Annotated in this window: 50 protein-coding genes; 30 read left to right on the top strand and 20 right to left on the bottom strand. The window is 71.2% G+C overall.

Annotated features, from left to right (window positions below; translation table 11 throughout):
* Positions 1-66 precede the first annotated feature (66 nt).
* Positions 67-615, top strand: coding sequence for a hypothetical protein (locus tag AC069R_RS28700; RefSeq protein ID WP_397986065.1), 549 nt, complete (start codon positions 67-69; stop codon positions 613-615).
* Between the two features lie 135 nt (positions 616-750).
* The gene (locus AC069R_RS28695; protein WP_478769675.1) at positions 751-1,428 is read left to right on the top strand and encodes a class F sortase; all 678 of its coding nucleotides are present in this window, start codon (positions 751-753) and stop codon (positions 1,426-1,428) included.
* A 37-nt stretch (positions 1,429-1,465) separates the two neighbouring features.
* On the opposite strand, the gene AC069R_RS28690 is transcribed toward AC069R_RS28695, so the two are convergent.
* The 5 genes from AC069R_RS28690 to AC069R_RS28670 form a co-directional block, all read right to left on the bottom strand.
* The gene (locus tag AC069R_RS28690) at positions 1,466-2,299 is read right to left on the bottom strand and encodes a carbohydrate ABC transporter permease (protein ID WP_478769674.1); all 834 of its coding nucleotides are present in this window, start codon (positions 2,297-2,299) and stop codon (positions 1,466-1,468) included.
* A gap of 15 nt (positions 2,300-2,314) precedes the next feature.
* Entirely contained in the window at positions 2,315-3,214 is a 900-nt protein-coding gene (locus AC069R_RS28685) for a carbohydrate ABC transporter permease (protein ID WP_478769673.1), read from the bottom strand.
* Positions 3,211-4,461: an ABC transporter substrate-binding protein gene (locus tag AC069R_RS28680; protein WP_478769672.1), complete on the bottom strand. Its 1,251-nt coding sequence runs from the start codon at positions 4,459-4,461 to the stop codon at positions 3,211-3,213. The genes AC069R_RS28685 and AC069R_RS28680 overlap by 4 nt, the downstream gene beginning before the upstream one ends.
* A gap of 354 nt (positions 4,462-4,815) precedes the next feature.
* Complete coding sequence (locus tag AC069R_RS28675) at positions 4,816-5,484, bottom strand: YdcF family protein (RefSeq protein ID WP_478769671.1); 669 nt, start codon at positions 5,482-5,484, stop codon at positions 4,816-4,818.
* Positions 5,430-6,596, bottom strand: a complete 1,167-nt coding sequence (locus AC069R_RS28670) for a helix-turn-helix domain-containing protein (RefSeq protein WP_478769670.1) — start codon at positions 6,594-6,596, stop codon at positions 5,430-5,432. Before AC069R_RS28670 ends, AC069R_RS28675 begins: the two co-directional genes overlap by 55 nt.
* A gap of 341 nt (positions 6,597-6,937) precedes the next feature.
* Here AC069R_RS28670 and AC069R_RS28665 point away from each other — a divergent pair, with 341 nt between their 5' ends.
* Entirely contained in the window at positions 6,938-7,354 is a 417-nt protein-coding gene (locus tag AC069R_RS28665) for an ATP-binding protein (RefSeq protein ID WP_478769669.1), read from the top strand.
* A gap of 376 nt (positions 7,355-7,730) precedes the next feature.
* On the opposite strand, the gene ppdK is transcribed toward AC069R_RS28665, so the two are convergent.
* Together ppdK and AC069R_RS28655 are read right to left on the bottom strand one after the other, a co-directional pair.
* Positions 7,731-10,451 carry a pyruvate, phosphate dikinase gene (ppdK, locus tag AC069R_RS28660; protein ID WP_478769668.1) on the bottom strand — a complete coding sequence of 907 codons (2,721 nt, stop codon included), beginning with the start codon at positions 10,449-10,451 and terminating at the stop codon, positions 7,731-7,733.
* 397 nt (positions 10,452-10,848) lie between these two features.
* Positions 10,849-12,078, bottom strand: coding sequence for an ROK family protein (locus AC069R_RS28655; protein ID WP_478769667.1), 1,230 nt, complete (start codon positions 12,076-12,078; stop codon positions 10,849-10,851).
* Between the two features lie 134 nt (positions 12,079-12,212).
* Between AC069R_RS28655 and AC069R_RS28650 the strand changes: the two genes are divergently transcribed.
* On the top strand, positions 12,213-13,568 hold the full coding sequence (locus AC069R_RS28650) for an MGH1-like glycoside hydrolase domain-containing protein (RefSeq protein ID WP_478769666.1): 1,356 nt from the start codon (positions 12,213-12,215) through the stop codon (positions 13,566-13,568).
* Positions 13,569-13,692: 124 nt separating this feature from the next.
* Entirely contained in the window at positions 13,693-15,633 is a 1,941-nt protein-coding gene (locus AC069R_RS28645) for an amylo-alpha-1,6-glucosidase (protein ID WP_478769665.1), read from the top strand.
* Between the two features lie 328 nt (positions 15,634-15,961).
* Here the strand turns inward: AC069R_RS28645 and dusB are convergent, their stop codons facing one another.
* Positions 15,962-17,092, bottom strand: a complete 1,131-nt coding sequence (gene dusB, locus AC069R_RS28640) for a tRNA dihydrouridine synthase DusB (protein WP_397986055.1) — start codon at positions 17,090-17,092, stop codon at positions 15,962-15,964.
* A 167-nt stretch (positions 17,093-17,259) separates the two neighbouring features.
* Here dusB and AC069R_RS28635 point away from each other — a divergent pair, with 167 nt between their 5' ends.
* Positions 17,260-18,711, top strand: a complete 1,452-nt coding sequence (locus tag AC069R_RS28635) for an MFS transporter (RefSeq protein WP_478769664.1) — start codon at positions 17,260-17,262, stop codon at positions 18,709-18,711.
* Between the two features lie 72 nt (positions 18,712-18,783).
* On the opposite strand, the gene AC069R_RS28630 is transcribed toward AC069R_RS28635, so the two are convergent.
* A complete protein-coding gene (locus AC069R_RS28630; protein WP_478769663.1) occupies positions 18,784-20,154 on the bottom strand; it encodes a S53 family peptidase in 1,371 nt (456 codons plus the stop codon).
* Between the two features lie 135 nt (positions 20,155-20,289).
* The gene (locus AC069R_RS28625; protein WP_478769662.1) at positions 20,290-21,183 is read right to left on the bottom strand and encodes a helix-turn-helix transcriptional regulator; all 894 of its coding nucleotides are present in this window, start codon (positions 21,181-21,183) and stop codon (positions 20,290-20,292) included.
* A 102-nt stretch (positions 21,184-21,285) separates the two neighbouring features.
* Here AC069R_RS28625 and AC069R_RS28620 point away from each other — a divergent pair, with 102 nt between their 5' ends.
* The gene (locus AC069R_RS28620; RefSeq protein ID WP_478769661.1) at positions 21,286-22,716 is read left to right on the top strand and encodes an MFS transporter; all 1,431 of its coding nucleotides are present in this window, start codon (positions 21,286-21,288) and stop codon (positions 22,714-22,716) included.
* Positions 22,717-22,915: 199 nt separating this feature from the next.
* Positions 22,916-23,434 (top strand): hypothetical protein, encoded by a 519-nt coding sequence (locus tag AC069R_RS28615; RefSeq protein ID WP_478769660.1) that lies wholly within the window; start codon positions 22,916-22,918, stop codon positions 23,432-23,434.
* Between the two features lie 45 nt (positions 23,435-23,479).
* On the opposite strand, the gene AC069R_RS28610 is transcribed toward AC069R_RS28615, so the two are convergent.
* Together AC069R_RS28610 and AC069R_RS28605 are read right to left on the bottom strand one after the other, a co-directional pair.
* Positions 23,480-24,067 (bottom strand): TetR/AcrR family transcriptional regulator, encoded by a 588-nt coding sequence (locus AC069R_RS28610; RefSeq protein ID WP_478769659.1) that lies wholly within the window; start codon positions 24,065-24,067, stop codon positions 23,480-23,482.
* Between the two features lie 25 nt (positions 24,068-24,092).
* On the bottom strand, positions 24,093-25,109 hold the full coding sequence (locus tag AC069R_RS28605; protein ID WP_478769658.1) for an aldo/keto reductase: 1,017 nt from the start codon (positions 25,107-25,109) through the stop codon (positions 24,093-24,095).
* A 187-nt stretch (positions 25,110-25,296) separates the two neighbouring features.
* Here AC069R_RS28605 and AC069R_RS28600 point away from each other — a divergent pair, with 187 nt between their 5' ends.
* Positions 25,297-26,343 (top strand): chitinase, encoded by a 1,047-nt coding sequence (locus AC069R_RS28600; protein ID WP_478769657.1) that lies wholly within the window; start codon positions 25,297-25,299, stop codon positions 26,341-26,343.
* Positions 26,344-26,439: 96 nt separating this feature from the next.
* Here the strand turns inward: AC069R_RS28600 and AC069R_RS28595 are convergent, their stop codons facing one another.
* Entirely contained in the window at positions 26,440-27,822 is a 1,383-nt protein-coding gene (locus tag AC069R_RS28595) for a glycine--tRNA ligase (protein WP_478769656.1), read from the bottom strand.
* A 172-nt stretch (positions 27,823-27,994) separates the two neighbouring features.
* Between AC069R_RS28595 and AC069R_RS28590 the strand changes: the two genes are divergently transcribed.
* The 4 genes from AC069R_RS28590 (at position 27,995) to AC069R_RS28575 (ending at position 31,119) form a co-directional block, all read left to right on the top strand.
* Entirely contained in the window at positions 27,995-28,954 is a 960-nt protein-coding gene (locus AC069R_RS28590) for a metal ABC transporter substrate-binding protein (protein WP_478769655.1), read from the top strand.
* Between the two features lie 8 nt (positions 28,955-28,962).
* Positions 28,963-29,739 (top strand): metal ABC transporter ATP-binding protein, encoded by a 777-nt coding sequence (locus tag AC069R_RS28585; RefSeq protein ID WP_478769682.1) that lies wholly within the window; start codon positions 28,963-28,965, stop codon positions 29,737-29,739.
* Positions 29,739-30,641 carry a metal ABC transporter permease gene (locus AC069R_RS28580; RefSeq protein WP_478769654.1) on the top strand — a complete coding sequence of 301 codons (903 nt, stop codon included), beginning with the start codon at positions 29,739-29,741 and terminating at the stop codon, positions 30,639-30,641. The genes AC069R_RS28585 and AC069R_RS28580 overlap by 1 nt, the downstream gene beginning before the upstream one ends.
* A 61-nt stretch (positions 30,642-30,702) precedes the next feature.
* On the top strand, positions 30,703-31,119 hold the full coding sequence (locus tag AC069R_RS28575) for a Fur family transcriptional regulator (RefSeq protein ID WP_111582087.1): 417 nt from the start codon (positions 30,703-30,705) through the stop codon (positions 31,117-31,119).
* Positions 31,120-31,128: 9 nt separating this feature from the next.
* Here the strand turns inward: AC069R_RS28575 and AC069R_RS28570 are convergent, their stop codons facing one another.
* The gene (locus tag AC069R_RS28570) at positions 31,129-31,959 is read right to left on the bottom strand and encodes an isoprenyl transferase (RefSeq protein ID WP_397986042.1); all 831 of its coding nucleotides are present in this window, start codon (positions 31,957-31,959) and stop codon (positions 31,129-31,131) included.
* A gap of 47 nt (positions 31,960-32,006) precedes the next feature.
* Positions 32,007-32,756: a DNA repair protein RecO gene (recO, locus tag AC069R_RS28565; protein WP_397986041.1), complete on the bottom strand. Its 750-nt coding sequence runs from the start codon at positions 32,754-32,756 to the stop codon at positions 32,007-32,009.
* A gap of 80 nt (positions 32,757-32,836) precedes the next feature.
* On the opposite strand from recO, the gene AC069R_RS28560 reads away from it, so the two are divergent.
* The 12 genes from AC069R_RS28560 to AC069R_RS28505 all read left to right on the top strand — a co-directional run bounded on the left by AC069R_RS28560 (position 32,837) and on the right by AC069R_RS28505 (position 45,793).
* Positions 32,837-33,532, top strand: a complete 696-nt coding sequence (locus tag AC069R_RS28560; RefSeq protein WP_478769653.1) for a TetR/AcrR family transcriptional regulator — start codon at positions 32,837-32,839, stop codon at positions 33,530-33,532.
* Positions 33,533-33,647: 115 nt separating this feature from the next.
* Positions 33,648-34,793: an FAD-dependent oxidoreductase gene (locus AC069R_RS28555; protein WP_478769652.1), complete on the top strand. Its 1,146-nt coding sequence runs from the start codon at positions 33,648-33,650 to the stop codon at positions 34,791-34,793.
* A 140-nt stretch (positions 34,794-34,933) separates the two neighbouring features.
* Positions 34,934-35,371 carry an amino acid ABC transporter permease gene (locus AC069R_RS28550; RefSeq protein ID WP_478769651.1) on the top strand — a complete coding sequence of 146 codons (438 nt, stop codon included), beginning with the start codon at positions 34,934-34,936 and terminating at the stop codon, positions 35,369-35,371.
* Entirely contained in the window at positions 35,368-37,302 is a 1,935-nt protein-coding gene (locus AC069R_RS28545; RefSeq protein WP_478769650.1) for an alpha/beta hydrolase, read from the top strand. Before AC069R_RS28550 ends, AC069R_RS28545 begins: the two co-directional genes overlap by 4 nt.
* Before the next feature lie 113 nt (positions 37,303-37,415).
* Positions 37,416-37,895 carry a hypothetical protein gene (locus AC069R_RS28540; protein WP_478769649.1) on the top strand — a complete coding sequence of 160 codons (480 nt, stop codon included), beginning with the start codon at positions 37,416-37,418 and terminating at the stop codon, positions 37,893-37,895.
* Positions 37,896-38,020: 125 nt separating this feature from the next.
* The gene (locus AC069R_RS28535; RefSeq protein WP_478769648.1) at positions 38,021-38,599 is read left to right on the top strand and encodes a hypothetical protein; all 579 of its coding nucleotides are present in this window, start codon (positions 38,021-38,023) and stop codon (positions 38,597-38,599) included.
* A 17-nt stretch (positions 38,600-38,616) separates the two neighbouring features.
* A complete protein-coding gene (locus AC069R_RS28530; RefSeq protein WP_478769647.1) occupies positions 38,617-38,946 on the top strand; it encodes a hypothetical protein in 330 nt (109 codons plus the stop codon).
* 157 nt (positions 38,947-39,103) lie between these two features.
* Positions 39,104-40,738: an ABC transporter substrate-binding protein gene (locus tag AC069R_RS28525; RefSeq protein ID WP_478769646.1), complete on the top strand. Its 1,635-nt coding sequence runs from the start codon at positions 39,104-39,106 to the stop codon at positions 40,736-40,738.
* Between the two features lie 4 nt (positions 40,739-40,742).
* A complete protein-coding gene (locus AC069R_RS28520; protein ID WP_478769645.1) occupies positions 40,743-41,699 on the top strand; it encodes an ABC transporter permease in 957 nt (318 codons plus the stop codon).
* Positions 41,699-43,657, top strand: coding sequence for a dipeptide/oligopeptide/nickel ABC transporter permease/ATP-binding protein (locus AC069R_RS28515; RefSeq protein ID WP_478769644.1), 1,959 nt, complete (start codon positions 41,699-41,701; stop codon positions 43,655-43,657). The genes AC069R_RS28520 and AC069R_RS28515 overlap by 1 nt, the downstream gene beginning before the upstream one ends.
* 190 nt (positions 43,658-43,847) lie before the next feature.
* Complete coding sequence (locus AC069R_RS28510; protein WP_478769643.1) at positions 43,848-44,870, top strand: oligopeptide/dipeptide ABC transporter ATP-binding protein; 1,023 nt, start codon at positions 43,848-43,850, stop codon at positions 44,868-44,870.
* Positions 44,867-45,793 carry a dihydrodipicolinate synthase family protein gene (locus AC069R_RS28505; protein WP_478769642.1) on the top strand — a complete coding sequence of 309 codons (927 nt, stop codon included), beginning with the start codon at positions 44,867-44,869 and terminating at the stop codon, positions 45,791-45,793. Before AC069R_RS28510 ends, AC069R_RS28505 begins: the two co-directional genes overlap by 4 nt.
* A gap of 83 nt (positions 45,794-45,876) precedes the next feature.
* Here AC069R_RS28505 and AC069R_RS28500 read toward each other — a convergent pair whose 3' ends face one another.
* On the bottom strand, positions 45,877-46,584 hold the full coding sequence (locus AC069R_RS28500; protein ID WP_478769641.1) for an HAD family hydrolase: 708 nt from the start codon (positions 46,582-46,584) through the stop codon (positions 45,877-45,879).
* Positions 46,585-46,918: 334 nt separating this feature from the next.
* On the opposite strand from AC069R_RS28500, the gene AC069R_RS28495 reads away from it, so the two are divergent.
* On the top strand, positions 46,919-47,539 hold the full coding sequence (locus AC069R_RS28495) for a ScbR family autoregulator-binding transcription factor (protein ID WP_478769640.1): 621 nt from the start codon (positions 46,919-46,921) through the stop codon (positions 47,537-47,539).
* Here AC069R_RS28495 and AC069R_RS28490 read toward each other — a convergent pair.
* The 3 genes from AC069R_RS28490 to leuA form a co-directional block, all read right to left on the bottom strand.
* Positions 47,506-48,729 (bottom strand): sialidase family protein, encoded by a 1,224-nt coding sequence (locus AC069R_RS28490; protein ID WP_478769639.1) that lies wholly within the window; start codon positions 48,727-48,729, stop codon positions 47,506-47,508. The genes AC069R_RS28495 and AC069R_RS28490 overlap by 34 nt on opposite strands.
* A gap of 112 nt (positions 48,730-48,841) precedes the next feature.
* Positions 48,842-49,537 carry a TerB family tellurite resistance protein gene (locus AC069R_RS28485; protein ID WP_478769638.1) on the bottom strand — a complete coding sequence of 232 codons (696 nt, stop codon included), beginning with the start codon at positions 49,535-49,537 and terminating at the stop codon, positions 48,842-48,844.
* Between the two features lie 183 nt (positions 49,538-49,720).
* Positions 49,721-51,442, bottom strand: coding sequence for a 2-isopropylmalate synthase (leuA, locus tag AC069R_RS28480; RefSeq protein WP_478769637.1), 1,722 nt, complete (start codon positions 51,440-51,442; stop codon positions 49,721-49,723).
* 361 nt (positions 51,443-51,803) lie between these two features.
* Here leuA and AC069R_RS28475 point away from each other — a divergent pair, with 361 nt between their 5' ends.
* Both AC069R_RS28475 and AC069R_RS28470 read left to right on the top strand, forming a co-directional pair.
* The gene (locus AC069R_RS28475; RefSeq protein WP_478769636.1) at positions 51,804-52,874 is read left to right on the top strand and encodes a M4 family metallopeptidase; all 1,071 of its coding nucleotides are present in this window, start codon (positions 51,804-51,806) and stop codon (positions 52,872-52,874) included.
* Positions 52,875-52,926: 52 nt separating this feature from the next.
* Positions 52,927-53,193, top strand: coding sequence for a protealysin inhibitor emfourin (locus tag AC069R_RS28470; RefSeq protein ID WP_478769635.1), 267 nt, complete (start codon positions 52,927-52,929; stop codon positions 53,191-53,193).
* A 13-nt stretch (positions 53,194-53,206) separates the two neighbouring features.
* On the opposite strand, the gene AC069R_RS28465 is transcribed toward AC069R_RS28470, so the two are convergent.
* Positions 53,207-54,223, bottom strand: a complete 1,017-nt coding sequence (locus tag AC069R_RS28465; protein ID WP_478769634.1) for a hypothetical protein — start codon at positions 54,221-54,223, stop codon at positions 53,207-53,209.
* Positions 54,224-54,398: 175 nt separating this feature from the next.
* Between AC069R_RS28465 and AC069R_RS28460 the strand changes: the two genes are divergently transcribed.
* Together AC069R_RS28460 and AC069R_RS28455 are read left to right on the top strand one after the other, a co-directional pair.
* Complete coding sequence (locus tag AC069R_RS28460; RefSeq protein ID WP_478769633.1) at positions 54,399-55,715, top strand: GH1 family beta-glucosidase; 1,317 nt, start codon at positions 54,399-54,401, stop codon at positions 55,713-55,715.
* Positions 55,712-56,965, top strand: coding sequence for an MFS transporter (locus AC069R_RS28455; protein ID WP_478769632.1), 1,254 nt, complete (start codon positions 55,712-55,714; stop codon positions 56,963-56,965). Before AC069R_RS28460 ends, AC069R_RS28455 begins: the two co-directional genes overlap by 4 nt.
* The last annotated feature ends 98 nt before the right edge of the window (positions 56,966-57,063 follow it).

Raw genomic sequence — 57,063 nt, 5'->3', positions numbered from 1 at the left:
ACGGCGCGAGCCCTTTACCTCGGAAGGGCAGGGGACACACCAGTCGGACAAGCTCTGGGGAGCACCATGCGACGCACCGCCCGTCTGCTGACCGGTACCGCGCTCGCCGTGGGCACGGCGGCGCTCGCCGCCGCGCCCGCCTACGGCGGAGCCACGGCCGCGCGCCCCTTGCGCGCCCCCACCGGGAGCCTGGAGGTGTACCCGTCCACCGCGATCCCCGGCGGACAGGTCACGGTCAACACCGCCGCCTGCGGGGACAAGGGCGGTGCGACGGGGGACGCGGGCGCGGTCGGCGCCGGCGTCTTCACGCTGGCGCCCACCACGCACCAGGGCGAGGCGATCGGCCAGTTCCAGGTGCCGCCGAGCGCGCAGCCGGGGACGTACGAGATCGTCGCGAAGTGCGCGGAGGGCAGCGGACAGGTGACGGGCGACCTGGTGGTGGCCCTCGCCGCGGCGCACGAGCAGGTGCAGCCGCGGGGAAGTGTGAAGACGGGGGTCGGCGGCGCGCTCGGTCCCGACCCCGTGCAGACCGCGGCGGGCGTGACGGCACTGGCCGTCGCCGCCGCGGGCGGTACCTGGCTCCTGCATCGCCGGGCGAGAGGCGACGGGATCTGACGGACACCCTCCGCTGTCCGTCCGCCGGTACCGCACGTCCCGCCCCCTCCGGGTCCGATGCCCCTCGCGGCCCGGAGGGGGAGGGGGTCCGCCCCGGCTCCAGTCCGGGGGTCCGCTCCCGCGAGAGGGGTTCGTATGCGCAGCACACGTCCGACCGGAGGCCGTACCCGTGGCATCCGGAGGGTCCGCGGGCGCCGGACGCGCCGGCTCGGGGACACCGCGATAGCCGCGGTCACCGCCGTGGCCCTCGCCTCGGGGGTCTGGCTGCTGGGCGGCCAGTCGCACACTCCCCCGCAGCCGGCCGCCGCCGAGGGCCGCCCCGACCCCGGCGAGGAGCGGCTGACCGCGCCCTCCCTGCCGCCGTCGCCGCCGCTGCGCATCCGCATCCCGGCCATCCGCGTGAACGCCCCGCTGATGGGTCTCGCCCTCACCGCCTCCGGCAGCCTGGACGTGCCGCCCGCGCGGGACAAGAACCTGGCCGGCTGGTACGAGGCCGGGACCATGCCCGGCGAGACGGGGACCGCGATCGTCGCCGGGCACGTGGACAACACGGAGGGCCCGGCCGTCTTCTACAACCTGGGCGCGCTCAAGCGGGGCGCCCGGATCGAGGTGGACCGCCGGGACGGCACGGTGGCCGAGTTCACCGTGGACGCCGTCGAGGTCTACGCCGCCAGCGACTTCCCCGACCAGAAGGTCTACGGCGCCGCCCGCCGCCCGGAGCTGCGCGTGATCACCTGCGGCGGCGGCTACTCGAAGACCACCGGCTACCAGGGCAACGTGGTCGTCTTCGCCCATCTGACCGGCAGCCGCTGAGCCGCCGCCGCTCCGCTCTCGGCCGACGCCGGATCGCTCAGTCGATGCCCGACCGCTCCACCCCCGCCACGATCCACCGCTGGAAGCACAGGAACACCACCAGCAGCGGCAGGATCGAGACGGCCGCCGCGACGAACAGCTCGTGCAGGCGCACCACCTGGGCGGTGGTGAAGGAGGACAGCGCCACCTGGACCGTCCAGGCGCTCTGGTCCTGCCCGATCACCAGCGGCCACAGGAAGGAGTTCCAGGCGCCGAGGAAGACGATGGTGCCGACCGCCGCGAACACCGGGCGCGCGTTGGGCACGACCACCAGCCAGTACGTCCGCCAGTAGCCGAGCCCGTCGACCTGGGCCGCGTCCTCCAGCTCCCGCGGGAACCCCAGGAAGTACTGCCGGAAGACGAAGCAGGCGAACGCCGAGAACAGGGTCGGGACGATGAGTCCGCGCAGCGTGGAGACCCAGCCGAGGGAGGACACCAGCACGAAGGTCGGTACGAAGGTGACGGCGGCCGGGACCAGCAGGGTGCCGAGGATGCCGTAGAACACCTTGTTCGCGTGCCGGTAGGGGATGCGGGCGAGGCCGTACCCGGCGAGGGAGGCGAGCAGCAGGGTGCCGAGGGTGGTGGCGACGGCGATCAGGGCGGAGTTGAGCAGCGAACGGGCGAACGGCACGGAGGGGTCGTCGAACAGCTCCCGTACGTTCCCCCACTTCAACTCGCTCGGGAAGAAGGTCCATTCGGGCGAGGTGATGTCCCGCTCGCTGGACAGCCCGTTGCGCACCAGCAGGTAGAAGGGGATGAGGAAGACCAGCGCGAGCAGCACGAGCAGCACGGCCCGCAGCGCCCGCCCGGCCCTGACCAGAGCGTCATCCATCGTCCTCACTCCTTCTCACCGCTCCTCGCTTTGCCCGAGCCTGAGCCAGCGCGCCTGCCCGACCGTGACGATGGCGATGATCAGCGCGAGGATCACGGCGCCCGCGCTGCCGAGCCCCAGATTCTGCCCCTGGCCGAGCGCGGTGTAGTAGAGGTAGACGAGCGGCGGACGGGCGTACGGCGGGTAACCCCGCGCGTCCGACAGCAGGTTGTAGAACTCGTCGAAGGCCTGGAAGGCGTTGATGACGAGCAGCAGCAGCACCGCGACGGAGGTGGCGCGCAGTTGGGGCAGGGTGATGTGGCGCAGCACCGTCCAACCGGGCCGGGCCCCGTCCACGGCGGCGGCCTCGTAGAGCACCGGGTCGATCCGCTGGAGCCCGGCGAGGAACAGGATCATGTAGAACCCGGCCTGGAGCCACAGCCGTACGGTCACGATGACCAGCCAGTACCAGGGCGGATGGGTGGTCGACAGCCAGGCCACGGGGTCGGTGCCGAACCAGCCGAGCACGGTGTTGGCGAGGCCGAAGCGCACCCCGTTGAAGATCGACATCTTCCAGATCAGGGCGGCCACGACATAACTGCACGCGGCCGGCAGGAAGAAGACCGACCGGAAGAACGCCCGCGCCCGCCGCACCCGGTTGACCATCAGCGCGAGGGCCAGGGAGAGGGCGAAGGTGACGGGCACGATGAAGGCGGTGAACACGAGGAAGGTGCGCAGGCTGCCGGTGAACGCGCCGTCCCTCAGCATGGCCGTGTAGTTGTCCAGGCCGACGAAGTGCGTGGGTGTCACGGTGTTGTGCGCGTCGAAGAAGCTCAGGCCGACGCTCCACAGCAGCGGGATGTACGTGAACAGCGCGAGCCCGGCCGCGAAGGGCCCGACGAACACCCAGAACCACAGGGCCCGCCGGTGCCTCACGACGTGTGCTGGACGCGGTCGAGTTCTGCGGACACCTTCCGTACAACGCCCCGCAGTTCGCTCTCCGGGTTCGCGCCGTCCTTGATGATCCGGCTGAGCGCGTCCTGGTAGGCGGTCTGGGCGGCGGGGGTCCACAGCAGCGGCTGGGCGTACCCGTGGTCGGTGGCGAACCGTACGGCGTCGGCGGCGGCGCCCGTCCTCAGCTTGGCGGCCTTCTTCGCGAGCGAGATCCGTGCCGGGATGTGGAACCCGTATCCGAGCGCGAAGTCCTCCTGGTAGTCGGTCCGTTCCACCCAGAGCCACTTCACGTACTCTTCCGCCGCCTCCTTGTGCTTGCTCCGCGCACTGACGGCGGCCCCGTACGCCCCGACGGGAACGGTCGGCTTCCCTTGCTTCCCGTCCCCCGGAAACGGCAACACCCCGAAGTCGTCCCCGAGTTCCTTCTGTACCTGTGGCAGCGCCCAGAGCCCGGACCACTGCATCGCGGTGAGCCCCTGGAGGAAGGCCGAGGGGTCGGACCAGTCGGTGGGCGCGCCTAGGAGCAGCGACTTGGCGGCGTACAGCTCCCTCAGCTTTCCGAGTGTGCGGGCCGCTGCGGGGTCGTCGAAGCCGACCTTCCCGTCGTCCGTGACCAGCCGGAGCCCCGCGGCGTACAGGGGCGTGCCGCCGAGCACCCCGGCGCCGCCGTCATTGCCGAGAAACAGCCCCTTGACCTTCCTGCTGGTCAACTTCCGTGCCGCGTCCACGAGTTCGTCGAGCGACTGCGGTGGCCGGGCGCCCGCGTCGCGCAGCATGCTCTTGCGGTAGTAGAGCATCTGCATGTCGATGGTCTGCGGAATGCCGTAGACCTTCCCCTGGTACGTCTTCGGCGCCAGCACCGCCGGGTTGAAGTCGTCCCTGACCCCGTCCAGCAGCGCGGTCAGATCCTCGACCTGCCCGCCCTGGATCTGGTCGAGCGAGGGCCCGTTGACCTCGAACACATCGGGCCCGGAATCGGTGAGCAGGGCCGCGGCCGTCTGCTGATCGTAATTTCCGGGCCGCCACTGCACGGTGACGTGCGCCTTGGTGTAGGCGGCCGCGTACCGCTTCACCGCCTGCTCGGTCCCGGCCTCGCCGTACTGGTGATACCACTGCGCCAGCTGCACCCCACCGGAACCCCCGCGCCCGGTATTGGACCCACAGGCACTCAGCACACCCACCCCGAGCCCGGCACCCGCACCCAGCAGCGTCCTGCGGCTGATCGTCATCCACTTCCCCCTGACGTCGTCCTCAACGCACGGCCCAACGATCAACCATGCGGGCCGATTACGAAAGGGGTGTTGCGGCGGTGTGTCACTGCACACGGACGGTGGGTGAGGGGTTTGACCCGACGCCCGCGCCCTCATGGAGGACCACGAGCCGCGCCGCCTCTTCCCGGAATCGATCCCGAGTACCTTCGCCCACCAGCAGTCGTTCGAGTCGTTCCCGCTCCATACCCGACGCCCCCACCGAGATCCTGCGGTACAAAGGTTGCAGGTTCGAGTCCAGCCGAGCGCACATGGGACCAGAGGCCCCAGGGATGTCCGGGGCCTGTGCGGACAACTCGCCCGCCTCTCGGAAGGTCAGGAAGCGATGAGGCGGCTGGTGAAGCCGTCGCGGATGAGGGATTCATACGCTCCACGCACGTCTGCCGGGACCTCCTGTTCGATGGCGAATCCGCGCTTCGGGTACTCGATCACCCGCTGGAGATCACCGACGAGCATGTCCAGGACGAGCTTCTCGTCTCCGATGGACTTCACGTAGTCGTCGAGCTCCAACGGCTCCGACGCGCAGAGGATCTCGACGCCGGGCCACAGCTTGCGCGCGGTCGCGTACGAGCGCCGTTCCATGTAGGGCTTGGAGACCAGCAGCACGGTGGCCGGGGTGATTCCGGCGGCGGCGAGAACCTCACGGGAGAAAGTGATGTTCTGCCCGGTGTTGCCGGCAGACGGTTCGAGCAGGATCGCCTCGGAGGGGACGCCGAGGTCGATGGCGTGCTCGCGGAAGTGGACGGCTTCGCCGCGTGGGAAGACCTTGGTGGTGGTGGGGCTGTTGCCGCCGGTGAAGACCAGGGTCGGGAACAGCCCGGCGCGGTACAACTCGGCGGAGCGGGTGGCGACGCCGAGGTCGTGACTGCCCAGGCCGATCGCCACGTCGACGGGCCGCAGCGCGTGGTGCATCTGGTGGTACTCCCAGATCAGCGCGGCCCGGTGCCACTGGTCCTCGGTGATGGCCTGCTGGTTGTCGCCCACGCGTCTCTCCCTGTCACCGTCGCCGGGGGCCAATCCGGCTCTCTCGTGGCCTTGATGCCCTCGATGCTGCGCAGTTGGTGCACGAGGCCGTACTGGGCGGCCGTGCGAATGGCTTGATCGAGGACGAGGAGTCCATCATCCCTGGTCGCCGGGTCGGAGAGCAGGATGTGGCCGTAGGCGGTGTCCAGCCGTACGCGTTGCATCGGTGAGTCGGTGGTCCCACTGCTGCGGGCGATGCCGATGAAGTGCAGGGCTTGGGTGAGGTCGCCGGCACCACGACGGGCAAGAGCGAGTTTCTGGTGGGCCACCGACCAGTCGTCGGGTTCGGTCAGGTCCTCGAAGGCGCGGGTCGCGGCCTGCATGACGCGGGTCGCGTAGCCGTGCCGGCCGTTCTTGCTCAGCGCGGTACCGACCCACAGGCGGGCCCTGGCACGGTCCCGGAGGGAGAGCCGGTCGTCGGCGGCGAGGATTTCGTATTGGCGGGCTGCGCTCTCCAACTTGCCGGACATTTCCGCGACCACCGCGAGGGAGAGGTCGAGCTGGGCGACCCGGCGCGGGATGCCGAGCTGAGTGAAGACCGCGCGTGCCGCCGTATACGAGTGCTGGGCGGAAAGGGGACCGAGTACGCAGCCTTGGTCGCGTTTGAGATCACCGAGCAGTGCGGTCGAGCGGGCGAAAAGATACAGGCCCTTCTCGTCCAGTTCCCGGGCGTCGAACCGGGTCAGCCAGCGGCTGAGGAGGCTGTCGGCGAAGGTGAAGTTCTGCTGGGACAGCGCGATCACGACGCGGTCCAGGTCCTCGGCCCATGATTCGTACTCCCAAGCGCGAGGGCCGGTCCCGACGACGCGGCGGGCGGCATTCTGTACGGTGCCGGCCATCGCGGACAAGATCGTCTCGAAGCGCAGATGGGCGGAGGTATCCGCGCGGGCGAGGGCGGTGTCGAGGATGGCCTGCGTGTCAGGTCGTGGCTCGGTTGCCGCGCGCTTGCTCTCCCACTTCGAGACCGTGGCGACGGCGACTTGGAGGTGCTCGGCGAAGGCTCGCACGCTCAACCGCAAGGCGAGACGCAGGGCCCTGGTCTCCAAGCCGGTCCACTGGTGCACGGTGGCCACGCGTCACTCCCTTCCACCGTCATCGAAGCAGACGCACGTAAGCCGCGGGACGAAAGTGGAACGAAAGTAGAACGACGGGTGATGGGCCGGAAGCTCGGTGACGTTCATGCTCGTGTTCGTCACCGCTTGTCCACCCATGAGAGGGCTCCCGCACGGCCCCTCACTGAACGCCGCCTGATCAGCAGACCGGTGGTCAACGGTCTGCTGCGGTGACACGGGTCTCCGAAGCCCGGCAGGAGGAGCTGGGCCCTCGGCAGAGGGCGCCGCTTCCGGAACGCACAACGCCCTGGCGACCGCGCGAATGGCCCCAGGGCCCGGCCGATCTGAGAAAGCAGACCGACATGCCGCAACCTACGACGCGGGTCCGCCCGACCGGGCACCCCGGCTACAGCGAGACGCTGCCGCGCGATCCCGAAAGCGCCGCGATCGCGCGCCGTTTGGTACGCGTCGCCCTCTCCACCTGGGGACTGGACGACCTGACTGATGACGGTCTCCTGATCGTCTCCGAGCTGGTGGCCAACGCGGTTCGGCATGCCAGGCGGCGGTCCATCCGCGTGATGGTGGAACGCATCGCGCCGCGCACGGTATGGGTGGCCGTCGCGGACTTCTCCCACGCGCTGCCTGTGCCCTGTGCGCCGAAGAACGACGAGGAGGGCGGACGCGGTCTGACCCTCGTCGCGGCGCTGGCGGCGAACTGGGGCGCGGATGAACGGCGCTGGGGGAAGGTCGTGTGGGCAGACCTGGAGGCTCACGGGTGACCGACGAAGCAAGCCCCCGACGCAGCCGAGCCCGAGCCCACCTGTGCCAACTGATCGACATGTTCGGCGCAGACGGGTGCCTGCGGATCAACACGACCTCTACTCCCGACCCGGGCAGCTCGATCCCGGCTGTTGCTCCTGATGGCGGTGAGCCGGAGGACGACGAGCAGACCTGAGGCAGTTGTCACAGATCTCGACTCATGCAAGCAAAAGCCGTTTAGCCAGCTCGACGGCTTGGCCTGACGGCCTCCGCAGCCGAGACCCGAGAGGCGGCACCCCCGCACAGGGTGCCGCCTCTTTCGTGCGCCGGGGGCGTCGTCGGTCGGGTGAGGGTCGGGGACCGGCGGCGGACCCGGGGTTCGTGGGGCCGGAGGGGTCAGCGGTGGTCGCTGCCCGTGGACTGGGTGGCCGCGCGGCCCGCTTCGAGGCGGGCGACCGGGATGCGGAACGGGGAGCAGGAGACGTAGTCGAGGCCGGCCTCGTGGAAGAAGTGGACCGACTCGGGGTCGCCGCCGTGCTCGCCGCAGACGCCGAGCTTGAGGTCGGGGCGGGTGCGCCGGCCGGCCTCCGCGGCGGCCTTCACCAGGGAGCCCACGCCGTCCTTGTCGATCGTCTCGAACGGGGAGACGCCGAAGATGCCCTTCTCCAGGTAGGCCGTGAAGAAGGAGGCCTCCACGTCGTCCCGGCTGAAGCCCCAGACCGTCTGCGTGAGGTCGTTCGTGCCGAAGGAGAAGAACTCCGCCGCCTCCGCGATCTGACCGGCGGTCAGCGCGGCGCGCGGCAGCTCGATCATCGTGCCGATCGCCAGCTTCAGCTCCGTGCCCGTCGCCGCCTGGACCTCCGCGACGACCTTGTCGGCCTCCTCGCGGACGATCTCCAGCTCCTGGACCGTGCCCACCAGCGGGATCATGATCTCGGCGCGCGGGTCGCCCTTCGCCGCCTTGCGCTCCGCCGCCGCCTCGGCGATCGCGCGGACCTGCATCGCGAACAGGCCGGGGATGACGAGCCCGAGGCGCACGCCGCGCAGGCCCAGCATGGGGTTCTGCTCGTGCAGGCGGTGCACGGCCTGGAGCAGGCGCAGGTCGTTCTCGTGCGGCTCCTGGCGGGACTCGGCGAGGGCCACGCGCACGGAGAGTTCCGTGATGTCGGGCAGGAACTCGTGCAGCGGCGGGTCGAGGAGGCGGATGGTGACCGGCAGGCCGTCCATCGCCTCGAACAGCTCGACGAAGTCCTTCTTCTGGAGCGGCAGCAGCTCGGACAGGGCCGACTCGCGCTCCCGCGCGGTGTCCGCGAGGATCAGCTTCTCGACCATCTCGCGCCGCTCGCCGAGGAACATGTGCTCGGTGCGGCACAGGCCGATGCCCTGGGCGCCGAAGCGGCGGGCGCGCAGCGCGTCCTCGGCGTTGTCCGCGTTGGCCCGCACCCGCAGCCGGCGCTTGCGGTCGGCGAAGGCCATCATCCGGTGCACGGCCTCGACCAGCTCGTCCGCGTCGTCGGCGCCCGGATGCATCCGGCCCTCGAAGTACTCCACGACCGGGGACGGCACCACCGGGACCTCGCCCAGGTAGACCTTGCCGGTGGAGCCGTCGATGGAGATGACGTCGCCCTCCTCGACCACGTGTCCGCCGGGGACCGTCATCCGGCGCCGCTTGGTGTCGACCTCCAGCTCCTCCGCGCCGCACACACAGGTCTTGCCCATGCCGCGCGCGACCACGGCCGCGTGCGAGGTCTTGCCGCCGCGCGAGGTCAGGATGCCCTCGGCCGCGATCATGCCGTCCAGGTCGTCGGGGTTGGTCTCCCGGCGGACCAGGATGACCTTCTCGCCCGAGCGCGACCACTTGACGGCGGTGTACGAGTCGAAGACCGCCTTGCCGACCGCCGCGCCCGGCGACGCCGCGATGCCGCGCCCGACCTGCTCGACCTTCGCCTTCTCGTCGAAGCGCGGGAACATCAGCTGGGCCAGCTGGGCGCCGGTGACGCGCTGGAGCGCCTCGGTCTCGTCGATCAGGCCCTGGTCGACGAGCTGGGTGGCGATGCGGAACGCGGCGCCCGCGGTGCGCTTGCCGACACGGGTCTGGAGCATCCACAGCTGACCGCGCTCGATAGTGAACTCGATGTCGCAGAGGTCCTTGTAGTGGTTCTCCAGCGTCTCCATGATCTGCATCAGCTGGTCGTACGACTTCTTGTCGATCTGCTCCAGCTCCGCCAGCGGGACGGTGTTGCGGATGCCCGCCACCACGTCCTCGCCCTGGGCGTTCTGGAGGTAGTCGCCGTAGACGCCCTGGTGGCCGGAGGCGGGGTCGCGGGTGAAGGCGACGCCGGTGCCGGAGTCGGGGCCGAGGTTGCCGAAGACCATCGAGCAGACGTTGACGGCCGTGCCCAGGTCGTGCGGGATGCGCTCCTGGCGGCGGTACAGCTTGGCCCGGTCGCCGTTCCAGGACTCGAAGACGGCCTTGATGGCGAGGTCCATCTGCTCCCGCGGATCCTGCGGGAACTCCCGGCCCGCCTCCTTCTTGACGATCTTCTTGAAGGCGGTGACCAGCTTCTTCAGGTCGGCGGCCTCCAGGTCGGTGTCGACCTTGACCTTCTTGGCCTCCTTGGCCTTCTCCAGGGCCTCCTCGAAGAGGTCGCCGTCGACGCCGAGGACGGTCTTGCCGAACATCTGGATGAGGCGGCGGTAGGAGTCCCAGGCGAAACGCTCGTCGCCGGCCTGCTTGGCCAGGCCCTGGACCGACTTGTCCGACAGACCGATGTTGAGGACGGTGTCCATCATGCCGGGCATGGAGAACTTGGCGCCCGAGCGCACCGACACCAGCAGCGGGTCGTCCGCCTGGCCGAGCTTCTTTCCCATGCGGGCTTCGAGGGCGTCGAGATGGGCGCTCACCTCGTCACGCAGTGCCGCCGGCTCCTCGCCGTTCGCCAGGTAGCTCTTGCAGGCCTCCGTGGTGATGGTGAAACCGGGAGGAACCGGAAGTCCGAGGTTGGTCATCTCGGCGAGGTTCGCGCCCTTGCCACCGAGGAGGTCTTTGAGGTCCTTGTTCCCCTCGGTGAAGTCGTAAACGAACTTCGCTACCTGGGGTGCTTTGTTTTCCGACACGGGACTCGACTCCTTGAGGCCACGGTGGCTGCCCTGACGGCCAGGAACATACCCAGATCGAAGGCACATGGGTACGTCCACTTGCGGGTCATGTGCATGTAACCACCCGTCCGCCAGCGGATCGAAAGTCAAAGCTTGGCAAGACGCAACGCCGTTATGTGTTCATTTCTTGAAGACAAACCCGCCGGAAGAGTGGACTCAGTGCTCACTTGAGCGCCTCCCGCCGCGATTGAGTTCGATCGATGAACGATCAAGGGGTGGCACCCAGTGCCACCCCTTGGAGAAGTGCAGCCACCCCCGAATCGCTCATATGAGCGCAGCCCTTATCAAGGGTGGCGAGAATCACGCTGCCACAGAGCCCCGGATTTCACCATCCGGACCCCGCTCCGGCGCGTCCTCACACCCCCAGCGCCCGCAGCCGCTCCTCCACCCGCTCCGGCGCATACAGGTGTTCCACCACCAGCGCCCCCGCTCCGATGAGCGCGGCCCGCTCCCCCAGCCGGGAGGTGACCACGTCCAGGTGGGCCGTGGAGCGCGGCAGCGCCCGCTGGTAGAGCAGTTCCCGGACGCCGGTGAGGAAGGGTGTTCCGGCCAGATCTCCGGCGATCATCAGCACGCCCGGATTGAGCAGCGTGACGACGGTCGCCAGCACGTCCCCGACCCGGCGCCCCGCCTCGCGGGCCAGCGCCGCCGCCTCCGGGTGCCCCGCCGCCAGCAGGTCCCGTACGTCCGACCCGGAGGCGGCCGGCACCCCGGAGGCCGCCAGCCGCCGGGCCACGGCACCGCCGCTCGCGACGGCGGCGAGACAGCCGTGCGAACCGCACCGGCACAGCGCGTCCGCGCCCACCCGGATGTGCCCGATGTCGCCCGCGCCGCCGTCGATCCCCCGGTATATGGAGCCGTCGACCACGACGCCCGCGCCTATGCCGGTGGACACCTTCACCAGGACGAAGGCCGCGCACTCGGGATGGCCCGCGCGCTGTTCGCCGTACGCCATGAGGTTGGCGTCGTTGTCCACCAGGACCGGGACCGGCGGCGCGCCGGTGTGTTCGGTGAGGGCGCGGGAGAGGCGGCCCGTTATGTCGTAGCCGTCCCAGCCGGGCATCATCGGGGGCTGCACCACCCGGCCGGTCGAGGTGTCCACCGGCCCCGGCACCGCGAGCCCGATGCCGCACACCTCGGCCGGTGGCGCCCCGGCTTTCTCCAGCAACTCGCCGAACCAGCGCCCGAGTTCGCCGAGGACCGGCTCCGGGCCCTCCTCGATCACCAGGGTGCCGGAGTGCTCGGCCAGGATCTCGCCGGTCAGCGAGAGCACGGCGGCGCGCGCGTGCCGGGTGTCGAGGTCGGCGGCGAGGACCACCGCGTGGGAGCCGTCGAACTCCAGGGTGATGGAGGGGCGTCCGCCGAGCGGCGAGTCGACCGGCCCGCCGGCGCCCTCGCGCAGCCAGCCGGCCCGGAACAGCCGGTCCAGGCGCTGGCCGACGGTGGCCCGCGAGAGCCCGGTCGCCTGCTGGAGCGCACCCCGCGTCACGGCCCGTCCGCTGCGCACCAGTTCGAGCAGTTCCCCGGCGCCTGCCTGACTGCCGTTTCTGGAGTTCATCCCGTTCCTCCCCGGACGTCCGGTCATGCGCACCCCCTTGTGTTTCCCAAGCGTGCATTACATAGTGGGTTTTGCGTGTTAAATAGACGTAACTCTACGGCGGCCGATGCCGAACCCGGTCGGCCGTGCGTCCGGACGTCGTCGTCTTGGGGGAGCCCCGAGTGGACCGCACCGCCCAACTCACCGCCCACGCGCTGTCGTACGCGCCCCCGGACACCCTGCCGGTCCGGGCCGCGCGGGTGCTCGACGCCAACTGGACGGGCGCCTCGACGGTCCCCTCCCGGAGCCTGTACCCCCACCAGTGGTCCTGGGACTCGGCGTTCATCGCGATCGGGCTGCGGCACCTGTCACCGCTGCGCGCGCAGGGCGAGCTGGAGACGCTGCTGGCCGCCCAGTGGACGGACGGGCGCGTGCCGCACATCGTCTTCAACCCCTCCGTCCCGCTCGACGCCTACTTCCCCGGCCCCGACTTCTGGCGCTCCACCACCGCCGGACGCGCGGCGGGCGCCCCGCGCACGGTACAGACGTCCGGCATCGTGCAGCCACCGGTGCACGCGCTGGCGGCCTGGCTGGTGCACCGCGCCGACCCCGGACTCTCCCACGCCCGCGGCTTCCTGGCGCGGGTCTATCCGAGGCTGGCCGCCTGGCACCGGTATCTGCTGCGCCACCGGGACCTGGGCGGCGGCGGCCTGGTGTCCGTCGTCCACCCCTGGGAGCAGGGCATGGACAACAGCCCCTGCTGGGACGCGCCGCTCGCGCGGATCACCCCGGCCCCGGCCCGCTCCTTCCGCCGGGCCGACCTGGACCACGGCGCGCCCGAGGACCGGCCGACGGATCTGGACTACGGGCGGTACGTACGGCTGGCCGTCGAGTACCGGGACGACCACTACGCCGACGGCAACGGCGAGTTCGCGGTGGAGGACCCGTCCTTCAACGCCCTGCTCATCGCCTCCGAGCACGCACTCGCGCACATCGCCGCCGAGTTGGGCGCCGGCCCCGGCGCCCGGCACGCGCGGGCCGAGCGGCTGACGTCGGCGCTGGTGGAGCGGCTGTGGAGCGCGGAGGCCGGGATGTTCCTGTGCCGGGACGTGCGCGGCGGCCAACTGATCCCCGAACGGGCCGTGTCGGGCCTGGTCCCGCTCCTTCTTCCCACGCTGCCGCGCGAGTTGGTCACCGCCCTGGTGCGCACCCTGACCGGCCCGCACTTCGGGCTCGGCGGCGCGACCCGGCTCGTGCCCAGTTACGACCTGCTCGGCGAGGCGTTCGATCCGCACCGGTACTGGCGCGGCCCGGCCTGGTTCAACACCGGTTGGCTGGTGGAGCGGGGGCTGCGGCTGCACGGCGAGCGGGCGCCGGCCGACGCGCTGCGGACGGCGTTCCTGGAACTGGCCGAGACGACCGGCTTCGCCGAGTACGTGGACCCGTACACGGGCGAGGCGTGCGGCGCGACCGGCTTCGGCTGGACCGCGGCGCTCGCGCTCGATCTGCACCACAGGCTTGACGACCGGCCCGCCTGACGGGCCACCCCCGCATAAAGGACGTCCCAAGCGACCTGCATAAAGAGCTCAAGCGCCCGTCGCGAGGCGTGTCCCACGCGGGCACCGGCACGTTCGACAGGAGTGACGAGGGAAGGGACCGGGGATGACCGACCGGCATCATCTGCTCGTGCACGGGGCGACGTTCGCCGCCGTGGGCGATCGGGGCGACATCAGCGGGGTCCGGGGCGGCGGCTCCCCGGACGGGTTGTTCGTACGCGACGCCCGGCATCTCAGCCGCTGGCAGCTCACCGCGGACGGCGCGGTGCCCGAGGTGCTCACCCCGGTGGCGGACGGCGGCACCGCGCGCTGTGTGCTCGTACCGCGCGGGGCGCGTCCGGAGCCGCCCGCGCACACGCTCTTCCGTGAACAGGCGGTCGGGGACGGCTCGTTCGTGGAGACGGTACGGGTGACGAGCAATCGCCCGGTGCCGACGACCATCCGGCTGGCGATCACCGCGGACGTGGACTTCGCCGACCAGTTCGAGCTGCGCCCCGACCACCGCACGTACGTCAAGGCGGGCGCCCTGCGCTCGCGGACCGTGCTGGACGACGGGATCGAGTTCACGTACCGGCGCGCGGAATGGCGTTCGTGTACGACGATCACGGCCGATCCGGCGCCGGACGCGGTGGAGGAGACGGGGACCGGCGCCCGCCGTCTGGTGTGGGCGCTGGAACTGCCCCCGCACGGCACGCGGGAGCTGGTCCTGCGGGTGATGGCGCGGCCGCACGGCGACCGGCGCGCGCTCCGGGTGCCGCGGGACCCGTCCGCCATGGCGGCCCAACTCGCCGCCTCGGAGGCCGAGTTCGTGGAGGGCGTGGCCTTCCCGACCGGCTGGCCGGAGCTGGCGGCGGCCTGTGCGCGGGGGCTCACGGATCTCGCGGCGCTCCAGATCCCGGCCGCCGGGCCCGACGGCGAGGAGCTGCGGGTGCCGGCCGGCGGAGCGCCCTGGTACCTGACGCTGCTCGCCCGTGACGCCCTGCTCACCTCCCTGTTCGCGCTCCCGTACCGCCCCCGCCCGGCCGCCGCGACGCTCCTCGCGCTGGCCGCGACCCAGGCGACCGGCGCCATGGGCACGCGGGGCGCCGAGCCGGGGAAGATCGTGCACGAGGTACGGCACGGGGAGCTGGCGCACTTCGGGCAGGTGCCGTACGCGCGGTACTACGGCTCGGTCGACGCGACCCCGCTCTTTCTCGTGCTGCTCGGCGCGTACACCGAGCAGACCGGCGACCCGGCGCCGGCCCGCCGTCTGGAGCCGCACGCGCGGGCCGCGGTCGGCTGGATGCTGGACCACGGCGGGCTGACCTCGCGGGGCTATCTCGTCTACCGCGCCGACGAGGGCGGTCTCGCCAACCAGAACTGGAAGGACTCGCCCGGCGCGATCTGCTGCGCCGACGGCACCCGGCCGAGCGGGGCGGTGATGGCGGCGGGCGCGCAGGGCTACGCGTACGACGCGCTGCGGCGCACGGCGTGGGTGGCGCGGACGGTGTGGGCCGACGAGACGTACGCGGCGCTGCTGGAGCAGGCGGCGGCCGATCTCCGCGACCGCTTCCAGCGGGACTTCTGGATGCGGGAGGCGTCCTTCCCGGCGCTGGCGCTGGACGGCGAGGGCCGCCGGATCGACGCGCTGGCCTCCGACGCGGGGCATCTGCTGTGGACCGGTCTGCTGGACAAGGAGTACGGCGAGGTGGTGGGCCGGCGGCTGCTGGAACCCGACTTCTTCTCCGGCTGGGGGGTGCGTACGCTCGCCTCCGGCCAGCCCGCCTACCATCCCCTGTCCCCGCACCGCGGTTCCGTCTGGCCGCACGACAACGCGCTGATCGCGCTGGGGCTGGCGCGCTACGGCCTGCACGACGAGGCCCGTGCGGTGGCGGGGGCGCTGGTCGACGCGGCGGGGCACTCCCCTGCCCACCGTCTCCCCGAGGTGCTGGCCGGGTATCCGCGCGCCACCCACCCGGAGCCGGTCTCCTACCCCCACGCCTGCGCCCGCGAATCCCGCTCCGCGGCGGCGGCGCTGGCGCTGCTGACGGCGGTGGGCGGAGCGTAGCGGTAGGGGGCCGAGTCCCGACGCGGGCCGGTACGACTCCCGGCGCGGGCCGGTGCCGGTGGTCGCGGGCCGGTGCCGGTGGTCGCGGGGCTCCGCCCCACACCCCGCCAGGGGCTCCGCCCCTGGACCCCGCCTCGCCCACCCACCACCCGAAACCGTCGGCCGAAAAGCCGAGCCAACGGCCCGCCACCGCAACCGTCGGCCGGAGAGGGGCGCCCGAGGTGTCGGACGGGTGGGGGCGGGCCAGCCGGCGAGGCGTCCGGCGGGTGGGCGGGGAAGGGGGCGTCCCCGGAGGGTCGCGGTCAGGGGAGGGGCCGGTGGGGGGCGGTCAGCCGCCTGATGTGTCCAGTTCGGCGTCCTCGGTCACGCCCGCGCAGTCGTACGGGTCCTTCAGCCAGCCGTCCGGCAGGACCACGCGGTTGTTGCCGGAGGTGCGCCCGCGGGGGCCGTCCGCGCCGGCGGGCCAGGGCTGGGAGAGGTCGAGTTCGTCGAGGCCGGCGCGGAGTTCCGCGAGGGAGGAGGTGATCGCGAGGCGCTTTCGCATTTCGGAGCCGACCGCGAAGCCCTTCAGGTACCAGGCCACGTGCTTGCGGAAGTCGATCACGCCCTTGGACTCGTCGCCGAGCCACTCGCCGAGCAGCCGGGCGTGCCGGACCATGACGTCGGCCACCTCCCGCAGCGCCGGCCGGTGGAAGTCGGCGCGCCCCTCGAACGCGGCGACCAGGTCGGCGAACAGCCAGGGGCGGCCCAGGCAGCCGCGGCCCACGACCACGCCGTCGCACCCGGTCTCGCGGACCATCCGCAGCGCGTCCTCGGCCGACCAGATGTCCCCGTTGCCGAGCACCGGGATCTCCGGCACATGCTCCTTCAGCCGCGCGATGGCGGACCAGTCGGCGGTGCCGCCGTAGTGCTGCGCCGCCGTACGGCCGTGCAGCGCGATCGCCGTCACGCCCTCCTCGACCGCGATCCGCCCGGCGTCCAGGTAGGTGATGTGATCGTCGTCGATGCCCTTGCGCATCTTCATCGTCACGGGCAGGTCCCCCGCCCCGGACACCGCCTCGCGCAGGATCGCCCGCAGCAGGTTCCGCTTGTACGGCAGCGCCGAGCCGCCGCCCTTGCGGGTCACCTTGGGGACGGGGCAGCCGAAGTTCAGGTCGATGTGATCGGCCAGGTCCTCCTCCGCGATCATGCGGACGGCTTTGCCGACGGTCGCGGGGTCCACGCCGTACAGCTGGATCGAACGCGGTGTCTCGCTCGCGTCGAACCTGATCAGCTGCATGGTCTTCTCGTTGCGCTCGACCAGCGCCCGCGTCGTGATCATCTCGCTGACGAACAGGCCCTTGCCCCCGCTGAACTCCCGGCACAGCGTGCGGAAGGGCGCGTTCGTGATCCCCGCCATGGGGGCGAGCACGACGGGCGGAGTCACGGTGTGCGGGCCGATGGAGAGCGGGTGGGTCATCAGACGGCTCCGGGACGGATGTACAACGGAAGGGACAGCTCGGGGCAAGCACCCATTGTCCCTCACCGGCCGGCGTGCGGGACGACCCGCCCGCGCCCGAGCCCGCCGGGGCCCGTGTAATAGTCATTAGTTAGACGCACTATCGAAATCGGCGTACGATGACGCGCATGCCAGAGTTGAGTCACCGCAGGCGCATGCTCGTGCTTGCGATCTGCTGCATGAGCCTGCTGATCGTGAGCCTGGACAACACCGTGCTGAATGTCGCGCTGCCCTCCATGCAGCGCGATCTGCACGCCACCACCTCCGGTCTGCAGTGGACCATCGACGCCTACACCCTGGTCCTGGCCTCGCTGCTGATGCTGGCCGGGTCCACCGCCGACCGGATCGGCCGCAAGCGCGTCTTCATGGCCGGCCTCGTGGTGTTCACCATCGGCTCGGTGCTGTGCTCGCTCGCCCCCAGCCTGTCCCTGCTCGTCGTCTTCCGCATGGTCCAGGCGGTCGGCGGCTCGATGCTCAACCCGGTCGCCATGTCGATCATCACCAACACCTTCACGGACGCCCGCGAGCGCGCCCGCGCCATCGGCGTCTGGGGCGCGGTGGTCGGCATATCCATGGCCCTCGGCCCGCTGGTCGGCGGCCTGCTGGTGCAGTCCGTGAGCTGGCGCGCGATCTTCTGGATCAACCTCCCGATCGGCCTCGCGGCCCTGCTGCTCACCCTGCGCTTCGTCCCGGAGTCCCGCGCCCCCAAGGGCCGCCGCCCCGACCCGGTGGGCCAGGTGCTGGTGATCGCCCTGTTCGGCGCGCTGACGTACGGGATCATCCAGGCGCCCGACTCCGGCCTCGCCTCGGTCGCGCCGTACTTCGCGATCGCCCTCGTCGCCCTCGTCGCCCTGCTGTGGTACGAGCCCCGGCGTGACGAACCCCTCATCGACCTGCGCTTCTTCCGCTCCGCGCCGTTCAGCGGGGCGACCGTGATCGCGATCAGTGCCTTCGCCGCGCTCGGCGGCTTCCTGTTCATGTCGACGCTGTACCTGCAGAACGTGCGCGGCCTCGACGCCCTGCACGCGGGCCTGTGGATGCTCCCCATGGCCGCGCCGACCTTCCTGTGCGCCCCGCTGTCCGGCCGGCTGGTCGGCACCCGCGGGCCCCGGCTGCCGCTGCTGATCGCCGGTACGGCGATGACGATCAGCGGCATCCTGTTCGCGCTGTTCGAGGCCGAGACCTCGGACGTCACCCTGTTCCTCGGCTACGTCCTGTTCGGCATCGGCTTCGGCTTCGTCAACGCGCCGATCACCAACACGGCCGTCTCGGGCATGCCCCGCGCCCAGGCCGGGGTCGCCGCCGCCGTCGCCTCGACCAGCCGGCAGCTCGGCTCCACCCTCGGCGTCGCGGTGATCGGCGCGGTCCTCGCCTCCGGCATCGGCGCGACGTCGTACCGCGCCACCTTCGTGGACGCCGCCCGCCCCGGCTGGTGGATCCTCACCGCCTGCGGCCTCGCGGTGCTCGCCCTGGGCCTGCTCACCAGCGGCCGCTGGGCCCGGCGTACGGCCGAGCGCGCGGCGGAGCGGCTGGAGACCGCGGAGATCCGCCAGGCGGTGGGCGCCGGCAGCCGCGGCTGAGCCCGCGCGAACGGCGACGGAGCCGGTCCGGGTACGGCACCCGGACCGGCTCCGTCGTGTGCGGTCGCTTCCTCAGCGGCGGGCGGCCTTCGCCAGCGACTTGACGAAGCTCGGCGCGTCCAGCGTGCCGACGCCGGTGGCCATGTCGTAGCCGTTGACGGCCTTGTAGCCGGTCACGCCGCCGTACGTGTTGTCGGTGCCGTCGTTGACGTCCACGACGCCGGTGCCCTTGTGCTTGGCGAGGCTGTAGAGCGCGCCGTTGATGTCGCCGAGGCGGTGTCCGGCGACCTGGTCGGCGAGCGCCACGATGCCCGAGAACAGCGGGCTGGACTCGCTGGTGCCGCCGTAGACGTCCCAGCCGACGGCCGTCGGGTCGTAGCTGGAGTACACCCAGGCACCGCCGTCGACGGCGGCGGACATCGAGATGTCCGGGGTGCCGCGGTGGTTGCCGACGACCTTCTTCACGCCGTTCTGGAAGGCGGGCCGGGAGAACACGTGGGAGATGCCGCCGCCGCCCGCGCCGTGGTCGTTGTAGACGCTGTCGGGGCTGACGCGGTGGCCCTGCTCGTTCAGGTGCAGCTGGGTGCCGCCGACCGAGGTGACCAACGGGTCCGACGACGGCCAGGAGTTGACCTGCTGCTTGTAGTCGGCCGAGCCGTCCAGGACGGCGCCGGTGGGGCCGTCGTCGCCGGAGGAGCCGAGGACGGTCACGTGCTTGCGGGCCGCGTCCTTGAACGCGTACCGCAGGTTCTGGATGCTGGAGAAGTCGCCCTTCTCGAAGCCCGGAAAGGTGTTCTCGGTCGCGCTGAAGCTCTGCGTGATGACATCGCCGACCCCGTGGTCGATCAGCGACTTCTCGGCGCTCATCATCTCCGGCAGACCGGTGACGCCCTCGGTCTCCGCGACCCCGGTCTCCACCAGCACGATCTTCGCGCCCGGCGCCACGGCGTGCGCCATCTCGACGTCCAGGGTGGTCTCCCCGGCCCAGCCCGTCATGTCGCCGTTCTTCGGGTCGAAGGGGGGCACCTTGCCCCACTTGACAACCGAGACCTTGGCGCTCGGCATGCCGAACTGCTTGCTGTACACGTCGAGGTCGTGCTGGATCGTCGGGGAGCCGAACGAGTCGACGATGACGATCGTGCGCCCCTTGCCCGTGACGCCCTTGCGGTACAGCGGGTTCAGGTTGTATGCGGTGCGGTACTGGAGCGGGGTGTAGCAGTTGATGTGCCACTTGGCCTGGCACTGGGCGATGGAGATCGGGCTGGCCACGTCGTGGGCGAGGGTGTGCCCGGCGACGGCCGGGGCCGCAAAGGTGTGCGGCACGGCGGCGGGGGCCGCGGTGGCGACACCCACGGGGGCGGCGGTCGCCAGCGCGGCGGCGACGAGAGCGGCAGCGCCCGTGGTGGCGGCCGCGATGCCTCGCCCGGTACGGGATATGTGCATGAAATCCCCTGAGTGGTCTGGTGTGGACCGAAGTGGTCTCGCGCATCCCATCGGGCGAGTCATGCACAGGACAACCCTATTGATCTGTAGATTTCGAATCCTTTACCGAAACCGCACCCGCACGCAGCGGATTGATCAACTCCCCTGCGCGGGCACCGCCTGCGCCAGCCGGTGCAGCCGCTCCAGGCGCTCGCGCGTCTCCTCGTTGCCCGGCGTGTACATCACCACCCGGCTGCCCGTCTCGGGGGCCAGCCACAGGTCGGTGTGCTCCACCGTCAGGAGCCCCACATGGGGGTTGAGGTACTCCTTGGTCTTGGAGCGGTAGCCGGCCACCTCGTACCGCTCCCAGTTCCGCCGGAACTCGGGCGACTCCTTCAGCCGCTTGAGGAGCATCTTCCAGGCGGGCTCGCCGAGATGACCGGCGAGGGCCGCGCGCAGCCGGGCGGTCATCAGCCGCCGGGTCTCCTCCAGATGTACGACCGCGGACCGCCAGTCCTCGTTGAAGTAGGCGAGCAGCATGCAGTTGCGGTCCTCGGGCGGCAGCGCGTCCATGTCGCACAGGAGCATCCCGTAGGCGCGGTTGTAGGCGAGGACGTCGTACCGGCTGTTCTGCACCGCGGCCGGGATCGGCCCGAGCCGGTCCAGCATCTCGCGGACCGCCGGTGTCACGCTCGGGCAACTCGCCGCCGGCATGGGGTCGTTGGCCCCGGCCAGCTGGAACAGATGGGCGCGCTCGCTGGCGTCGAGCCGCAGGGTGCGCGCGAGGGCGTCCAGGACCTGCACGGAGACCTGGATGGGGCGGGCCTGTTCGAGCCACGTGTACCAGGTGACGCCGACCGCGGACAGGTGCGCCACCTCCTCGCGGCGCAGCCCCGGCGTACGACGGCGCGGACCGCGGGGCAGGCCGACCTCCTCGGGGCTGATGCGCTCGCGGCGGTTGCGCAGGAAGGCGGCCAGTTCGTGCCGCCGGATCTCCGCGCCGCCCGCGGTGTCGCCCGACGGGGGTGCGGTGGTCGTCATCGTGGCCATGCCCTCCAGGGTGCCGTGCCGGTCAGCCTGTTTCCAGGTACTCCTGGTACCAGGATGAGGACACTCTGGTACCCGTCTGGGCCGCACCGCAGGATCGATGCCATGAGTGAGACCGTCACCGTCCACGCCGTCCGCCGGGCGGCCGCCGCAGCGCCCGTGCTCGGCGGCCCCGGACTGTTCACCGTTCTGCTGGCCGCGGCGCTGCCGCTGGTCGACTTCTTCATCGTCAACGTCGCCCTGCCGACCATGGGCACCGATCTGGGCGCCGGCGAGGCCGTGCTGGAGCTGGTGGTCGCCGGCTACGGCGTCGCCTACGCCGTGCTGCTGGTGCTCGGCGGGCGGCTCGGGGACCTGTTCGGGCGCCGCCGGCTGTTCCTCGGCGGCATGGCGGCCTTCGGGCTGACCTCGCTGGCCTGCGGACTCGCGCCCGACGCGTGGAGCCTGGTGGCCGCGCGGGTGGCACAGGGCGCGGCGGCCGCCGCGATGCTGCCGCAGGTGCTCGCCACCATCCAGTCCGCCACGCAGGGCGCGCGCCGCGCCAGGGCGATGAGCCTGTACGGCGCCACGGCCGGCCTGTCCATGGTGGCCGGGCAGGTGCTCGGCGGGGTCCTGGTCGCCGCCGACATCGCCGGGAGCGGCTGGCGGTCGGTGTTCCTCGTCAACGTGCCGGTGGTCGCGCTGGGTCTGGTGCTGGCCGTACGGCTCGTGCCCGAGACCCGCTCGCAGCACCCGGAACCCGTCGACGGCCCCGGCACCGCGCTGCTCGCGGTGTCCCTGCTGACGCTGCTCGCGCCGCTCACCGAGGGCCGGGCGGCGGGCTGGCCGCTGTGGACGTGGCTGTCGCTGGCCGCGTTCCCGTGCGCGGCGGCCGGGTTCTGGCTGGTGGAGCGGCGGGCGGACCGGGCGGGGCGCACCCCGCTGGTGCCGCCGAGCCTGCTGCGGCTCGCCTCGCTGCGGCGCGGGCTGGTGCTGATCGTGCCGTTCTCGGTCGGCTTCAGCGGGTTCATGTTCGTGATCGCGCTGGCCCTCCAGCAGGGCGCGCGGCTGGGCCCGGTGCCGGCGGGGCTCGCGCTCGCGCCGATGGCCGTGGTGTTCCTGTTCGTGTCGCTCGCGGGTCCGCGGCTGATGGGCCGGTTCGGCACGCGGGTGATACCGGTCGGGTCCGCCGTGCAGGGCGTCGGGGTGCTGCTGATCGCGGCGGCCGTCTGGCGGGACTGGCCGCAGGTGAGTGTGGCCGCGCTGCTGCCGGGGATGGCGGTGGCCGGGGCCGGTCAGGCGCTTCAACTCCCCAATGTGATGCGGCTGGTGCTGTCCGAGGTGCCGGCGGCTCGGGCCGGTGTGGGCGGTGGGGTGCTGGTCACCACGCAGCAGTCGGGGCTGGCGCTCGGAGTGGCGACGCTGGGCACGCTGTTCCTCACGCTCGTGCCGCAGGTGGGGATGCGGGAGGCGCTGCTCGTCACGCTGCTCGCGCAGGTGGCCGGGATCGTGCTGACGGGGGTGCTGGGGGTCCGGCTGCCGAGGAGGGTGGGCTGAGGGTGCCTTCGGCGCGGGCGGCGGGTCGGGGGGCAAGGACCGGAAAAGGGCCCCGGAAACTGCTCCATAACGCCGGTGACCTGCACTTTCACCGGTCCCGGAGTTCGGTTACGCAGCGCTTCGAGTGGCCGACGGAGCGAAGTCGGGTCAGCCTGGGAGACGTCCGATCGAGCGAACGATCGAGCGACAGGAGAGAACCATGACCTCCGTACTCCGCCACCACCGCTACGGCCGTGCTCTGGGCGCCGGTGTACTGTCCGTGGCCCTGCTCTCCGGCGGTACGGCCGGAGCCTTCGCCGCGACCAGCACCCCCAGCCCGAAGGTGACCACGACCAAGAAGCCGATGCCCACGCGCACGGCGACGATGAAGCCGAAACCGATGCCGACGCGCTCGGCGACCAAGAAGGCGATGCCGAAGGCCGCGGCGGCGACGACCGCGACGGGCTCCATCACCGTCGCGGCCTCCCACAAGACCGTCAAGCACGGCGAGCGCGTGGCCTTCGCCGGTCGCGTCAAGGGTGTGAAGGCCGGCACGGTGCTGGTCCTCCAGCACCGGATGAACGGCAAGTGGACCACGCTGCGGTCCACGACCGTCGTCAACCGCAACGGCACCTTCACCATCCGCCGGGCGTTCACCGCCAAGGGCAACGAGACCGTGCGCGTGGTGACCAAGGACGGCAAGGTCATGTCCGCGCCGGTCAGCGTGAAGGTCAGCTGACGACCCGAGGCCGGCAGACGGGTCGAGGCCGGCTGACGCCGGTCGTCAGCGAAGACCCCGCACCAACAGGTCCACGACGGCCGTGAACTCCTCGCCGACGCCGGGCAGGGTCCACTCCCTGGCATAACAGGGATCGTGGAACCGGCCGGTGGCGTGGAAGACGGCTCGGGCCGCGGCGGCCGGGTCGGGCACCGAGAAGGCGCCCGACCCGGCCCCTTGCGCGATGATCTCCGTCAGCTGCGCGGTCAGCTCGGCTATGTGCTCGCCGACGACCGCGCCGTTCTCGTCCGTCAGCACGGTGTACGTGGCGAACAGCTCCGGGTCGTCGCCCGCCTTGTGCCGCTTGGCCTCGAACAGGGCGGCCAGCCAGTCCCGCAGCCGGGTCTCCGGGTCCCGCTCGCGCGCGGCGGCGATCTCGGCGAGCTTCCGGGAGGTCCGGTCCAGCCAGCGCTTGGTGACCGCCTCGCGCAGCGCGGCCTTGGTACGGAAGTGCCGGTAGACACTGCCGTGGCTGACGCCGAGGGCGCGGGCCACGTCCACCACGGTGGCCTTGGCCGGGCCGTGCCGGCGCAGCACCTCCTCGGTCGCCTCCAGGATGCGCTCGGCGGTCAGGATCTCGCTGGTCGATGCCATGCCTAGACCGTACCCGGCATCCGGATCAGCGCTCGCTGTCCAGGTGTGCCATCTGCGCGCTCGGGTAGCGGTCGCCGGCCGCCGCGTCCGCCGGCACGGCCTCCTCGATGGCCGCCAGGTCGGCCGCGTCCAGGGTCACCTCCAGGGCGCCGAGCGACTCGGCCAGCCGCTCGCGGGTGCGGGCGCCGACCAGCGGCACGATGTCCTCGCCGCGGGAGAGCACCCAGGCGATGGCGGTCTGCGCCACGGTGGCGCCCTTGCGCTCGGCGATCTCCCGCAGGGCGTCGACCAGGTTCAGGTTGTGCTGGAGGTTCTCGCCCTGGAAGCGGGGCGAGTGGGCGCGGAAGTCGCCCGCGGAGAGCTGCCGGTCACGGCTGAAGTGGCCGGAGATCAGGCCGCGGGACAGGACGCCGTACGCGGTGATGCCGATGCCCAGTTCACGGGTGGTCGGCAGGATCTCCCGCTCGATGCCCCGCGAGATGAGCGAGTACTCGATCTGGAGGTCGGAGACGGGCGCGGTGGCGGCGGCCCGGCGGATCGTCTCGGCGCCGACCTCGCTGAGGCCGACGTGGCGGACGTACCCCTTCTCGATCAGTTCGGCGATGGCGCCGACGGTCTCCTCGATCGGGACGTCCGGGTCGAGGCGGGCGATCCGGTAGACGTCGATGTGGTCGACGCCGAGGCGCTGGAGGGAGTAGGCGGCGAAGTTCTTCACGGCGGCGGGCCGGCCGTCGTAGCCGCTCCAGTTGCCCTCCGGGTCGCGCAGGGCGCCGAACTTCACGCTGACCAGGGCCTGTTCGCGCCGGGCGGCGGGCGCGGTGCGCAGGGCCTCGCCGATCAGCATCTCGTTGTGCCCCATGGCGTAGAAGTCGCCGGTGTCGAGCAGGGTCACGCCCGCTTCCAGGGCGGCGTGGACGGTCGCGATGGACTCGGCGCGGTCGGCCTCTCCGTACAGCGCGGACATGCCCATGCAGCCGAGGCCGAGGGCGGAGACGCGCGGGCCGGTGGTGCCGAGGTTTCGGGTGTGGAGTGTCGTCGTCATGGCTCCAGCATGGCATGACAGCTGACAGATTTCAATATCTGTCATTCCATAGTTGTCATCCAACAGTGCCGTGCCCGCACCGGAGGCGGCTTGGTCCAGACCTCTTGACGAAAGGTCTGGACCAAAGCATGGTCATGCACAGGACATGCCCATCCGGTACCTCGCTGCACCCCACCAGGAGGCCCGTATGCTCCGCCGCTCGCTGTCCCTGCTCGCCGCCGCCCTCGCGACCGCCTGTCTCACCCAGCTCCCCGCCGCGCACCCCGCCGCGGCCGCCGACACCTGCGCGGTCAAGTCGCGCCCGGCGGGCAAGGTGCTCCAGGGCTACTGGGAGAACTGGGACGGCGCCGCCAACGGGGTCCACCCGCCCTTCGGCTGGACCCCGGTCACCGACTCCCGTATCCCCGCGCACGGTTACAACGTCCTCGACGCGGCCTTCCCGGTGATCCGCTCCGACGGCACGGCGCTGTGGGAGGACGGCATGGACACCGGGGTGAAGGTGCCCACGCCCGCGGAGATGTGCGCGGCGAAGGCGTCCGGCGAGACGATCCTGCTCTCCATCGGGGGCGCGGCGGCCGGCATCGACCTCAATTCCACCGCGGTCGCGGACAAGTTCGTCTCGACCGTCGTACCGATCCTGAAGAAGTACAACTTCGACGGCATCGACATCGACATCGAGACCGGCCTGACGGGCAGCGGGAACATCGGCCAACTGTCCACGTCCCAGGCCAACCTGGTCCGCATCATCGACGGCATCCTCGCGCAGATGCCGGCCGGCTTCGGGCTGACGATGGCCCCGGAGACGGCGTACGTCACCGGCGGCAGCGTCACCTACGGCTCGATCTGGGGCGCGTATCTGCCGATCATCAAGAAGTACGCGGACAACGGCCGCCTGTGGTGGCTGAACATGCAGTACTACAACGGCAGCATGTACGGCTGCTCCGGCGACTCCTACGAGGCCGGCACGGTGGCGGGCTTCACCGCCCAGACCGACTGCCTGAACAAGGGCCTGGTGGTGCAGGGTACGACCGTCAGGGTGCCCTGCGACAAGCAGGTTCCGGGGCTGCCCGCCCAGCCCGGCGCGGGCGGCGGCTACCTGTCCCCGTCCCTGGTCGCCCAGGCCTGGCAGCACTACGGCAGCTCACTGAAGGGCCTGATGGACTGGTCCCTCAACTGGGACGGCTCGAAGAACTGGACCTTCGGCGACAACGTCAAGGCGCTGCAAGGGCGTTGAGCCGACGTCGGCGCGAAAGCGCCCACCCACCGGCCGGCGAAAGCGGCTGGTGGGTGGGCGCAGGAGGGGGCGGAGCCCCCGGAACGGCGGCGGGCGTCAGCAGCCCAGCAGGCGCTGCGCCAGGTACCCCTCGATCTGGTCGAGCGAGACCCGCTCCTGCTTCATCGTGTCGCGCTCGCGCACGGTGACCGCGTTGTCCTCAAGGGTGTCGAAGTCGACGGTCACACAGAACGGCGTACCGATCTCGTCCTGGCGGCGGTAGCGGCGGCCGATGGCGCCCGCGTCGTCGAAGTCGATGTTCCAGTTCTGCCGCAGCGCCTGCGCGAGGCCCTTGGCCTTCGGCGACAGCTCCGGGTTGCGGGACAGCGGCAGCACGGCCACCTTCACCGGGGCGAGACGGTGGTCGAGGCGCAGCACCGTGCGCTTCTCCATCTTGCCCTTGGCGTTGGGCGCCTCGTCCTCGATGTACGCGTCGAGCAGGAAGGCCAGCATGGTGCGGCCGACGCCCGCCGCAGGCTCGATGACGTACGGCGTCCAGCGCTCCCCGGCCTCCTGGTCGAAGTAGGAGAGGTCCTGGCCGGAGGCCTTGGAGTGCGCGCCGAGGTCGTAGTCCGTGCGGTTGGCGACGCCCTCCAGCTCGCCCCACTCACTGCCGCCGAACTGGAAGCGGTACTCGATGTCCGCGGTCCGCTTCGAGTAGTGGGAGAGCTTCTCCTTCGGGTGCTCGTACCAGCGCATGTTCTCGGTGCGCAGGCCGAGGCCCGTGTACCAGTTCCAGCGCTGCTCCATCCAGTATTCCTGCCACTGCTCGTCCTCGCCCGGCTTGACGAAGAACTCCATCTCCATCTGCTCGAACTCTCGGGTGCGGAAGATGAAGTTGCCCGGCGTGATCTCGTTGCGGAACGACTTGCCCATCTGGGCGATGCCGAACGGCGGCTTGCGGCGCGAAGTGGTCTGCACCTGGGCGAAGTTGGTGAAGATGCCCTGGGCGGTCTCGGGGCGCAGGTAGGCGACCGAGCCGGAGTCCTGGGTCGGGCCGAGGTGCGTGGACAGCAGGCCGGAGAACTGCTTGGGCTCGGTGAACTGGCCCTTGTTGCCGCAGTTCGGGCAGTTGATGTCGGCCAGGCCGTTCGCCGGGGCGTGGCCCTTCTTCTCCTCGTAGGCCTCTTCGAGGTGGTCGGCACGGAACCGCTTGTGGCACGCGGTGCACTCGGTCAGCGGGTCCGTGAAGGTGGCGACGTGGCCGGACGCGACCCAGACCTCCGGGGCCAGGATGACGGACGAGTCGATACCGACCACGTCCTCGCGGGACGTCACCATGTAGCGCCACCACTGGCGCTTGATGTTCTCCTTGAGCTCGACACCCAGCGGTCCGTAGTCCCAGGCGGCACGCTGGCCGCCGTAGATCTCACTGCACGGGAAAACGAAGCCACGGCGCTTGCTCAGGCTGACGATGGTGTCGATCTTGTCGGCGGCCACGGTGCTCTCTTCATTACGACGACGGGCGTTGAAGCGAGATGCTTCCAGCGAATGCTTCAGGTTACCGGCGCAGGCTCCCCCACGACCAAATCGGCCCCTGCCTACGGGCATCCCGAGGGCACCCCGGAGCGATTGTTGACAACGGTTTCCATTTTTGTTGAAAATGACTGTCATGAACATACGTGGACGCCTGATACCCGCCGCCGCCCTGACCGCCGTCACCGCCCTCGGCCTCGGCACCCTCACCGGCTGCTCCGGGAGCGGCACGGCCGCGGCCCACGACGGCCGGCTCGACGTCATCGCGTCCTTCTATCCGATGTCCTTCCTCGCCGAGCGGATCGGCGGCGACCACGTCCACGTCACCAGTCTCACCACACCCGGCCAGGAGCCGCACGACCTGGAGATCAGCCCCAAGCAGATCGTCGCGATCGACGACGCGGACGCCGTCCTCTACCTCAAGGACCTCCAGCCCTCCGTGGACGCCGCGGTCGCCCAGTCCTCGGTGAAGACGAAGATCGACGCCGCCTCCCTGACCACCCTGGAGTCGCACGGCAACGAGGTCGGCGGGCACGCGGCCGCGCACGACACCCACCAGGGCGAGGAGTCCGCGGGCAAGGACCCGCACATCTGGCTCGACCCGGTGCGCTACGCCCAGGTCGCGCGCGGTGTCGGCAAGGCCCTGGAGAAGGCCGACCCGAAGCACGCGGCCGACTACCGGAAGAACACCGCGGCCCTGGTCAAGCAGCTGGACGAGCTGGACCAGCGCTTCCGCACCGGCCTCGCGCACACCAAGTCCAAGGTCTTCATCACCACCCACGCCGCCTTCGGCTACCTCGCCGAGCGCTACGGCCTCACCGAGGAGGCGATCAACGGCCTCGACCCGGACTCCGAGCCGAGCGTCGCGCGGGTGACCGACCTGGAGCGCATGGCGAAGGCCGACCACGTCTCCACCGTCTTCTACGAGACGCTCGTCAGCGACAAGACCGCGAAGACCATCGCCGACGACGCGCACCTGAAGACCGACGTCCTCGACCCGATCGAGGGCATCACGGACAAGTCCCGCGGCACGGACTACTTCTCCGTCCAGAACGCCAACCTCAAGGCGCTCCAGCAGGCGCTGGGCGCGAAGTGACGGGAGACATCGTGGAAACCGGCGAACCTGTCATATCCCTGCGCGGCGTGCGGGCCGACCTCGGCGCCCGCCCCGTCCTGCGCGGCATCGACCTCACGGTCCGGCGCGGCGAGGTCGTCGCCCTCCTCGGCGCCAACGGCTCCGGCAAGTCCACCGCGATCCGTACGGTCATCGGCCAGGTGCCGGTGGCCGGCGGGGCCATCGAGCTGTTCGGCACCCCCCGGCGCGCCTTCCGCGACTGGGCGCGCGTGGGCTACGTGCCCCAGCGCACCACGGCCGCGGGCGGCGTCCCGGCGACGGTCACCGAGATCGTCTCCTCCGGCCGCCTGTCCCGCACCCGCTTCGGCCTCTTCCGCAAGGACGACCGGGACGCCGTACGCGCCGCCCTGGAGCAGGTCGGCATGGCGGACCGCGCCAAGGACTCGGTGAACGCCCTGTCCGGGGGCCAGCACCAGCGCGTCCTGATCGCCCGCGCGCTCGTCGCCCGCCCGGAGCTGCTGATCATGGACGAGCCGATGGCCGGCGTCGACCTGGCCAGCCAGGAGATCCTCGCGCGGACGCTCGGCGAGCAGGTGGCGGCCGGTACGACGGTCCTGCTCGTCCTGCACGAACTGGGCCCCCTGGAGCCGCTGATCGACCGCGCGGTCGTCCTGCGCGACGGCTGTGTCGTGCACGACGGTCCCCCGCCGAGAGCCACCGGCCAGCACGCGCTGCCCGGCCACGACCACGTACACCCGCACGCCCCCGCGGGCTCCGGACCGATCCGCACGGGATTGCTGAGCTGATGGACTTCCTCCACTACGCCCTCATGCAGCGGGCCCTGTTCGCCGCCGTCCTGGTCGGCATCACCGCCCCCGCCATCGGCATCTACCTGGTCCAGCGCCGCCAGGCCCTGATGGGCGACGGCATCGGGCACGTCGCCATGACCGGCGTCGGCCTCGGCTTCCTGCTCTCCACGTCCCCGGTCTGGATGGCGATGGCGGTCTCCGTCGTCGGCGCCCTGCTGATGGAGCTGATCCGCTGGTACAGCAAGACGCGCGGCGACATCGCGCTGGCCATGCTGTTCTACGGCGGCATGGCGGGCGGCGTGATGTTCATCAACATGGCGCCCACCGGCTCCAACGCGAACCTCGGCACCTATCTCTTCGGCTCCCTGTCCACGGTCTCCCGGTCCGACGTCCTCACGATCTGCCTGCTGGCCGCGTTCGTGGTGCTGGTCACGCTGGGCCTGCGCCGCCAGCTGTTCGCGGTGAGCCAGGACGAGGAGTTCGCGCGGGTGACGGGCCTGCCGGTGCGCGCCCTGAACCTGCTGACGGCGGTCACGGCGGCGGTGACGGTGACGGTCGCCATGCGCATCGTCGGGCTGCTCCTGGTCTCCGCGCTGATGGTGGTGCCGGTGGCGGCGGCCCAGCAGCTCACCCGCAGCTTCGCCGCCACGTTCGCGATCGCGGTGGCGCTCGGCATCACGGTGACCGTCAGCGGCACGATCGCGTCGTTCTACCAGGACGTGCCGCCCGGCGCGACGATCGTCCTGCTCACCATCGCCGCGTTCGTCGCGCTGACCGCGCTGGCCGCCCCGCTGGCCCGGCGACGCGCCCGCGCCGCCGCGGCGGCCGGGGCCGGCGGGGAACCGGCGGAGTGCGTGATTCCGGCCGCGCGCGGCACGGGGGAGGAGATCAGCGCCTGACCGCCGGGGCGCCGGGCTGGCACAATGGCCCGCGTCAGGGGTGAGACGTGAGGAGGCAGCAGTGACGACCGCTGGACCGCCCGTGAAGGGCCGCGCGACCCGTCAGCGGGCAGCAGTGGCGGCCGCACTGGACGAGGTCGACGAGTTCCGCAGCGCGCAGGAGCTCCACGACATGCTCAAGCACAAGGGCGACTCCGTCGGGCTCACCACCGTCTACCGCACCCTCCAGTCCCTCGCGGACGCCGGCGAGGTCGACGTGCTGCGCACGTCCGAGGGCGAATCCGTCTACCGCCGCTGCTCCACCGGCGAACACCACCACCACCTCGTCTGCCGCGGCTGCGGCAAGGCGGTGGAGGTGGAGGGTCCGGCGGTGGAGAAGTGGGCGGAGGCGATCGCGGCGGAGCACGGGTACGTCAATGTGGCGCACACCGTGGAGATCTTCGGCACGTGCGCGGAGTGCGCCACGCGGAACGGCTGAGGGACGCGCTCAGCCGTCGCCCTCCATGGCCAGCAGTTCCTCGTTCGGGATCGCGCCGCCGAACCGCCGGTCGCGGGAGGCGAATTCGACGCAGGCCCGCCACAGGTCGCGCCGGTCGAAGTCCGGCCACAGCACGTCCTGGAAGACCAGCTCGGCGTAAGCGCTCTGCCAGAGCAGGTAGTTGGACGTCCGCTGCTCCCCGCTGGGCCGCAGGAACATGTCGACGTCCGGCATGTCCGGGTAGTACAGGTACTTCTGGATCGTCTTCTCGGACACCTTCGCCGGGTCCAGCCGCCCGGCCCGTACGTCCTCCGCCAACGCCTTGGCCGCGTCGGCGAGTTCGGCCCGGCCGCCGTAGTTCATGCAGAAGTACAGCGTCAGCCGGTCGTTGTCCTTGGTCTGCTCCTGCGCGACCTGGAGCTCCTTGGCGACCGACTTCCACAGCCGGGGCATCCGCCCGGCCCAGCGCACCCGTACGCCCAGCCCGTCGAGCTGGTCGCGGCTCTTGCGGATGAAGTCGCGGTTGAAGTTCATGAGGAAGCGCACCTCGTCGGGCGAGCGCTTCCAGTTCTCGGTGGAGAAGGCGTACAGCGAGATGTTGCGCACGCCCATCTCGATCGCCCCCTGGAGCACGTCGAGCACCTGCTCGGCGCCGACCTTGTGCCCCTCGGTGCGCGGCAGCCCCCGCTCCTTGGCCCACCGCCCGTTGCCGTCCATGACGATCGCCACGTGGTTCGGGACCAGCTCACCGGGGAGCTTCGGCGGCCGGGCCCCCGAGGGATGCGGCTCCGGCGCCGTGTACTCGCGCCGCTGGCGCCCCAGGATCCCGCGTACCACCATGTGCTCCGACTCCCTCTACGACTTCTCGGGCCGGCTCCCCGGCCCGGCTAGGACTTCTCCACGTACCGCAGCGACCGCAGCCCGCGTTCCAGATGCCAGTGCAGATAGGCGGAGACCAGCCCACTGCCCTCCCGGACGTACCGCGCCTCGCACGCGTCCGCCGTCTCCCAGTCTCCCGTAAGCAGGGCGCCCAGCAGTACCAGGGTCCCCGGCGACGGTACGACGCTGCCGGGCACCCGGCAGTCGACGCACACCGAGCCGCCGGAGGCGACGGAGAAGAACCGGTTGGGCCCCGGCATCCCGCACCGCGCGCAGTCGCCGAAGCTGGGCGCGTACCCGTTGACGGCGAGCGAGCGCAGCAGGAACGCGTCCAGCACCAGGTTCGGGGCGTGCTCCCCGCGGGCCAGCGTGCGCAGCGCCCCGACCAGCAGCAGGTACTGCTGTACGGCCGGCTCGCCCTCGTGGTCGGTGAACCGCTCGGCGGTCTCCAGCATGGCCGTACCGGCGGTGTAGCGGGCGTAGTCGGTCACGATGCCGCCGCCGTACGGCGCGATCGTCTCGCTCTGGGTGCACAGCGGCAGCCCGCGCCCGATCAGTTCGCTGCCGCGCGCGAAGAACTGCACGTCCACATGGGAGAAGGGCTCCAGCCGGGCACCGAACTTCGACTTGGTGCGCCGCACGCCGCGGGCCACGGCCCGGACCCGGCCGTGGCCACGGGTGAGCAGGGTGATGATCCGGTCCGCCTCGCCCAGCTTCTGGGTGCGCAGCACGATGCCGTCGTCGCGGAACAGACTCATGCCGTCCATTCTCGCCCATGGCGCCGACCGCCCCCCGCCACCGGCCCGTACAGCACGAACGTGTTCGTTACGATCGCGCCATGACAGCGAGAAGAGAGCCGGTCAGCCGCCGGGAGCGGCCCGCGAAGCCCGCGCTGACCCGGCAGGGCATCGTGGACACCGCCGTACGGCTGATGCGTGCCGAGGGGCTGGAGAAGGTCACCATGCGCCGGCTGGCGCAGGAGCTGGACACCGGCCCGGCCTCGCTGTACGTGTACGTGGCCAACACCGCCGAGCTGCACGCGGCCGTGCTGGACGCGCTGCTCGGGGAGGTCGACCTGGCGGCCGGGGGCGCCGGGGAGGACTGGCGGGAGCGGCTTCGGGCCGTACTGGCGTCGTACACCCGCGTCCTGTTCACGCACCCGCAGCTCGCGCGCTCGGCGCTCGTGGCGCGGCCCAGCGGCGAGAACTATCTGCGGCTGGTGGAGCGGGTCCTGGACCTGCTCTCCCGCAGCGGTGCCGCGCGCGAGCAGGTCGCCTGGGGGGTGGACAAGCTGCTCCAGGACGCCACGGCGGCCGCCGCCGAGCACGCGACGCAGGCGCAGGACCCCGCGCACGCGGACGACTGGGACGCCCTCGCCCGCGCCCTGCACTCGGTGAGCGGGACGACGCATCCGGCGATCGCGGCGCACATGCCGGCGCTGCTCGGCGGCTCGGTGCGGGACCGTATGCGCTGGAGCTTCGACGTGCTGGTCAACGGCATCACAGGGACCCCGGTCCCCACCCCGGCGGACTGACCGGACTCGCCCCCGCGTCCGCCCCGGCCTCCGCCTACCGGTGGACGAACTTGTTCGTCACGAACGCGTTCGCTACGGTGGAGCCGTTCGGTAGACCCCTCGGTCGGGAGGCCCCATGTCGCACAGCACCCACGTCCCCATCGCGATCATCGGCGCGGGGCTCGGCGGTCTGACGGCCGCGCGGGTCCTGCGGGTGCACGGGATCGAGGCGGCGGTCTTCGAGGCGGAGGCGTCCGCGGCGGCCCGCACGCAGGGCGGCATGCTCGACATCCACGAGGAGAACGGGCAGCGGGCGCTGCGCTCCGCCGGTCTCCACGACGCGTTCCGGGAGCTCGTCCACGCGGGCGGCCAGGCGATGCGGCTGGTCGGCCCCGACGGCACCGTGCGGGTCGCGCGGGAGGACGACGGCGCGGGCGGCCGCCCGGAGGTGGACCGCGGCGACCTGCGCGACCTGCTGCTGGGCTCGCTGCCGGACGGCATGATCCGCTGGGGCGCCAAGGCGACCGGAGCGCGGGGGCTGGGCGGGGGCCGGCACGAGGTGACGTTCGCCGACGGTTCGGCCGTCACCACCGACCTGCTGATCGGCGCGGACGGCGCGTGGTCCCGGATCCGGCCGCTGGTCTCGTCCGCGCGGCCCGCGTACACCGGCATGTCCTTCGTGGAGACGGACCTGCTGGACGCCGACACCCGCCATCCGCGCGCCGCGGCGCTGATCGGCGGCGGGTTCTTCCTGTGTCCGGGCCCCGGCCGCGGCTTCCTGGCGCACCGGGAGACGGACGGGAGCCTGCACGTGTACACCGCGGTGAAGGCGGACGAGGGCTGGCTCGACACGATCGACTTCGGCGACACCGCGGCGGCGAAGGCGGCGGTCCTCGCGGGCTTCGAGGGCTGGGACGAGGGCCTGCGGGGGCTGATCGCGGACGCCGACGGCCCGCTCACACCGCGCCGCATCCACGCCCTGCCCGTCGGCCACCGTTGGGACCGGGTGCCGGGGGTGACCCTGCTGGGCGACGCAGCGCACCTGATGTCGCCCTTCGCCGGCGAGGGCGCCAACCTGGCCATGTACGACGGCGCGACCCTCGCGGAGGCCATCGCCGCCCACCCCGACACCGAATCCGCCCTGACCGCCTACGAGTCGGCCCTCTTCCCCCGCAGCGCCTCATCCGCCGCCGAATCCGCGGCCAACCTGGACACGATGTTCAGCGAGGACGGCCTGGCCCGGATGACCGCCTTCTTCAGCACCGCCCCGGCGACCGCGTAATGCCCCTGAACATGAGTACGCGTACTCAGTCCCTGGCGGCGACCGACCGGATACGGTGCGTTCCGACCGTGGGGTGACGTCTGCGTGCCACACCGGCTTCGGCCAGTGCGGCGTGGGCATGAAAGGGGAGGAATCAGCCGGTGGCTTGGGACGAGTGGGAAGAGATCAAGGCCGCGACGGCCGAGCGGCACTCCACCCGTATGCAACTCAACCACCTTCCAGATGATTTCAGGGGAAGGTCCCCTCAGGGTGGCTCCGGCACTCTGCAGCACACCAACGGCCCGTGGGGCAAGGCGGCAGACACCGCCGACGACCTGAAGACCAGCACCGAGTCGACGAAGAAGGGCCTGCAGTCGAGCCACACCGGCGTCTCAGCCGGTGCAGCGGGCCTTGCCAGCCTGGACGCGTTGAAGACCGTGCTCACCTCCTGGGAGAAACGGCTGGAAGCGGTACGGGACGAGTGCAGGTCTCTGGAACCCAAACTGCGCGCCGTTGCCCGCGAGATGGGCGAGACGGACGTCGCCGTGGCCGCAAAGGCTCGGGCTGTTCACGTTGCGGGCGGGGGCAACGGTCGGTGACCTCGGTACTCACCTGGCAGCAGCTGCGCGATCTGAAACTGACGGAATTGGATGACGCGGCCGACGGCTGGGCCACGGTCTCCCAGCACGCCGACTCCGCGGGCCAGCGCGTGGACGCGGAGATGGCCGGCCGTTTGTCGAAGACGCAGGAGAGCCAGTCCGCGGACGCGGCTGTCCGACGTCTGAACCGACTGAGCGACAACTACCACTACATCCACGCCGAGGCCGGGCTGATCCGCTCTGCCGTGGACGGGCTGTCTGCTGAACTGTTCACGCCGCAAAGGCATTTGAAAGCAGCCCTGGACGATGCCGCCGCCTTGTCGTTCACCGTGAACGAGGACGGAAGCGTCGCCTATCCGAAGGGCAAGAACGACACCACCGGGGAGGAGGTGCCCGGCGGGAAGGTCGTGGGCAATGACGGCACACTTCTGCCGAGCAACAAAGGGCTGTACCCGCCGGACGTCCATGGGCACTATGTGCCGGGCACCGGCCCCGCCGCGCCTCATCTGATCGGAGTCAACCCCAACTTCGCCAAAGCGCAGGACATAGCCGACCGCATCGCCCGCGCCGTCCGCGAGGCAGGGGAGATCGATGAGCGATACAGGCAGGTGCTCATCAAGCTCAAGGCAGGGCCTGGGCTCAAGGTCGACGCGAAGACTTGGGCCGACGCCGCGGCGGACGTCAAGGCCGTGGGCGATGCCGAAGCGCACCGGCTGAGGGACGCCGTCCCGCTCGACAAGTCGCCCGCCGATCGCAAAAAGTGGTGGGACCACCTCACGCAGGAGCAGCGGGAGGAGTACCTAGCGGTCTACCCCGACATGATCGGAAACCTGGACGGAATTCCGGCGGCAGCGCGGAACCAGGCCAACCGGGAAAACATCGACCTCCTCATCGGCAAGCTCTCAGGAAAAGACGACGAGAGGTCCAAGACCATGCTGGACGGTCTGAAGGCGATTGAGGACCAGCTGAAGCATCCGGACCCGAAGTTCCCGCCCATGTACCTGCTCGGAATCGGAGACACCGGGAACGGACGGGCCATTGTCAGCTACGGGAACCCCGATACGGCGAAGAACGTTTCGGCGTACGTGCCGGGCCTTGGCACAGCCCTCGACACCGATTTCGCAAGAAACGACCTCAAGCGAGCACGGGATACGGCCAAGGACGCTCAGTTCTACAACCCGTCAAGCGCGTCGATCGTGTGGCTGGGATACGACGCCCCGCAAGTCTCACCCTCGGAGGGCGTGCACAACGCGGACGTCATGTCTACCCACGACGCGAGAGTCGGCGCGACCGCCTACAACCACTTCATGGCCGGCATCTCGGCGACGAACGACCATGAAGACCCCCACATCACCGCCATCGGTCACTCCTATGGCTCCCTCACCGTCGGTCAGGCGGCACAGCGCCATGGCGGCATTCCGGGAGCGGACGACATCATCCTCGTGGGCAGTCCCGGCACAGGGGCGGACAAGGCCGAGGATCTCAACGTCGGCAGGGATCACGTCTTCGTCGGCGCGGCCGACCATGACCCCGTGACCATGCTTCCCAGTCACAGGGAGGCGGCCGGCATAGGGATGGGCTCCTACATGGGCGCGGTCGAGGGCGCGCTTCTGGGCCATCTTTCCGGCGAGAATGTCGTCGACCAGATGAAAGATGTCGCGCTCGGTGCGGGTGCGGGCGGCTACGTTGGCTACGGCATCGGGCACAGCACCTCCGACCCCGACGAGCTCTGGTTCGGAACCGACCCGGCGAGCAAGGACTTCGGTGCCCGCCGCTTCCACGTCGATCCCGGGCCGGTGCCCTCGATCCACGATCCGGCACCGGCTCACTCGAACTACTTCAACCCGGAAAAAGACAAAGAGTCCGCGAACAACATCGCCCTTATCGTGGCGGGGCATTCCGACCAGATTCAGGTGGAGAAACCTCGATGAAGAAGGCACGGACGACACTTCCGGTCGCTGTAGCGGCCGCCGTCCTGCTGACCGGGTGCGCTGCGGCACAGGACTCCGCGAAACAGCTTTCGAACGAAAGGCGAGAGCCGACTATGAACATCACCATGCAGCAGGCGGCGGAACGTGCGGATGGGATGCTCGACGCGACTCTCGGCGCCATCAAGCCCGAGGTGCACTGGACTCACAGCGGCACGTCCACGGGTACGTGCGACGTGTCCCGCTCGCGCACAGTGATGACCATCGTCTCCGCGGAACGGCGCGGGAACTTTCTGGGGATCGTCCAGCGCTTCTGGGAAAAGAGCGGATACCGGATCAAGTCCGTGAACAAGAGTAAGGAATTTCCCGCCATCTTCGCCCAGTCGGCCGACGGGTTCGGCATCTCTCTGGTGGTGGGCGGCGCCGGGCAGATCGCGTTCGAGGTGGATTCCCCGTGCGCCGAACCGTCGAAGGTGGCCGCCCCGACCACCCCTGCAAACGGGCCCGACTACGACTACCCCATTCCCCGCCCCAACGTGCGTTCCGCCTTCTGGTCGTCGACCACCCCGATTTCCCCGGACGGCGCGCGGCTGTAGAAGCATCCAGTCGGCCGCCCGGCCACCGCGGAAGCGGTGGAGCGGCAGATCCGGAGCCCGGGCGACGTGCTCGGCGCACTGGTCTCAGAGTGCGGCGGATCAGCGGAGCAGCGGGCAGAATAAACTTGACATGGAAGTTCATTCCGCTGGATTCCGTCGGCCCGTTGCGCTTCGGCATGGACGAACGAGACGTTACCGCAGCCCTGGGCGCCAGGAGTGCTTCTTTCGTCGACGGAAACGATGGTCATCGGTGGCAGGAATTTTGGGACCATGGAGTTGTAGCGCTCCACCGGCGAGGGCATGGCCTTGCCGGTGTGCTGGTAAGCAACGGACCTCAGGTGACACTTGAGGGAATTGAACTGATCGGGCGTCACCCATCAGCTGTAAAGGAGGATCTCGATCATTTTCTCACTCGAAAGCGGCTGGAAGCAAAGAGAAACTGGAGCAACGATCCGGAGATTCCCGGCTGGGTTCGAGAGTTGAGCCAGGATCCTTACCGGACCGCGGCGGTCACCGCTTGGCGTGACGTTCACCATGAAGAACACACGTTCTTGATCGACGAGAGGCGGCTTACCGGAGAACGCCCTTGCTGGGATCTGCGCCCCTGGATGGGCGTGGGGCCGCTCCATTTCGGCATGCGTGCACAGGAAGTGGGGGCGGCCCTGGGGGTCGACGCGCCAACTGTTACGAGACTGCTGGCGTAACCGCACATTATGATGGCTTGTTTCTTCTTGCAGTCAATGTGGATGGACGCATCGGGCCTCAGGTGAGGTTCAAGGGAGCCCAGTTGGTAGGGGCGACGCCATCCGCCATCGAACACCACATTCTGCAGTATGCCGAACTCGAAAAATTCGGCGTCAGCATAGGAACAACTGGTCTTACAAACATATATGAGCTGGGCCTGATCCTCGACGTGATCAGATTGGGTGATTCCTTCGTCAGTTCACCCACCTTCGCCACCCGGCGTTGGATGGACGGCGCGCGCCAGGGCGCGACAGGAAGCATCATCGGCCTGGCCCGCGGTGACGGCCAGGCCGGCGGCCGTGCATGACCGTCTGCGGCCAGGTGAGCCCGCCGAAGAGACACGGTCCAGCCCATCCATGTGCGCCCCCTTGACCGCCCCTATGGGTGCTTTTATGGTCACGCTGAGCGAACCGGACGTAGGACGTCGTACCTCTTTCCGCCTCCCCGACGTTGCTGGAGGACCCGTGCGTGACGACGTGATCCGTGATGTGCCGGCGCCGGGTCGGCGGGCGCTGCTCAGGGGTGCCGGGGCGTTCGGGGTGGCCGCCGCGCTGCCGGCCGTGCTCGGGGCCTGTTCCGCCGGGCCGCAGTCCACGAACGACACCGGGAGCGGCGGCAGCGGCAAGGACCGGACGCTCACCGCCGTGATCGGGTACGGCAACGACGGGAGCTGGGATCCGGCACAGACGGCGTCGGCGTTCTCGATGGCGGCCAACAACCATGTCTACGAGGGGCTGTTGGACACCGATCCGATCACTCGGGTGCCGTATCCCGCGCTCGGCACCGAGGTGCCGGAGGATCCGAACGCCACCACCTGGCGGTTCCGGCTGCGGCCCGGCGCCACCTTTCACGACGGGAAGCCCGTCACCGCCGATGACGTCGTCTTCGTGTTCGACCGGATCCTCGACCCGAAGACCCAGACCCTCGCCAAGGGCTTCTTCGAGAGCTGGCTGAAGGGGGTGCGGAAGGTGGACGCCGGCACCGTCGAGCTGGCGCTCGAGTTCCCCTTCCCCGACGGGCTCTCACGGCTCACCCTCGCCAAGATCATGCCCAGGCACGTGTTCGAGCGGCCGGGTGCCTGGGACGACGCGATCAAGGGGCTGGCGGTGGGATCGGGGCCGTACCGGCAGACCGCGCACCACCCGAAGTCCAATACGACGTTCGAGGCGTTCGACGCGTACAACGGGCCCCGCCCGCCGGCGTTCCGGAAGATGAACTGGCTGACCATCGTGGACGCCGCCTCCCGCGTCGCGCGGATCTCCGGGACCGACGCGGGCGCGCAAATCGCGGACAACATCCCGTACGCCAACATCGGCAGGCTCGAACAGGGCGGGCTGAAGGTCGCGGGCGGCGCCGGGATGAACAACCTGTTCCTGATGTTCGACACCCAGCACAAGCCCTTCGACGACGTCCGGGTACGCCAGGCCCTGCACTACGCCATCGACAAGGAGAAGATGGTCAGGGTCGCACTCAGAGGACATGGAAAGGCGGCCACCTCCTTCCTCGACCAGGGCAACCCGTCGTACCGGCGGGCCAGGACCGTGTACGACTACGACCCGGACCGGGCCAAGGCGCTGCTGAAGGCCGCCGGGGTCACCGGTCTGCACATCAACATCCTCGCGGTGAACGTCAGTTGGATCGTGGACTGCCTGCCGACCATCAAGGCGTCCTGGGACGCGATCGGCGTCCGCACCACCCTGGCGCCGCAGGAGACCACCGCCGTCTTCACCAAGATGGATCAGCGGCAGGACTACCAGGTGGTCGCCGCGGCCTCCAACCCGAACCAGTTCGGGCTCGACGCCGACCTGATCATGCACTACAACTACGGTCCGCAGAACCTCTGGATGGGGTACACCCGCTGGGCCGGCCACCCCGTCGCCAGACGACTCTTCCAGGACATGGACCGCGCCACCCGCGAGCCGGATCCCCGGCGGAAGAAGGCGATGGTCCAGGACTACATCGACGTCGTCGCCGAACAGGCCGTGCTCTACCCGGTCGTCCACAACGAGCTGATGACCGCCTGGGACCCGCGCCTGCTCGCCGGGATAAGGGCGCAGCCGTATCCGGGGATCAACCTGCTCCAGGCCAAGTGGGTCTGACCGGATGACGGCCGTCGTCCGCGTCCTGCTGCGCCGGATCGCCCTGCTGGTACCGCTGCTGCTGGGGATCGTCCTCTTCGTGTTCCTGGTGATGCGGTTCTCGGACGTCGACCCGGCCTCCGCGTTCTTCCAGGGCGCCAACCCGACCCCGCGGCAACTGCACGAGTTCCGGGAGCGCAACGGCCTGCTGGACCCGCTGCCCCTGCGCTACGTCCACTTCGTCGGCGCCCTGCTGCACGGCGACCTCGGCACCAGCGCGCTCACCCGCGCCCCCGTCGCCGGCCAGGTCACCACCGCGCTGCCCCTCACGCTCCAACTCACCTTCCTGGGACTCGCCTTCGCGGTGGTGCTGGCGCTCGCGGGCGGGGTGACCGCCGCCGTGTACCGGGACCGCTTCCCGGACCAGGCCATCCGGGTGCTCTCGCTGGTCGGCGTCGCCGCGCCCGGCTTCTGGCTGGCGCTGCTGATGATCCGGTACCTGGCCGTGGACCGGGCCTGGTTCCCGACCGGCGGCTACATCAACCCGGCGGACTCCGTCACCGGCTGGCTGCGGACCATGGCGCTGCCCGCCGTCGCGCTGTCCCTGCCGGTCGCCGCCCAGCTCACCCGGATCGTACGCACCTCGGTGGTGGAGGAGCTGGACAAGGACTACGTGCGCACCGCGATCGGCGGCGGGCTGCCGCCCCGAGTCGTCGTCGGGCGCAACGTTCTCAGAAACGCCCTGGTCAACCCGCTGACCGTGCTCGGCCTGCGGGTCGGCTATCTGCTGGGCGGTGCCGTCGTGATCGAGACGATCTTCTCGCTGCCGGGGATGGGAAAGCTGATGATCGACGCCGTACAGAACGGCGATCCCGCGGTGGTCCAGGGGGTCGTCCTGACCACGGCGACCGGGTTCGTCGTCGTCAACCTCGTCATCGACATCCTGTACCTGCTGGTCAACCCCCGGCTGCGGGCGGCCTGATGGCGACCCGCGCCCAGCTCGCCGCGCGCCTGTCCCGGCCCGGTCTGCGGCTGCCCGGCTGGCGGAGGCTGCCGCCGCTGTCCAGGCTCGCCGTCTGTTTCCTCGCCCTCGTCGTCCTCGTCGCCCTCCTCGCGCCCCTGCTCGCCCCCGACGACCCGCTCGACCAGCAGGACCCGGTGGGCGGCACCGGGCATCCGTCCGCCGCGCACTGGATGGGGCAGGACAGCCTCGGCCGGGACATCCTCAGCCGGCTGATGTACGGCGCCCGGTGGTCGCTGGCGATCGGGCTGGGGGCCACCGGTCTCGCCCTGGTCGCCGGGGCGGTGCTCGGAGCGGTCGCGGCGACCTCGCGCAGGGCCGTGGACGAGACGCTGATGCGCTGCCTGGACGTGGTGATGGCGTTTCCGGGGATCGCGCTCGCGGCCGTACTGGTCGCGGTGTTCGGGGGCGGCATCGGCGTACTGATCTGCGCCATCGCCTTCCTGTTCACCCCGCCGGTGGCACGGGTCGTACGGGCGAACGTGCTCGACCAGTACGGCGAGGACTACGTCACGGCGGAACGGGTGATCGGCGCCCGCACCCCGCACATCGTGCTGCGCCACGTGGCCGTCAACTGCGCCGCCCCGGTGCTGGTGTTCTGCACCGTGCAGGTCGCCGAGGCGATCGTGTTCGAGGCGTCGCTGTCCTTCATCGGGGCGGGGGTGCGGCCCCCGGACCCGTCGTGGGGCAGCGTCATCGCGGACGGCAAGAACATGGTGCTGACCGGGGGCTGGTGGGCGACGGTCTTTCCGGGGCTGCTGATCCTGCTGACCGTGCTGTCGCTGAACATCCTCTCCGAGGGCGTCGCGGACGCGTGGGCCGCGCCGGCGCCCAGGGAGGTCGAGGCGGCCGAGGAGAGCGGCGGGCAGGTGAGTCCGGGTGACGTGCTGCCGCTGCCCGGTCTCGCCGAGGCCGCCCGGAGGCTGCGCTCCCGCGCCCGGCCGCTCCCGGACCGCACCGGGCCGCCCGTGCTCGCCGTGGAGAACCTGGCCATCGGCTTTCCCGGCCGGCACCGGGGCGTGGACATCGTCGCCGGGATCGGCTTCGAGGTGTACCCCGGCGAGGTGCTGGGCCTGGTCGGCGAGTCGGGGTGCGGGAAGTCGCTGACCGCGCTCACCGTCATGGGGCTCCAGCCGCCCGGCGCGCGGGTGCGCGGCCAGGTCCGCTTCCGGGGGCGCGATCTGCTCGCCGAACCGGCGTGCGCCCGGCGGAAGTTGCTCGGCCACGAGATGGCCATGGTCTACCAGGACGCCCTGTCCTCGCTGAACCCGGCCATGACCATCCGCACCCAGCTCGGACAGCTGGTACGACGCGGTGGGCGCCGTAGCCCGGCCGAGCTGCTGGCCCTGGTCGGGCTCGATCCCGAGCGCACCCTGCGCAGCTATCCGCACGAGCTGTCCGGCGGGCAGCGGCAGCGGGTGCTGATCGCCATGGCCCTGTCCCGCGATCCGGGCCTGATCGTCGCCGACGAGCCGACGACCGCGCTGGACGTCACCGTGCAGGCCCAGGTGATGGAGTTGCTGTTGCGGCTGCGCGCGGAACTGGGCTTCGCGCTGGTCCTGGTCTCGCACGATCTGGCGCTGGTCGCGGACGTCACCGACCGGGTGGTGGTGATGTACGGCGGGCAGATCGTGGAGAGCGGGGTGACCGCCGAGCTGGTGGCGGCGCCGGCCCACCACTACTCGCGCGGGCTGCTCGGCAGCGTGCTCTCGCTGGAGTCCGCCGAACGGCGGCTGACCCAGATCCGGGGCGTCGTACCGGCCCCCGCCGACTTCCCGCCGGGCTGCCGGTTCGCCGGGCGGTGCCCGCTGGCGAGCGAGGTGTGCCGCACGCAGGCACCGGTCCTCACAGGCACCGCCGCTCACCTGGCGGCCTGCCACCACCCCGCCCCGGCCGGCAGCGAGGAGGCCGTCCAGTGAAGGTCGCGACCAAAGCCGCACCCCCCTGGCCCAGGCGCGGAGCACACACCGAGGGCCGGTTCCCGCGAGAGCGAGCACACACACCGACCGGCGAAACCCACCGCACACAGACCCCAGCCCGCACCAACCCCACCCGGCACACGGCCACCCGCCACCACCCCACCCCGCCCGGCAGCGAAGAGGCCGTCCAGTGAACGGCACGGCGGCAGCGCCGCTGGTGGAGGTGCGGGGTGCGCACGTGGTGCACCGGGCGCGCGGCGGGGGCCTGTTCGCCCGCGACCGGGTGTACGCGCTGACCGGTGCCGATCTCGTGGTGGCGCCCGGTGAGACGGTGGGCGTCGTCGGCGAGTCGGGGTGCGGGAAGTCGACGCTGGCGAAGGTGCTGGTCGGGGTGGAGCGGCCGGTCGCGGGGACGGTGGCGTTCCGGGGGCGGGACCTGTGGGCGATGCCCGGCGCCGAGCGGCGGGCCACGGTCGGCGCGGGCACCGGCATGATCTTCCAGGACCCGGCCACGGCCCTGAACCGGCGGCTGACCGTGCGCCGCATCCTGCGCGACCCGCTGGACGTGCACGAGCGCGGCACCCGGAGCCAACGGGAGGAACGCGTGCGGGAGTTGATGGGTCTGGTCGGGCTGCACCGGGGGCTCGCGGACGCGCTGCCCGGCCAGTTGTCCGGCGGCCAGCGGCAGCGCGTCGCCATCGCCCGCGCGCTCGCCCTGGACCCGGCGCTGGTGGTCGCCGACGAGCCGACCAGTGCGCTGGACGTCTCGGTGCGCGCGCAGATCCTCAATCTGCTGCTCGATCTGAAGGACCGGCTCGGCCTCGCGCTGGTGTTCGTCTCGCACGACATCCAGACGGTACGGCGGATGAGCGACCGGTTGGTCACCATGTACCTGGGCCGGATCGTGGAGGAGACCCCGGCGGACCGGGTGACCGACCGGGCCCGGCACCCGTACACCCGCGTCCTGTTCTCGGCCACCCCCGGACTGCTGCACCCCCTCGACCCGATCCCGCTGGCCGGCCCGGTGCCGTCGGCGACCCGGCCGCCGAGCGGCTGCCCCTTCCGTACCCGCTGCCGGCGGGCGGACGCGGTGTGCGCACAGGTGATGCCGGACTTCTCGGCCGCGTCACACCCGGCGCACCGCTACCGCTGTCACCATCCTGTGGAGGAGGACCTGTCGACCCGCGACCTCACCCGCAGGAGCCGTGAATGACCTTCCCCGCCCCGCTCACCGGAGTCGTCCCGCCCGTCTGCACGCCCCTGACGCCCGAGCGCGAGGTCGATGTGCCCTCGCTGCTGCGGCTGGTGGACCACCTGGTGGGCGCGGGGGTGCACGGGCTGTTCGTGCTCGGCTCGACCTCGGAGGCGGCGTTCCTCACGGACGCCCAGCGGCGCCGGGTGGTGGAGGCGGTCGCGGGGCACGTGGGCGGGCAGCTGCCGGTGCTGGCCGGGGTGATCGACATGACCACCCCGAGGGTCCTGGACCAGGTGCGCGCGGCGACGGCGGCGGGCGCGGAGGCGATCGTGGTCACCGCGCCGTTCTACGCCCGCACCCACCCCTCGGAGATCGTCCACCACTACCGCCGGATCGCGGCCCTGAGCCCGGTGCCGGTGATCACCTACGACATCCCGGTCGCCGTGCACACCAAGCTGCCCCCCGAGCTGGTGCTGGGGCTCGCCGGGGACGGGGTGCTGGCGGGGATCAAGGACTCCAGCGGGGATCTGGCGGCCTTCCGGGAGCTGGTCACCGGGGCCCGCGCCCACCCCGGCTTCGCCGTGCTGACCGGCTCCGAGCTGATCGCCGACGCCGCGCTGGCGCTGGGCGCGGACGGGGCGGTGCCGGGGCTCGCCAATGTCGATCCGCACGGGTATGTCCGGCTCTACCGGCAGTGCCGGGCGGGCGACTGGGAGGGGGCGCGGGCCGAACAGGACCGGCTGTGCGCGCTGTTCGGGCTGACCGGGGCGGGCGATCCGGCGCGGATGGGCGGCAGCTCCTCGGCGCTGGGCGCGTTCAAGGCCGCCCTGCATCTGCGGGGCGTGATCGACTGCCCGGTCACCGCGGAGCCGCAGGTGCCGCTGTCGGGCGAGGAGACGGAGAAGGTCGCCAAGTTCCTCGCCTCGGCGGGGCTGTTGTAGCCCTCCCGCGCCGGAGATCGGCGGGGCTGTCGCGTTCGTCCCGCGCCGGGGTCGGCGGAGCCCGGACCCGTGTCCGCCCCGCCTCAGTCCCGTTCCGGTTCCCCGGTGACGCGGGTCTGGGCCCAGGTGAGCACTTCCGGTTCGCGCAGCGACGGTACCCACAGGTCGGCCCGTTTCGCGCCGTCCCCGGCGGGGCGGGGGCCGACCCCGAGCACCCGCAGCCCGGCGCGGTGGGCGGACTCCACCCCGGTCAGCGAGTCCTCGACGGCGAGCGCCCTGAGCGGGGGCGCCCCGCACAGACGGGCCGCGAGGAGGTACACGTCCGGCCAGGGTTTGGGCCGTACGGAGCCCCCGCTCTCGGGGACGACGATGTGCTGGAAGTGGGTGCGCAGCCCGGCCCGTTCGAGGCTGCCCTCGACCACGACCATCGGGCAGTTGCTGGCCACCGCCAGCGGCACCCGCCCGGACAGCGTCCGCACGAGCTGGACGGCGCCCGGCATGGTGACCGGGTCGTCGGTGACCAGCTCCAGGAAGTGGTCGAGGAGCGCTCCGGTCAGACCGGCCGCCAGCTCGGGTTTGTGCACCGAGTCGGCCATCAGACGGCCGCACTCCTCGTAGTGCATGCCCTTGGCCCGCTCGGCGAAGCCGGGCGGCGCCTGGAGGCCGAATTCCCGGAAGGCCAGATTCCGGGCCTCCACCCAATGGCGTTCGCTGTCCATCAGGGTGCCGTCGCAGTCGAAGACGACGGCCTCGGGCGACCAGTCGAGCAGCGGGCGGATGTGAGGGGTCACCGTGGCCTCCTAGGGTGGCAGGGACAGGGGGTGGCGTGCGGCGCACGCGTCATCGAATCGCGTCATTCCCGGCGTTCCACAGGAAACGGAAAGATAGCGACGACTACGATATTTTCGTGCCCGTAAATCAGGCAATAACCCCATGGAGGGACTGGACTGCCGTGCCGCCCAGGGTGTATGGGACGGGGGAAACGCCCCCCTTACCACCCGCTCGCGTTGGCCCTCGAAAGAAATACGTAATTACCGCGCGAGTGTGATTCCTGTTTGCTCCCGGCGTACGCGGGCGCACTACATTCTTGGCCGTCGGACATGCCGAGCGAGGGCAGGCGGAACGTTGCAGGAACGGGCCAGGACAACCCGCAGAACACTTCTGGAAGCGGCCGCCCGGCTTTTCGCCGAACAGGGATACGCGGGCACCAGCGTCAACGACATAAGCGCCCGGTCCGGCCGGACCAGCGGCGCCGTCTACTTCCACTACGCCAGCAAGGAGGGCATCGCGCTCGCCGTCGTCCAGGACCGCTTCGCCACCTGGCCCCAGCTGTCCGCGCGTTACGCGGACGCGGCCGTCCCCCCGGTCGAACGGCTCGTCGCGCTCAGCTACGACATCGCCCGCGCCCTCGCCGAGGATCCGGTGACGCGCGCGGGCGCACGCCTGTGGGCCGAGCGCGCCACCATCGACGCCCCCCTGCCCGACCCCTTCGCGCTGTGGACCGCCGCCGCGACCCGCCTGCTCGCCGAGGCGCGCAACGCCGGCCACCTGGCCAAGCACGTGCGCCCCGCGCCCGCCGCCCGGACCCTGGTGCGCGCGTTCTTCGGGCTGTGCTCACTCACCGAGGCGCTGGAGGGCGCGGCCATCGTCACCGACCGGCTCGCCGACTGGTGGCAGCTGACCCTGCCCTCGCTCGGCGCCGATCCGTCGACTCACCGGTGGGCGGGGGCCCCGGCGGGCGAGTGAGCGCCGACCCCGGTGAGCCGGCGGAAGGTCAGGCCGTCGTACGAGCCCGTCTCGTACAGCACGCCGACCGTGCCGGTGCCGAGCTGGACCAGGTCGGAGTAGGCGGCCGGGCCGTCGTCCAGGGTGGTCAGGCGGCTGAAGGTGCGGCCGGCGTCGGTGCTGGACCACACGGCCATGGCGCGGCGGGCGGTGGGCACGGAGGGCGCGGAGAACAGCAAGGGGGCGTGGGCGCCCTGGAGTTGCAGCACGCTGCCCTGGACCACGGGTACGTCCTTCAGGGTGCTCTGGGCGGCGTAGGGGCGGTCGAGGGTGGCGCCGCCGTCGGAGGAGTAGGTGTCGAGACGGTTGCCGGGGGCGCTGCCGTACTGGTCGCGGGCGCTGAAGTAGAGGCGTCCGTCGGGGAGTTGGGCGGCGCTGGTCTCGTTGACGTCGACCACCCCGCTGGGGCCGGTGGCGGTGTAGCCGAGGTGCCAGGTGCGGCCGCCGTCGTCGCTGTAGAGGGCGTGGCCGGCGTAGTACCGGGACTCGCGGCCGGTGTCCTTGGAGCCCTTGGGCGGGGTGGTGGAGTGGTTGGCGGGCACGAGGAGGCGTCCGGCGTGCGGGCCGCGGGTGAAGGCGACGGCATGGCCGGGGCCGGTGGCGTACCAGCGCCAGTCGGGCCGTTTCACCTCGGCCGTGATGTCACGGGGCGCGGTGAAGGTACGGCCGTCGTCCGAGCTGCGCTGCACATGGACCCGGCGGCCCCGGTCGGCCGTGACCTGGCCCCGCATGATCTGGTCCTCGGTCACGTCTCCGGCGTTTCCGCAGGTCACGAGGACAATGGCGCCGGTGTGCGGATCGATGACGGGCGCCGGGTTGCCGCGGGTGTTCCCGTCGCCCGCGGCCACCACGGTGAGCGGGCCCCAGGTGCAGCCGCCGTCGGTGGAGCGGCGCAGCACCACGTCGATGTCCCCGCTGTCGCCGGAGCCGTCGCGCCGGCCCTCGGCGAAAGCGAGCACGGTGCCGCGCGGGGTGCGGACCACGGCGGGGATGCGGTAGGCGGCGTACCCGCCCTGCCCGGAGACGTACGGCCGGGAAGAGGCGCAGCCCGGCGCGGAGTCCAGGGGCCTCGCGGCGGCGGGGTGCGGGGCCGCCGCGAGGGCGGCGAGGAGGGTGAGGCTGGTGAGTACGGTGCGGCGCGGCGGAGTCACGCCCTGATGCTGCCCCGGTAGGGGCGCACACCACTACTCCGTTCGAGTTAATCAGCGGGAGCCGACGGGACGGCCGCCGAGGGTCGGGACGGGGTGTGCACGGCCGTCGGGGTCAGGACGGGGTGCGGGCCGCCTCCAGGAGCCGGGTCACGTCCTCGGCCGGGAGCGTCAGGGCCGCGCCGACCGTGGTCAGGGCGTCGCGTTCGGCGGGGCTGTAGGGGCCGTCGGCGAGGGCGATGTGGGCGCCCTTCAGGAGCAGGGCCTCGCGCCCGGCCGGGGCGAGGTGCGGGGCGAGCGGGTCCAGCGCCTCGTGCAGCTCTATCGTCAGACCGCTCCCGCAGGGTGCGCCCAGGAGTCGCCCGGTGTCGGCGGCCAGGGCGTCGACCAGGGCGGCGAGCTGCTCCTCGGTGCAGTCGTCGACGCCGCCCGCGCGGACCGCGGCGCAGGCCGTCTCCAGGGACGCGCGGGAGCCGGTGCCGCCCGCGGCGAGGACGGCGAGGGCGACGGTGTGCACGCCGTCGCGGAGCATCGCGGAGAAGCGGCGGGTGGTGGGGTGGTCCAGGACGTCGGTGCCGTAGTGGCGGCCGCAGGCGGCGCACTCCACGACGGGCCCGGTGGACCCGCGCGGCAGCACCGGCACCCCGAGCAGGGTGAGCCGGCGGCGTCCGGTGAGCCGCTGGTAGTTGCGGTCGCCCCCGCAGCCGGGGCAGTAGAACTCGCCGTCGCCGACGGGTGTCCACGCGGTGCGGGTGCCCAGGACGCGCAGGGCCCTGGTGGCACGGTCGTCTCGTCCCCTTACCGGCAGCACGTCGCACCTCCCTAGAGCACGGCACCATCGCCGCGCTGGCGTGATGTTAGCCACATCGCGCGGCGGAGTCAGTACCCCGGACGAGACCGATCCGTGACCTGTCCGGCCCTATGGCCGGGAATCGACGAGGCTCCGGCCGCCCTCTGCGGCGGCCGGAGCCTCGAAACCCCCGGTGGGGGTGGGTCAGCGGGTGGCGCGGTTGACGGCGGAGACGACCGCCTTCAGCGAGGCACGCGTCGTGTTCGCGTCGATGCCGATGCCCCACAGGACCTGGCCGTCGATCGCGCACTCGATGTAGGAGGCGGCCTGCGCGGAGGCGCCCTCGCTCATCGTGTGCTCCTGGTAGTCCAGCAGGCGTACGTCGATGCCGATGGCCTGGAGGGCGTCGAAGAAGGCCGAGATCGGACCGTTGCCGGAGCCGGTCAGCACGCGGTCCTCGCCGTCCACGGTGGCCTCGACGGTGAGCGTGTCCACGCCGTCGTTGTCCGTGGTCGACTGCCCGTTTTTGACCTGGATGCGGCCCCAGGGGTTGGCGGCGTTGGGCAGGTACTCGTCCTGGAAGACCGCCCAGATGTCCTTCGGGGTGATCTCGCCGCCCTCGGCGTCCGTCTTGGCCTGGATGATCTTCGAGAACTCGATCTGCATCCGGCGCGGCAGGTCCAGCTTGTGGTCGTTCTTCAGGACGTACGAGACACCGCCCTTGCCGGACTGCGAGTTGACGCGGATGACCGCCTCGTAGGAGCGGCCGACGTCCTTGGGGTCGATGGGCAGGTACGGCACCGCCCACTCCAGGTCGTCCACCGTGACGCCCCTGGCCCGCGCGTCCGCCTCCATGGCGTCGAAGCCCTTCTTGATGGCGTCCTGGTGGGAGCCGGAGAAGGACGTGTAGACCAGGTCGCCCACGTACGGGTGGCGCGGGTGGACCTCCATCTGGTTGCAGTACTCCCACGTACGGCGGATCTCGTCGATGTCGGAGAAGTCGATCTGCGGGTCGACGCCCTGGGAGAACAGGTTCATGCCCAGAGTGACCAGGTCGACGTTGCCGGTGCGCTCGCCCTGCCCGAACAGGCAGCCCTCGATACGGTCGGCGCCGGCCATCAGCGCCAGCTCGGCCGCCGCCACCGCCGTACCGCGGTCGTTGTGCGGGTGCACGGACAGGCATACGTACGCGCGGCGGGACAGGTTGCGGTGCATCCACTCGAAGCGGTCCGCGTGCGTGGAGGGGGTCGAACGCTCCACCGTGGCGGGCAGGTTGAGGATGATCTCGCGGCCCGGACCCGGCTGGTAGACGTCCATCACCGCCTCGCAGACCTCCAGCGCGAAGTCCAGCTCGGTGTCGGTGAAGATCTCCGGGCTGTACTGGTAGCCGAACTCGGTCTCCGGGCCCAGCAGCTTCTCCGCGTACTCCATCACCAGGCGGGTGCCGTCGACGGCGATCTGCTTGATGTCGTCCCTGGAGCCGCGGAAGACGACCCGGCGGAAGACCGGGGCGGTGGCGTTGTACAGGTGGACGGTGGCGCGCCGCGCGCCCTTGAGGGACTCCACGGTCCGCTCGATCAGGTCCTCGCGGGCCTGGGTCAGGACGGAGATCGTCACGTCCTCGGGGATCGCGCCCTCTTCCTCGATGATCGAGCGCACGAAGTCGAAGTCGGTCTGGCCGGAGGCGGGGAAGCCGACCTCGATCTCCTTGTAGCCCATCGTGACCAGCTGGTCGAACATCCGGCGCTTGCGCTCGGGCGACATCGGGTCGATCAGGGCCTGGTTGCCGTCGCGCAGGTCGGTGGAGAGCCAGCGGGGGGCTACGGTGATCCGCTGGTCGGGCCAGGTGCGGTCGGGGATGTCCACCTGGTCGTAACGGCCGTACTTGTGGATCGGCATGGAACTGGGCTGCTGGCGGTTGGCCATGGTGCGTGGCTCCTCAAGGGGGTCCGGATGTCCGAGTGGACGGCCGACGACGCGACGCCGAGCTCCGCGGGGAGGGAGTCGGCCTCGACTACAGACCCTCGCCGCGGCAGCTAAGAAGAAGCAGCACGAAACGCATGATGCAGCGCAGCCTAGCCGAGCGGTTCAGGATGCGGGGACGCGGTCCAGTATGCGGGACCGGCGAGACAAACAGGACAAAAAGTTCGATAGACCACAGGAGCGACACGCAGGGGGCGCACCGCGGTAGCACAACGTCACGCTCCGTCGCGCCCCCTGTCCCGGTATTTCACCAATCATGGTTGCGAGTAGTGACTTTGGCGTCACTCAGTGCGATGGTCGTGTCATGACGACGAGGAACGGGGCCCTCGGGCCCGTCTTCTGCACCATCGTGCCGCCGCACGTCCTCGACCAGCTCTCCCAGGCCCAGGACCCGGATGTGTCGGCACCCGCACGCCGCTCCCTGGAACACGACGCCTATCAGCGCACCCGGCGCCGGCTGACCACCGTGATCGGTGCGACCGCCGCCGCACCGCCCGAGGGCGCCGCCGCCGACCAGCCGCACCGCACCATCTACGACACCCACCACTCCCAGGACCTGCCCGGCGACAAGGTCCGCGAGGAGGGCTCGAAGCCCGGCTCCGACGCCTCCGTCAACCGCGCCTACGCCGGCCTCGGCGCCACCTTCGAGCTGTACCTCAAGGTGTACGGCCGCCACTCCATCGACGGCAACGGAATGCCGCTCAACGCCACCGTGCACTTCGGCGAGGGCTACGACAACGCCTTCTGGAACGGCGAGCAGATGGTGTTCGGCGACGGCGACGGAAAGGTCTTCCTCGACTTCACCATCCCGGTCGACGTCATCGGCCACGAGCTGACCCACGGCGTCACCCAGCACACCGCCAACCTGGAGTACTTCGGCCAGTCCGGCGCGCTCAACGAGTCGGTCTCCGATGTCTTCGGCTCGCTGATCAAGCAGTACGCGCTGGGCCAGACCGCCGCCGAGGCCGACTGGCTGATCGGCGCGGGCCTCCTCGCGCCGGGCGTGCACGGCACCGCGCTGCGCTCGATGAAGGCTCCGGGCACGGCGTACGACGACCCGAACCTCGGCAAGGACCCGCAGCCCGCGACCATGGAGCACTATGTGCACACCGGCCGCGACAACGGCGGGGTGCACATCAACTCCGGCATCCCCAACCACGCCTTCTACCTGGCCGCCAAGGCCCTCGGCGGCCACGCCTGGGAGAAGGCGGGACAGGTCTGGTACGACGCGCTGACCGGCGGCGATCTCAAGTCGGACGCGCAGTTCGCCGACTTCGCCAAGCTCACCGTTCAGGCGGCGCGCCACCGGTTCGGCGCCGACGAACTGGAGGCCGTGCAGAAGGCGTGGGAGCAGGTCGGGGTGCATACGCGCTAGCGCGCACCCGGTAGTCCTCCCACGGCGGTCCGCGCGCTGCGACACTGGACCCATGCGGATTCAGGTGACGCGCACGGGCGGTTTCGCGGGCTTCGAGCGCCGGGCCGAGGTGGACACCTCGGCCCGGCCCGACGCCGAGGAGTGGGAGGCGCTGGCCGGACGCGTCCTCGCGTCCGGCCAGGACATCCCGCCGGCCGGTGTGCCGGACGGGTTCAGTTACGAGATCACGGTGGACGGCCGCACGGTGTACGCGGCCGATCCCCGGCTGACCGAGGACCAGCGGGAGTTGGTCTCCCGCGTCCTCAAGGAGGGCGCATAGCCGGGGTGTTCCGTCAGCAGTAGCCCCGCTGGAGGAAGCCGCGCCGGTTCGGGGTGCCGAGGTCCAGCGGGATGTCGACGTGGCTCGGCAGCTGCCCGAAGGACGCGTTCGGCAGGATGAACTCCCGCCCGGTGTACCGCTGTCGTACGGTCTGCTCGTCGGCGGGCTCGCACACGAACGGGTTGGCGTACGTGTTGTAGCCGAGGCCCACGCCGGTGTTGAGGAACCCGGCGTCCTGGCACTGGTACAGGACGCCGCGCAGGGCGGCGGCGTCGCGCGGGCCGGTGTAGCCGGACTGGAAGTTGGCGAAGCAGTCCAGCGTGGAGGCGCCGTCGTACGGGGAGGGTCCCGCGGCGGCCAGCGCGTCGAGGAAGTCGCGGCTGCACCCGATCGCCGCCGAGGGCGCCGCGCCCGCCAGGAGCCGGCCGCGCCTGCACCCGGTCACGTCCTGGAAGGCGCCGACGACGTCCTCGCCGCGGCCGAGGCGTGAGTAGGCGAGCACGAGGTCCCGCTGGGCGGCGAGCGGATAGGCGTCCGTGTGGCCGAACTTCTCGTCCAGCAGCCGGAACCAGGTCTCGAACGCCGGGACTTGGGCGCGGACCCCGGACGGCAGGGTGTAGACGGCGAGATCGGTCGGCGTGTCCCAGGTGTCGAGGCCCGGATAGCCGACGAAGGACAGCACGCCGATGCCGGTCTTCGGGGGCTGGTCGCCGTACCGGCTGCGCAGCTGGAGGTAGCGCTCCAGGTTGGTGTTGGAGCCCGCCCACGCGTACCAGAAGCCGCTCGGGTAGAGGGTGGTGTCGCCGCGGGTGTGGGTGGTGCCGAACAGGGCCGGGGACACGCAGCGCACCTGGCGGGCGTCCCAGGCGGCCTTGTACTCGGCCGGGGTGGAGATGCAGTCGGTGGACGCCTTGCCGCGGCGGGTGTCGGCGAGCGCGCCGGGCACGCCGCCCAGCAGGACGAACAGACACGCCGCGAGCACGGTGAGCAGCCGTGCGCGCGGCCTGGTGGTCAGCTGATGGACTGTCATACGGTTCAGTTTCGGAACGACCGGGCGGCGAATGCCAGTGGATTGGGCCATGCGGCCCACACCCGGCGACCCCTTGAGCCGCTGGGCGCACGGGCGTTGACCCGTCCACGGGCGCACGGCTGCCGGTCCGCGCGCGGGCGTTGACTTCGTTACCGGCGGTACGGATGATCCGGCCATGGCTGCTGACACAGGCACTCCGCTCCCCCGGTTCCCGGCCGGCTTCCTGTGGGGCGTGTCGACCTCCGCGCATCAGATCGAGGGCGCGGCCGACCGGCGCGAGCCCTCCGTGTGGGACGTGTTCACCGCCGAGCCGGGCCGGGTGAAGGACGGCTCGACGGCGGCGGTGGCCTGCGACCACTACCACCGCTACCCCGAGGACGTGGCGCTCCTCGCCCACCTCGGCGTGGACGCCTACCGCTTCTCCGTCTCCTGGCCCCGCGTCGGCTCGCCGGGCGGCCTGGACTTCTACGACCGGCTGGTGGACGAGCTGTGCGCGGCGGGCGTCCGGCCGGTGCCCACCCTCTTCCACTGGGATCTGCCCGCGTCCCTGGACTGGCTGGAGCGGGACACGGCGGCCCGGTTCGCGGACCATGTGGCGGTGGTCGCCGCCCGCCTGGGCGACCGGGTCAGCAAGTGGATCACCCTCAACGAGCCCGCCGAGCACACCCTGCTCGGCCACGCCCTCGGTGTGCACGCCCCCGGCCGGCGGCTGCTGTTCGACGCCCTCCCGGTCGCCCACCACCAGCTCCTCGCGCACGGCCTGGCGGTACGGGCCCTGCGCGCGGCCGGCGCGGCCGACATCGGCATCGCCAACTCCCACGGCCCGACCTGGCCGGCCTCCGCCGATCCGGCCGACGTGGCGGCGGCGGACTTCTACGACACGCTGCTGAACCGGCTTTTCGCGGAGCCGGTACTGCTGGGCGCCTACCCGGACGGCTTGGGCGAGCTGATGCCCGCGGCCGACCTCCCGGCGGACCTGGAGGTGATCGCGGAACCCCTGGACTGGTACGGCGTCAACTACTACGCGCCGACGCGGGTGGGTGCCCCGCTGGGTACGGAGACGGAGTCCGGCGGCGTGCCCATACCCGCCGAACTCCCGTTCTCGATAAGGGAGATCGAGGGCCGGCCGCGGACCGACTTCGGCTGGCCGGTGGTCCCGGAGGGGCTGACCGAGCTGCTGTGCGGCTTCCGCGAGCGCTACGGCGACCGGCTGCCGCCGATCGTCATCACCGAGAACGGCTGCTCGTACGAGGGCCTCGACGACCGGGACCGCATCGCCTACCTGGACGCCCATCTCCGCGCCCTGCACGCCGCGTTGAGCGGCGGGGTCGATGTGCGCGGTTACTTCGTGTGGTCCCTCCTGGACAACTTCGAGTGGGCCGAGGGCTATGCGCGGCGCTTCGGTCTGGTGCACGTGGACTACGCGACGCTCAAGCGGGCGCCCAAGGCGTCGTACCACTGGTTCCGGGATGTGCTGCGGGCGCAGAGATGACCGCCGGCCGCCCGCCGGCCGCGCTCGCCGAGCCGTCCGCGCCGGTGGGCCGGGGCTGGACGGCGGCCCTCTCGCTGGCCAACGGGGCGATCTGGGCGGGCTGGTTCGGGCCGCTCCAGATCCTGCTGGCCGCCCAGGCGAAGGCCCTCGCGCCCGGCACCGGGATGTCCAAGGAGGCCCTGCTGGCCTGGGTGACCGGCACGGGCGCGGTGGTCTCCCTGCTCGCGAACCCCGTCTTCGGCGCCCTGTCCGACCGTACGACCGCCCGTGCGGGCCGCCGGACGCCGTGGATCGTGGCCGGGGCGGCGGGCGGGGCGCTGTCCCTGCTGCTGCTCGCGGGCGCGGGCGGGCCGTGGTCGATGGCGCTCGGCTGGTGTCTCGTCCAGTTCACCCTCAACGCGGCCTTCGCGGCGGTGACGGCGGCCGTCCCGGACCGGGTGCCGAGGCGCCAACGGGGCGCGGTGGGCGGCTGGTTGGGCGCGGCGCAGATCCTGGGCGTGGTCGCGGGCACCGGCCTGGCGACGGCGGCGGGCGGCATCCGCGCCGGGTACCTGGCGTGCGCGGTGTGCGCGGCGGCGGGCGTCCTGCCGTACGTCCTCCTCTTCCGCGACATCCCCCTGCCGCGCGCGGACCGGCCGCCGTGGTCCTGGCGGGGGTTCCTGGCGGGCTTCCGGCTGAGCCCGCGCCGGTATCCCGACCTGGGCTGGGCCTGGCTGACCCGCTTCCTGATCAACCTCGGCAACGCGCTGGTGCTGCTGTACCTGCTCTACTACCTGCGCGACCGCGTCCACTACCCCGATCCCGGCCGGGGCGTCCTCGTCCTGACGGCGGTGAACGGCGTGACCCTGCTGGCGACGGTGGTGGCCGGCGGGGTGTGGTCCGACCGCGCGGGCCGCCGCAAGCCGTTCGTGGTCTGGTCGGGGGTGCTGATGGCGGTGGCGACGGCTGCGCTGGCGGGCTGGGGGACCTGGCCGGGCGCGGTGACGGCGGCGGCCGTCCTCGGCATCGGCTTCGGCATCTTCACCTCCGTCGACTTCGCCCTGATGACGGACGTCCTGCCGCACGCCCCGGACCGGGGCAAGGACCTGGGCGTCCTCAACGCGGCCAACGCCCTCCCCCAGGCCGCGGCCCCGGCCCTGGCCGCGCCCCTGGTGACGTACCTGGGCGGATACCGGGTGCTGTACCTGGTCGCGGCGGCGATCGGGCTGGCGGGCGCGGTGCTGGTGGGGCGGATCAGGGGGGTGGACTAGGGGGGTGGACTAGGTGTTCTGTCCGGGGAGGTTGTGGACGGGTGAGCCAGGTCTCGGCTGAGGGATCTTGAACAGGTGAGGGCCTTCCGGTTCGGTGT

This window comes from Streptomyces sp. NPDC043952 (genome assembly GCF_056435325.1).
This window is presented reverse-complemented; position numbering and strand designations above follow the sequence as displayed.

Bases quoted from the DNA above. Each gene is read 5' to 3' on its own strand.
- AC069R_RS28700 (WP_397986065.1), top strand. From the start codon at position 67: ATGCGACGCACCGCCCGTCTGCTGACCGGTACCGCGCTCGCCGTGGGC.
- AC069R_RS28695 (WP_478769675.1), top strand. From the start codon at position 751: ATGCGCAGCACACGTCCGACCGGAGGCCGTACCCGTGGCATCCGGAGG.
- AC069R_RS28690 (WP_478769674.1), bottom strand. From the start codon at position 2,299: ATGGATGACGCTCTGGTCAGGGCCGGGCGGGCGCTGCGGGCCGTGCTG.
- AC069R_RS28680 (WP_478769672.1), bottom strand. From the start codon at position 4,461: ATGACGATCAGCCGCAGGACGCTGCTGGGTGCGGGTGCCGGGCTCGGG.
- AC069R_RS28665 (WP_478769669.1), top strand. From the start codon at position 6,938: ATGCCGCAACCTACGACGCGGGTCCGCCCGACCGGGCACCCCGGCTAC.
- AC069R_RS28655 (WP_478769667.1), bottom strand. From the start codon at position 12,078: ATGACCGGACGTCCGGGGAGGAACGGGATGAACTCCAGAAACGGCAGT.
- AC069R_RS28645 (WP_478769665.1), top strand. From the start codon at position 13,693: ATGACCGACCGGCATCATCTGCTCGTGCACGGGGCGACGTTCGCCGCC.
- dusB (WP_397986055.1), bottom strand. From the start codon at position 17,092: ATGACCCACCCGCTCTCCATCGGCCCGCACACCGTGACTCCGCCCGTC.
- AC069R_RS28635 (WP_478769664.1), top strand. From the start codon at position 17,260: ATGCCAGAGTTGAGTCACCGCAGGCGCATGCTCGTGCTTGCGATCTGC.
- AC069R_RS28630 (WP_478769663.1), bottom strand. From the start codon at position 20,154: ATGCACATATCCCGTACCGGGCGAGGCATCGCGGCCGCCACCACGGGC.
- AC069R_RS28625 (WP_478769662.1), bottom strand. From the start codon at position 21,183: ATGGCCACGATGACGACCACCGCACCCCCGTCGGGCGACACCGCGGGC.
- AC069R_RS28620 (WP_478769661.1), top strand. From the start codon at position 21,286: ATGAGTGAGACCGTCACCGTCCACGCCGTCCGCCGGGCGGCCGCCGCA.
- AC069R_RS28615 (WP_478769660.1), top strand. From the start codon at position 22,916: ATGACCTCCGTACTCCGCCACCACCGCTACGGCCGTGCTCTGGGCGCC.
- AC069R_RS28610 (WP_478769659.1), bottom strand. From the start codon at position 24,067: ATGGCATCGACCAGCGAGATCCTGACCGCCGAGCGCATCCTGGAGGCG.
- AC069R_RS28605 (WP_478769658.1), bottom strand. From the start codon at position 25,109: ATGACGACGACACTCCACACCCGAAACCTCGGCACCACCGGCCCGCGC.
- AC069R_RS28600 (WP_478769657.1), top strand. From the start codon at position 25,297: ATGCTCCGCCGCTCGCTGTCCCTGCTCGCCGCCGCCCTCGCGACCGCC.
- AC069R_RS28590 (WP_478769655.1), top strand. From the start codon at position 27,995: ATGAACATACGTGGACGCCTGATACCCGCCGCCGCCCTGACCGCCGTC.
- AC069R_RS28580 (WP_478769654.1), top strand. From the start codon at position 29,739: ATGGACTTCCTCCACTACGCCCTCATGCAGCGGGCCCTGTTCGCCGCC.
- AC069R_RS28570 (WP_397986042.1), bottom strand. From the start codon at position 31,959: ATGGTGGTACGCGGGATCCTGGGGCGCCAGCGGCGCGAGTACACGGCG.
- recO (WP_397986041.1), bottom strand. From the start codon at position 32,756: ATGAGTCTGTTCCGCGACGACGGCATCGTGCTGCGCACCCAGAAGCTG.
- AC069R_RS28560 (WP_478769653.1), top strand. From the start codon at position 32,837: ATGACAGCGAGAAGAGAGCCGGTCAGCCGCCGGGAGCGGCCCGCGAAG.
- AC069R_RS28555 (WP_478769652.1), top strand. From the start codon at position 33,648: ATGTCGCACAGCACCCACGTCCCCATCGCGATCATCGGCGCGGGGCTC.
- AC069R_RS28540 (WP_478769649.1), top strand. From the start codon at position 37,416: ATGAACATCACCATGCAGCAGGCGGCGGAACGTGCGGATGGGATGCTC.
- AC069R_RS28520 (WP_478769645.1), top strand. From the start codon at position 40,743: ATGACGGCCGTCGTCCGCGTCCTGCTGCGCCGGATCGCCCTGCTGGTA.
- AC069R_RS28515 (WP_478769644.1), top strand. From the start codon at position 41,699: ATGGCGACCCGCGCCCAGCTCGCCGCGCGCCTGTCCCGGCCCGGTCTG.
- AC069R_RS28505 (WP_478769642.1), top strand. From the start codon at position 44,867: ATGACCTTCCCCGCCCCGCTCACCGGAGTCGTCCCGCCCGTCTGCACG.
- leuA (WP_478769637.1), bottom strand. From the start codon at position 51,442: ATGGCCAACCGCCAGCAGCCCAGTTCCATGCCGATCCACAAGTACGGC.
- AC069R_RS28475 (WP_478769636.1), top strand. From the start codon at position 51,804: ATGACGACGAGGAACGGGGCCCTCGGGCCCGTCTTCTGCACCATCGTG.
- AC069R_RS28470 (WP_478769635.1), top strand. From the start codon at position 52,927: ATGCGGATTCAGGTGACGCGCACGGGCGGTTTCGCGGGCTTCGAGCGC.
- AC069R_RS28465 (WP_478769634.1), bottom strand. From the start codon at position 54,223: ATGACAGTCCATCAGCTGACCACCAGGCCGCGCGCACGGCTGCTCACC.
- AC069R_RS28460 (WP_478769633.1), top strand. From the start codon at position 54,399: ATGGCTGCTGACACAGGCACTCCGCTCCCCCGGTTCCCGGCCGGCTTC.
- AC069R_RS28455 (WP_478769632.1), top strand. From the start codon at position 55,712: ATGACCGCCGGCCGCCCGCCGGCCGCGCTCGCCGAGCCGTCCGCGCCG.